57 protein-coding genes (2 of these 57 cut by a window edge) are annotated in these 54,749 nt (G+C 72.7%); 28 read left to right on the top strand and 29 right to left on the bottom strand.

All coding sequences use genetic code 11. The features are described from left to right. Nucleotides 1–1,082, bottom strand: the start of a protein-coding gene (locus ACZ63J_RS37485; RefSeq protein ID WP_465404328.1) for a glycoside hydrolase family 3 N-terminal domain-containing protein. It extends 1,192 nt beyond the left edge of the window; 1,082 of the gene's 2,274 nt are visible here — the first part of the coding sequence; the start codon lies at nt 1,080–1,082; its stop codon lies off the left edge, out of view. 166 nt (nt 1,083–1,248) lie between these two features. Here ACZ63J_RS37485 and ACZ63J_RS37480 point away from each other — a divergent pair, with 166 nt between their 5' ends. After that, nucleotides 1,249–2,628, top strand: coding sequence for an alpha/beta hydrolase (locus ACZ63J_RS37480; RefSeq protein WP_465404330.1), 1,380 nt, complete (start codon nt 1,249–1,251; stop codon nt 2,626–2,628). Here ACZ63J_RS37480 and ACZ63J_RS37475 read toward each other — a convergent pair. After that, entirely contained in the window at nt 2,612–3,070 is a 459-nt protein-coding gene (locus tag ACZ63J_RS37475) for a hypothetical protein (protein WP_465404332.1), read from the bottom strand. The genes ACZ63J_RS37480 and ACZ63J_RS37475 overlap by 17 nt on opposite strands. A gap of 178 nt (nt 3,071–3,248) precedes the next feature. On the opposite strand from ACZ63J_RS37475, the gene ACZ63J_RS37470 reads away from it, so the two are divergent. Both ACZ63J_RS37470 and ACZ63J_RS37465 read left to right on the top strand, forming a co-directional pair. Next, a complete protein-coding gene (locus tag ACZ63J_RS37470; RefSeq protein ID WP_465404334.1) occupies nt 3,249–4,418 on the top strand; it encodes a sensor histidine kinase in 1,170 nt (389 codons plus the stop codon). Between the two features lie 20 nt (nt 4,419–4,438). Then, nucleotides 4,439–5,089 carry a response regulator gene (locus ACZ63J_RS37465; RefSeq protein WP_465337285.1) on the top strand — a complete coding sequence of 217 codons (651 nt, stop codon included), beginning with the start codon at nt 4,439–4,441 and terminating at the stop codon, nt 5,087–5,089. Here ACZ63J_RS37465 and ACZ63J_RS37460 read toward each other — a convergent pair. Then, nucleotides 4,982–5,536: an RDD family protein gene (locus tag ACZ63J_RS37460; RefSeq protein WP_465404336.1), complete on the bottom strand. Its 555-nt coding sequence runs from the start codon at nt 5,534–5,536 to the stop codon at nt 4,982–4,984. The genes ACZ63J_RS37465 and ACZ63J_RS37460 overlap by 108 nt on opposite strands. Before the next feature lie 159 nt (nt 5,537–5,695). Here ACZ63J_RS37460 and ACZ63J_RS37455 point away from each other — a divergent pair, with 159 nt between their 5' ends. Further along, nucleotides 5,696–7,372 carry an alpha/beta fold hydrolase gene (locus ACZ63J_RS37455; protein WP_465404338.1) on the top strand — a complete coding sequence of 559 codons (1,677 nt, stop codon included), beginning with the start codon at nt 5,696–5,698 and terminating at the stop codon, nt 7,370–7,372. On the opposite strand, the gene ACZ63J_RS37450 is transcribed toward ACZ63J_RS37455, so the two are convergent. The 5 genes from ACZ63J_RS37450 to ACZ63J_RS37430 all read right to left on the bottom strand — a co-directional run bounded on the left by ACZ63J_RS37450 (nt 7,359) and on the right by ACZ63J_RS37430 (nt 11,627). Continuing rightward, entirely contained in the window at nt 7,359–8,195 is an 837-nt protein-coding gene (locus tag ACZ63J_RS37450) for a sucrase ferredoxin (RefSeq protein ID WP_465404340.1), read from the bottom strand. The genes ACZ63J_RS37455 and ACZ63J_RS37450 overlap by 14 nt on opposite strands. Before the next feature lie 136 nt (nt 8,196–8,331). Continuing rightward, complete coding sequence (locus ACZ63J_RS37445) at nt 8,332–9,519, bottom strand: cupin domain-containing protein (RefSeq protein ID WP_465404342.1); 1,188 nt, start codon at nt 9,517–9,519, stop codon at nt 8,332–8,334. Nucleotides 9,520–9,530: 11 nt separating this feature from the next. Then, complete coding sequence (locus ACZ63J_RS37440) at nt 9,531–9,659, bottom strand: hypothetical protein (RefSeq protein ID WP_465305974.1); 129 nt, start codon at nt 9,657–9,659, stop codon at nt 9,531–9,533. A 103-nt stretch (nt 9,660–9,762) separates the two neighbouring features. Continuing rightward, nucleotides 9,763–10,995, bottom strand: coding sequence for a cytochrome P450 family protein (locus tag ACZ63J_RS37435; protein ID WP_465404343.1), 1,233 nt, complete (start codon nt 10,993–10,995; stop codon nt 9,763–9,765). A gap of 74 nt (nt 10,996–11,069) precedes the next feature. Continuing rightward, nucleotides 11,070–11,627, bottom strand: coding sequence for a flavin reductase family protein (locus tag ACZ63J_RS37430; RefSeq protein ID WP_465404344.1), 558 nt, complete (start codon nt 11,625–11,627; stop codon nt 11,070–11,072). A 174-nt stretch (nt 11,628–11,801) separates the two neighbouring features. On the opposite strand from ACZ63J_RS37430, the gene ACZ63J_RS37425 reads away from it, so the two are divergent. Continuing rightward, nucleotides 11,802–11,957, top strand: coding sequence for a hypothetical protein (locus tag ACZ63J_RS37425; RefSeq protein ID WP_465305979.1), 156 nt, complete (start codon nt 11,802–11,804; stop codon nt 11,955–11,957). A gap of 36 nt (nt 11,958–11,993) precedes the next feature. Here the strand turns inward: ACZ63J_RS37425 and ACZ63J_RS37420 are convergent, their stop codons facing one another. Beyond that, a complete protein-coding gene (locus ACZ63J_RS37420) occupies nt 11,994–12,893 on the bottom strand; it encodes an aldo/keto reductase (RefSeq protein ID WP_465439823.1) in 900 nt (299 codons plus the stop codon). A gap of 82 nt (nt 12,894–12,975) precedes the next feature. Between ACZ63J_RS37420 and ACZ63J_RS37415 the strand changes: the two genes are divergently transcribed. The 9 genes from ACZ63J_RS37415 (at nt 12,976) to ACZ63J_RS37375 (ending at nt 20,619) form a co-directional block, all read left to right on the top strand. Then, nucleotides 12,976–13,542 carry a TetR/AcrR family transcriptional regulator gene (locus ACZ63J_RS37415; protein WP_465404348.1) on the top strand — a complete coding sequence of 189 codons (567 nt, stop codon included), beginning with the start codon at nt 12,976–12,978 and terminating at the stop codon, nt 13,540–13,542. Nucleotides 13,543–13,595: 53 nt separating this feature from the next. Then, nucleotides 13,596–14,453 carry an STAS domain-containing protein gene (locus ACZ63J_RS37410; protein WP_465439821.1) on the top strand — a complete coding sequence of 286 codons (858 nt, stop codon included), beginning with the start codon at nt 13,596–13,598 and terminating at the stop codon, nt 14,451–14,453. Further along, on the top strand, nt 14,453–14,863 hold the full coding sequence (locus ACZ63J_RS37405) for an STAS domain-containing protein (RefSeq protein WP_465404351.1): 411 nt from the start codon (nt 14,453–14,455) through the stop codon (nt 14,861–14,863). Before ACZ63J_RS37410 ends, ACZ63J_RS37405 begins: the two co-directional genes overlap by 1 nt. After that, nucleotides 14,860–15,273 (top strand): anti-sigma regulatory factor, encoded by a 414-nt coding sequence (locus tag ACZ63J_RS37400; RefSeq protein WP_465337297.1) that lies wholly within the window; start codon nt 14,860–14,862, stop codon nt 15,271–15,273. The genes ACZ63J_RS37405 and ACZ63J_RS37400 overlap by 4 nt, the downstream gene beginning before the upstream one ends. Continuing rightward, nucleotides 15,270–16,301 (top strand): ATP-binding SpoIIE family protein phosphatase, encoded by a 1,032-nt coding sequence (locus tag ACZ63J_RS37395; protein ID WP_465439839.1) that lies wholly within the window; start codon nt 15,270–15,272, stop codon nt 16,299–16,301. Before ACZ63J_RS37400 ends, ACZ63J_RS37395 begins: the two co-directional genes overlap by 4 nt. Next, complete coding sequence (locus tag ACZ63J_RS37390; RefSeq protein ID WP_465404355.1) at nt 16,298–18,058, top strand: ATP-binding response regulator; 1,761 nt, start codon at nt 16,298–16,300, stop codon at nt 18,056–18,058. The genes ACZ63J_RS37395 and ACZ63J_RS37390 overlap by 4 nt, the downstream gene beginning before the upstream one ends. Beyond that, complete coding sequence (locus ACZ63J_RS37385) at nt 18,055–19,617, top strand: SpoIIE family protein phosphatase (protein ID WP_465404357.1); 1,563 nt, start codon at nt 18,055–18,057, stop codon at nt 19,615–19,617. The genes ACZ63J_RS37390 and ACZ63J_RS37385 overlap by 4 nt, the downstream gene beginning before the upstream one ends. Before the next feature lie 116 nt (nt 19,618–19,733). Beyond that, nucleotides 19,734–20,096, top strand: a complete 363-nt coding sequence (locus ACZ63J_RS37380) for an STAS domain-containing protein (RefSeq protein ID WP_465404359.1) — start codon at nt 19,734–19,736, stop codon at nt 20,094–20,096. Nucleotides 20,097–20,181: 85 nt separating this feature from the next. Further along, the gene (locus tag ACZ63J_RS37375; RefSeq protein ID WP_465404361.1) at nt 20,182–20,619 is read left to right on the top strand and encodes an ATP-binding protein; all 438 of its coding nucleotides are present in this window, start codon (nt 20,182–20,184) and stop codon (nt 20,617–20,619) included. Between the two features lie 31 nt (nt 20,620–20,650). Here ACZ63J_RS37375 and ACZ63J_RS37370 read toward each other — a convergent pair whose 3' ends face one another. Further along, on the bottom strand, nt 20,651–21,460 hold the full coding sequence (locus ACZ63J_RS37370) for a SigB/SigF/SigG family RNA polymerase sigma factor (protein WP_465404363.1): 810 nt from the start codon (nt 21,458–21,460) through the stop codon (nt 20,651–20,653). A gap of 152 nt (nt 21,461–21,612) precedes the next feature. Here ACZ63J_RS37370 and ACZ63J_RS37365 point away from each other — a divergent pair, with 152 nt between their 5' ends. Next, nucleotides 21,613–21,990: an STAS domain-containing protein gene (locus ACZ63J_RS37365; protein ID WP_465306001.1), complete on the top strand. Its 378-nt coding sequence runs from the start codon at nt 21,613–21,615 to the stop codon at nt 21,988–21,990. A 28-nt stretch (nt 21,991–22,018) separates the two neighbouring features. Here ACZ63J_RS37365 and ACZ63J_RS37360 read toward each other — a convergent pair whose 3' ends face one another. After that, nucleotides 22,019–22,690 (bottom strand): TetR/AcrR family transcriptional regulator, encoded by a 672-nt coding sequence (locus ACZ63J_RS37360; RefSeq protein WP_465404365.1) that lies wholly within the window; start codon nt 22,688–22,690, stop codon nt 22,019–22,021. Nucleotides 22,691–22,820: 130 nt separating this feature from the next. Here ACZ63J_RS37360 and ACZ63J_RS37355 point away from each other — a divergent pair, with 130 nt between their 5' ends. Continuing rightward, complete coding sequence (locus ACZ63J_RS37355; protein ID WP_465439819.1) at nt 22,821–23,723, top strand: SDR family NAD(P)-dependent oxidoreductase; 903 nt, start codon at nt 22,821–22,823, stop codon at nt 23,721–23,723. A gap of 454 nt (nt 23,724–24,177) precedes the next feature. Next, nucleotides 24,178–27,012, top strand: coding sequence for an AbfB domain-containing protein (locus ACZ63J_RS37350; RefSeq protein WP_465439817.1), 2,835 nt, complete (start codon nt 24,178–24,180; stop codon nt 27,010–27,012). Nucleotides 27,013–27,016: 4 nt separating this feature from the next. Here ACZ63J_RS37350 and ACZ63J_RS37345 read toward each other — a convergent pair whose 3' ends face one another. From ACZ63J_RS37345 to ACZ63J_RS37315, 7 genes are all read right to left on the bottom strand, one after another. Beyond that, a complete protein-coding gene (locus ACZ63J_RS37345; protein ID WP_465439815.1) occupies nt 27,017–27,595 on the bottom strand; it encodes a hypothetical protein in 579 nt (192 codons plus the stop codon). Further along, entirely contained in the window at nt 27,579–28,418 is an 840-nt protein-coding gene (locus ACZ63J_RS37340; RefSeq protein ID WP_465404373.1) for a leishmanolysin-related zinc metalloendopeptidase, read from the bottom strand. The genes ACZ63J_RS37345 and ACZ63J_RS37340 overlap by 17 nt, the downstream gene beginning before the upstream one ends. A gap of 64 nt (nt 28,419–28,482) precedes the next feature. Continuing rightward, nucleotides 28,483–29,103: a hypothetical protein gene (locus ACZ63J_RS37335; RefSeq protein ID WP_465404375.1), complete on the bottom strand. Its 621-nt coding sequence runs from the start codon at nt 29,101–29,103 to the stop codon at nt 28,483–28,485. Between the two features lie 109 nt (nt 29,104–29,212). After that, nucleotides 29,213–29,566: a hypothetical protein gene (locus tag ACZ63J_RS37330; protein WP_465404377.1), complete on the bottom strand. Its 354-nt coding sequence runs from the start codon at nt 29,564–29,566 to the stop codon at nt 29,213–29,215. 81 nt (nt 29,567–29,647) lie between these two features. Then, nucleotides 29,648–29,824, bottom strand: coding sequence for a hypothetical protein (locus tag ACZ63J_RS37325; protein WP_465404379.1), 177 nt, complete (start codon nt 29,822–29,824; stop codon nt 29,648–29,650). A gap of 121 nt (nt 29,825–29,945) precedes the next feature. Then, nucleotides 29,946–31,097 carry a N(5)-(carboxyethyl)ornithine synthase gene (locus tag ACZ63J_RS37320; RefSeq protein WP_465404381.1) on the bottom strand — a complete coding sequence of 384 codons (1,152 nt, stop codon included), beginning with the start codon at nt 31,095–31,097 and terminating at the stop codon, nt 29,946–29,948. A 64-nt stretch (nt 31,098–31,161) separates the two neighbouring features. After that, nucleotides 31,162–31,329, bottom strand: coding sequence for a hypothetical protein (locus ACZ63J_RS37315; RefSeq protein WP_465404383.1), 168 nt, complete (start codon nt 31,327–31,329; stop codon nt 31,162–31,164). A gap of 17 nt (nt 31,330–31,346) precedes the next feature. Between ACZ63J_RS37315 and ACZ63J_RS37310 the strand changes: the two genes are divergently transcribed. Then, nucleotides 31,347–31,982, top strand: coding sequence for a hypothetical protein (locus ACZ63J_RS37310; RefSeq protein WP_465306021.1), 636 nt, complete (start codon nt 31,347–31,349; stop codon nt 31,980–31,982). Nucleotides 31,983–32,003: 21 nt separating this feature from the next. Here the strand turns inward: ACZ63J_RS37310 and ACZ63J_RS37305 are convergent, their stop codons facing one another. The 5 genes from ACZ63J_RS37305 to ACZ63J_RS37285 all read right to left on the bottom strand — a co-directional run bounded on the left by ACZ63J_RS37305 (nt 32,004) and on the right by ACZ63J_RS37285 (nt 35,387). Next, the gene (locus ACZ63J_RS37305) at nt 32,004–32,939 is read right to left on the bottom strand and encodes an ABC transporter substrate-binding protein (protein WP_465404385.1); all 936 of its coding nucleotides are present in this window, start codon (nt 32,937–32,939) and stop codon (nt 32,004–32,006) included. Between the two features lie 8 nt (nt 32,940–32,947). Next, complete coding sequence (locus ACZ63J_RS37300) at nt 32,948–33,715, bottom strand: amino acid ABC transporter ATP-binding protein (protein ID WP_465404387.1); 768 nt, start codon at nt 33,713–33,715, stop codon at nt 32,948–32,950. Further along, a complete protein-coding gene (locus ACZ63J_RS37295; protein WP_465404389.1) occupies nt 33,712–34,578 on the bottom strand; it encodes an amino acid ABC transporter permease in 867 nt (288 codons plus the stop codon). The genes ACZ63J_RS37300 and ACZ63J_RS37295 overlap by 4 nt, the downstream gene beginning before the upstream one ends. Then, nucleotides 34,575–35,057: a GNAT family N-acetyltransferase gene (locus tag ACZ63J_RS37290; protein WP_465404391.1), complete on the bottom strand. Its 483-nt coding sequence runs from the start codon at nt 35,055–35,057 to the stop codon at nt 34,575–34,577. The genes ACZ63J_RS37295 and ACZ63J_RS37290 overlap by 4 nt, the downstream gene beginning before the upstream one ends. Before the next feature lie 141 nt (nt 35,058–35,198). Then, a complete protein-coding gene (locus ACZ63J_RS37285; RefSeq protein WP_465404393.1) occupies nt 35,199–35,387 on the bottom strand; it encodes a hypothetical protein in 189 nt (62 codons plus the stop codon). 114 nt (nt 35,388–35,501) lie between these two features. Here ACZ63J_RS37285 and ACZ63J_RS37280 point away from each other — a divergent pair, with 114 nt between their 5' ends. From ACZ63J_RS37280 to ACZ63J_RS37270, 3 genes are all read left to right on the top strand, one after another. After that, a complete protein-coding gene (locus ACZ63J_RS37280) occupies nt 35,502–36,494 on the top strand; it encodes an LLM class flavin-dependent oxidoreductase (protein ID WP_465404395.1) in 993 nt (330 codons plus the stop codon). After that, nucleotides 36,491–37,762, top strand: coding sequence for an LLM class flavin-dependent oxidoreductase (locus ACZ63J_RS37275; protein WP_465404397.1), 1,272 nt, complete (start codon nt 36,491–36,493; stop codon nt 37,760–37,762). Before ACZ63J_RS37280 ends, ACZ63J_RS37275 begins: the two co-directional genes overlap by 4 nt. Nucleotides 37,763–37,834: 72 nt before the next feature. Next, entirely contained in the window at nt 37,835–38,530 is a 696-nt protein-coding gene (locus tag ACZ63J_RS37270) for a DJ-1/PfpI family protein (RefSeq protein WP_465404399.1), read from the top strand. Here ACZ63J_RS37270 and ACZ63J_RS37265 read toward each other — a convergent pair. The 4 genes from ACZ63J_RS37265 to ACZ63J_RS37250 are packed head-to-tail and all read right to left on the bottom strand — an operon-like array spanning nt 38,527 to nt 43,832. Further along, entirely contained in the window at nt 38,527–40,230 is a 1,704-nt protein-coding gene (locus ACZ63J_RS37265) for an ABC transporter ATP-binding protein (RefSeq protein WP_465404401.1), read from the bottom strand. The two genes, ACZ63J_RS37270 and ACZ63J_RS37265, sit on opposite strands and share 4 nt — an antisense overlap. Continuing rightward, complete coding sequence (locus ACZ63J_RS37260) at nt 40,227–41,903, bottom strand: ABC transporter substrate-binding protein (protein ID WP_465404403.1); 1,677 nt, start codon at nt 41,901–41,903, stop codon at nt 40,227–40,229. Before ACZ63J_RS37260 ends, ACZ63J_RS37265 begins: the two co-directional genes overlap by 4 nt. A gap of 10 nt (nt 41,904–41,913) precedes the next feature. Next, nucleotides 41,914–42,909, bottom strand: a complete 996-nt coding sequence (locus ACZ63J_RS37255; RefSeq protein WP_465306029.1) for an ABC transporter permease — start codon at nt 42,907–42,909, stop codon at nt 41,914–41,916. Further along, a complete protein-coding gene (locus ACZ63J_RS37250) occupies nt 42,909–43,832 on the bottom strand; it encodes an ABC transporter permease (RefSeq protein WP_465404405.1) in 924 nt (307 codons plus the stop codon). The genes ACZ63J_RS37255 and ACZ63J_RS37250 overlap by 1 nt, the downstream gene beginning before the upstream one ends. A 269-nt stretch (nt 43,833–44,101) precedes the next feature. Between ACZ63J_RS37250 and ACZ63J_RS37245 the strand changes: the two genes are divergently transcribed. The 3 genes from ACZ63J_RS37245 to ACZ63J_RS37235 are packed head-to-tail and all read left to right on the top strand — an operon-like array spanning nt 44,102 to nt 47,327. Then, complete coding sequence (locus ACZ63J_RS37245) at nt 44,102–45,307, top strand: LLM class flavin-dependent oxidoreductase (protein WP_465404406.1); 1,206 nt, start codon at nt 44,102–44,104, stop codon at nt 45,305–45,307. Between the two features lie 11 nt (nt 45,308–45,318). Then, complete coding sequence (locus ACZ63J_RS37240; RefSeq protein ID WP_465404408.1) at nt 45,319–46,665, top strand: NtaA/DmoA family FMN-dependent monooxygenase; 1,347 nt, start codon at nt 45,319–45,321, stop codon at nt 46,663–46,665. Nucleotides 46,666–46,691: 26 nt separating this feature from the next. Then, nucleotides 46,692–47,327 (top strand): DUF2238 domain-containing protein, encoded by a 636-nt coding sequence (locus ACZ63J_RS37235; protein ID WP_465404410.1) that lies wholly within the window; start codon nt 46,692–46,694, stop codon nt 47,325–47,327. 329 nt (nt 47,328–47,656) lie between these two features. Here ACZ63J_RS37235 and ACZ63J_RS37230 read toward each other — a convergent pair whose 3' ends face one another. Continuing rightward, nucleotides 47,657–50,959, bottom strand: coding sequence for a glycosylhydrolase-like jelly roll fold domain-containing protein (locus ACZ63J_RS37230; protein WP_465404411.1), 3,303 nt, complete (start codon nt 50,957–50,959; stop codon nt 47,657–47,659). Between the two features lie 153 nt (nt 50,960–51,112). On the opposite strand from ACZ63J_RS37230, the gene ACZ63J_RS37225 reads away from it, so the two are divergent. From ACZ63J_RS37225 to ACZ63J_RS37210, 4 genes are all read left to right on the top strand, one after another. Beyond that, nucleotides 51,113–51,595, top strand: a complete 483-nt coding sequence (locus tag ACZ63J_RS37225; RefSeq protein ID WP_465404413.1) for a sigma factor-like helix-turn-helix DNA-binding protein — start codon at nt 51,113–51,115, stop codon at nt 51,593–51,595. Between the two features lie 5 nt (nt 51,596–51,600). Further along, entirely contained in the window at nt 51,601–52,248 is a 648-nt protein-coding gene (locus ACZ63J_RS37220; protein ID WP_465404415.1) for a zf-HC2 domain-containing protein, read from the top strand. A 10-nt stretch (nt 52,249–52,258) separates the two neighbouring features. Continuing rightward, nucleotides 52,259–52,693, top strand: a complete 435-nt coding sequence (locus ACZ63J_RS37215; RefSeq protein WP_465404416.1) for a VOC family protein — start codon at nt 52,259–52,261, stop codon at nt 52,691–52,693. 120 nt (nt 52,694–52,813) lie between these two features. Continuing rightward, nucleotides 52,814–54,163, top strand: a complete 1,350-nt coding sequence (locus ACZ63J_RS37210) for an alginate lyase family protein (protein ID WP_465404418.1) — start codon at nt 52,814–52,816, stop codon at nt 54,161–54,163. A gap of 46 nt (nt 54,164–54,209) precedes the next feature. On the opposite strand, the gene ACZ63J_RS37205 is transcribed toward ACZ63J_RS37210, so the two are convergent. Continuing rightward, nucleotides 54,210–54,749, bottom strand: the 3' portion of a protein-coding gene (locus ACZ63J_RS37205) for a hypothetical protein (RefSeq protein ID WP_465404420.1). It continues 303 nt past the right edge of the window; the window shows 540 of its 843 coding nt (coding positions 304–843); its start codon lies off the right edge, out of view; the stop codon is at nt 54,210–54,212.

The following is a 54,749-nucleotide window of genomic DNA, read 5'->3' as shown; positions in this document are numbered from 1 at the left end:
TCGTCGATCTGGTCGCGGGTGATGCGCCGCTGGTTCAGCAGCTGCTCGCCGTACTTGACGTAGTTGGTGCTGACCATCTCCATGTCCACGCCCGCGGGCAGCGCCGCCGCCGCGGCGTCCGCGCCGTCGCCGGCGAGCCCGTGGTTGATCAGCTCCTCGATGCCGGTGTAGTCGCTGACGACGAACCCGCGGAAGCCGTAGGTGCCCTTGAGCACGTCGTGCAGGACGTAGCCGTTGCCGTGCGCGGGCACGCCGCTGATCGTGTTGAAGCTGGCCATCACCGTCGCCACGCCGGCCTCGACACTCGCCTTGAACGGCGGCAGGTAGAGGTTGTGCAGCCGCTGCAGCGAGACGTCGACGGTGTTGTAGTCGCGGCCACCTTCGGCCCCGCCGTAGGCGACGAAGTGCTTGGCACACGCGGCGAGGCGGTCCGGCGACGAGTAGTCGTCACCCTGGTAGCCGCGGACCTTCGCCACGGCCATCTTCGAAGCCAGGTAAGGATCTTCGCCGTACCCCTCGGCGATGCGCCCCCAGCGCGGCTCGTGGGTGACGTCCATCATCGGCGCGTAGGTCCAGTGGATGCCGCTGTGCCGGGCCTCCTTCGCCGACACCGTCGCGTCGGCGCCCGCCACGGCCGGGTCGAAGCTCGATCCCTGGGCGAGCGGGATCGGGAAGTTGGTCGTGTACCCGTGGATGACGTCGAGGCCGAAGATCAGCGGGATCCGCAGCCGGGTCTGCTCGACGGCGATCTTCTGCAGCGCGTTCAGCTTCGCGGCGCCCACCACGGAGAACACCCCGCCGAGCTGCCCGGTCGCCAGCGACGTCCGCGCGAGGTCTTCGGTGCCGACCAGCTGGAGCTGGCCGAGCTTCTCGGCGAGGGTCATCTTCCGCAGCAGGGACTCGACCCGTTCGTCGCGGTCGGGCCGGCCGGCCGGACCCGCCGGGTCCGCGGCGGCGGCGCCCGGGGCGAGCAGGCCGACCCCGCCCGCGGTGAGGATCCCGCCGACCCCGGCGAGCAGGCTCCGCCGGTTCACACCGTCGGCGGCCGGGCGATCGGCAGCGTGGCTCTCGGACTGCTCCATGGCGGGGACCCTTTCGCGAGAGAACTCGGGGCGCACAGGATAGGCACGAAAGGCCGCCGCCAGCAGCACGAATGGCGCCCGGTGTTCGGCCCTTCGGCGGGTTGTGGTCCGGGCCGGGCAGGCCCTACGGTCGGAAATTCGCGAGCTACTGGGGGAAGCCGTGCGAATGTCCGGAGCTGTCCTCGCGAGTGTGCTGCTGCTGACCGGTGCGACTCCGGCGACCGCCGGCACGGAGTGGGCGCCGTCGTCGATCACCTGGACGACCTGCCCGGACGAACCGGACGGCGAGTGCGGCACGCTGCGGGTGCCGCTGGACTGGGACCGGCCCCGCGGGCCGGAGATCACCCTCGCGGTGGCCCGGCACCGCGCCACCGATCCCGCGCACCGCGTCGGCGTGCTGCTGGCCGACGCCGGCGGCCCCGGTTCGTCGGGCGCGGAGTTCGCGCTGGCGCCGGGCTACTTCAGCCCCGAGGTGCGGGCCCGGTTCGACGTCGTCGGCTTCGACCTGCGGGGCACCGGGAACAGCGAGTTCATCCGGTGCGAGCCCGAGCCGGGCGGCCCGGACGACACGCCCGCCACCGCGGCCGAGTTCGACGCTTTCCGGCGGTACAACCGGCAGGCGGTCGCGGACTGCCGGGCGCGGAACCTGCCGGTGTTCGACCACGCCGACACCGCCGTCAACGCCCAGGACCTGGACGCGCTCCGGCGGGCCCTCGGCGAGGAGAAGATCAGCTTCCAGGGCATCTCCTACGGCACCCTGCTCGGGCAGCAGTACGCCGAGGCGCACGGCGACCGCGTCCGCGCGATGGTGCTGGACGGCACCATCGACCACAGCGTCGACACCCGGCACTTCGTCGGCGACCGCGCCACCGCCGCCGACGACCTGTTCGGGCAGTTCGCCGCGTGGTGCGGCCAGACCCCTTCGTGCGCGCTGCACGGCCAGGACGTCCGGGCGGTGTGGGAACGGGCGCTCGTCGCGGCCGACGGGATGCCGTTGCCGCCCGGCTGGCTGCCGGAATGGGCGTTCTCGGACATGTACACCCCCGACTGGGCCGCCCTCGCGACGCTGGTCGCCGACACCGCCGCCGGCCGGCCGCCGGTGCGCGCGCAGTTCGAGTACAACTACCGGTCGATCCGCCTCGCCGTCGTCTGCCAGGACTTCGACCTCCGGATCGGCACTTTCGCGCAGTACTCGGCGATGCGCGCCGAGGAGCTGCGCCGGGCGCCGATCATGCGGGGCAGCGTGCTGGGGCACGGTGAGGTGATGGCCTGCACCGGCATCCCCGGCCCGCCCGCGAACCCGCCGCACCGGCTCGACCTCGCGCGAGCGCCGCGGATCCTGCTGCTGAGCTCGCGCCACGACCCGGCGACGCCGTACGCGTGGGCGCTGAACATCCACCACCAGGCGCCGGCGAACACCACGCTGCTGACCTACGAGGGCTCCGGCCACGCCGTCTACCAGCGCACCCCGTGCACCCGGGCGGCGGTGGACGGCTACCTGCTGACCGGCCAGGCGCCCCGGCACGACCTCAGCTGCCCGGGCTGACCCGCGCGTCGCGGTTCACCACCCGCAGGATCAGCCACTGGTCGAACCACGCGCCGGCCGTCGTGACGACCAGCATCACCAGGCCGATGACCAGGTGCGTGTAACTGTGCAGCGGCGCAGCGCTGTCGGTCAGCTTCGTGAGCCCGAACTGCAGTCCCAGCCGCAGGACGAACAGGACCGCGACCAGGCCGAGCGCCTGCTTGCTGCGCCACACCGCGCGCAAGTACTTGCGGCGGCGGGAAAGCAGCGTGAACCACAGCGTCAGGTGCACCGCGACGAGCACCAGCGGCAGCAGGGCGACCCATGAGTAGCGGTCGCTGAACTGCTGGGTGAGGTCGTTGCTGGCGACCAGCAGCCCGACGAGCACGAAGTACCAGCCCGGCAACCCTTCGACCGGCCCCCGGACGGGTCGTGCGCCGGTGATGAACTCTGCCTCCCGCATGGGAACCCTCCGTCTGTCGTCGTCTTGTCCCGAGTCTCACGGGAACCACGGGCGGCGCGATCAACCGGCAGTACGAGATCGCCCGGCGGTCTCGTACCCGGGTATGAGTTCCGGCCTCGGAGGCGGCGCGGGCGTGTCTCGTGAGGCACCATCGGCAGATGACCTTCGAAGGCCGTCCGTGATCACGCGGATCCCGTGGAGCGGCCGCCGGGGCCCGCTCGTGGCCGAGGCGGTTGTGCTCGCCGTGCTGGTGGTGCTCGACATGGTGCTCGCGATCCGGGCGGGTCCGGTGCAGGGTGAGCTCTCCACCGTCGCCCTCGAGTTCGCGCCCGGCGTCGGCCCGGTCGTCGCGCTGCTGGCCGTCCTGCGCCGCCGGTTCCCCGACCACATCGCCGTCCTGGCCACCGCCGTCTCGGGGCTTTCCTTGCTGGGCACGGTGATCACGGCCGCCGTCGCCGCGGCGGGCTCGCGGCTCCCGCCGCAGCCCGGTGCCGCCGAGACCTTGGCGATCGCGCTCGTGGTCGGCGCCTGCTGCCACCGGCTCTCCCCGCGTTCCGCCACCACGCAAGCGGTTCTCGGGGGCTGCGCGGTGACGCTCGCGCCGATCCTGCGCTACGGCACGGACACCCCGGCCGCGCTCTACTCCGCCGGGGCCGCCGTGGTCTGGGGCGCCGCGCTGGCCGGCGGCCTGGTGCTGCGCGACGCCGAAGTCCGCGCCCGCGTGGAAGTCCTGGAGGTCCGCAACACCGAACGGCTGCGCCTGGCCCGTGAACTGCACGACCTGGTCGCGCACCAGGTCACCGGGATCGTCGTGCGGGTGCAGGCCGCCCACCGCGTCGCCGAACGCACCGGCGGCGACACGACGACGTTCGCCGAGCTCGAAACCGCGGGCGCCACGGCCCTCGCGGCCATGCGCCGGCTCGTGGGCGCGCTGCGGACCGGCGAGGAAGACCTCTTCGTGCCGCCCACCGATCTCGCCACCGCGGTGGACCGCGCGGTCGGCGACGACGAGCGCATCCACCTCGACGTCGGTCCCGGTCTCGCCGGGGTCCCGGTCGCGCCCGAGGTCGTGACGACCGCCCACCGGCTGCTCACCGAGTCGCTCACCAACGTCCGCCGGCACGCGCCCGGCGCGGCCGAGGTGCGGGTGCTCGTGCGGCACGAACCGGACGGCGCGCTGCGGATCGAGGTGGTCAACGACGGCGCCGCGAAACCCGCCCGCCGCGGTGGCTACGGCCTGCTCGGGATGGCCGAGCGGGTGGCCGCGGTGGGCGGTACGGTGCACGCGGGTCCGGCGGACGGGCAGCGCTGGCGCGTCGTCGCGCGGCTGCCGCTCGAACCGGGCTGACCGCCGACGAGGGGAACCGGGTGCCGACGCGAGTGCTGATCGCCGACGACCAGGCGATGGTCCGCGCGGGGTTCCGGCTCATCCTCGAGGGCGAACCGGACATCGAGGTGGTCGGCGAGGCCGCCGACGGCGACCAGGCGGTGCGGCTGGCCCGCGAGCTGCGTCCCGACGTCACGCTGATGGACATCCGGATGCCCGGCGTGGACGGGCTGCGGGCGACCGAGCTGCTCGCCGGCCCGGACGTCCCGGAGCCGCTGCACGTCGTGATGGTGACGACGTTCGGGCTGGACGAGAACGTGCACGCGGCCCTGCGCGCCGGAGCCTGCGGTTTCCTGCTCAAGGACGCGGGGCCGAACCTGCTCGTCGAGGCCGTGCACGCCGCCGCCCACGGCGAAGCACTCGTCTCCCCCGCGATCACGACCCGGCTGCTGGCGCACTTCGCGCGCCGCGACCCCGGGCGCGCGACGGAGCTGGCGAGCCCGCTGACCCCGCGTGAGCTCGACGTCGTCCGCGCGGTCGCCCGCGGTGAGACGAACGACGAGATCTGCCGCTCGCTGGTGGTGTCACTGCCCACCGTCAAGACGCACATCGGCGCGGCCAAGCGCAAGCTCGGGGCGCGCAACCGCACCGAAATCGCCATCTGGGCCTGGGAAAGCGGCCTGGTCCGCTGACCGCGGCACCCGCACGACGACCGTGCGCGCGACGACGTCGCCGAACCGCTGACGGCGGCGGGTCACCAGCATCACGACGATCCCGACCAGCCCCCAGGCGAAGCCGTCGACCATCATCAGCAGCTCCCGCACGACGAACACCGACAGCGGCGGGTGGCCCCCGTCGAGCGTCACGACCCGCAGGCGCAGCCACCGCATGGCCGGGGTCTGGCCGCCGTGCCGCCACGGCCACCAGGTGGTGACGAACCAGAAACCGACGAAGTCGAGCGCCAGCATCGTGTAGACGACGACCTTGAGGAACCCGAGCAGCGCGGGCCCGTGCGGGTGGAAGAGCCAGATGACCGCGATGGCGAGCAGCAGCATGGGGAGGAAGACGAGCATCTCGTCGAGCAGGAACTGCACGAGCCGCCGCCCGACGATGCCGCGTCCGGTCCGGGAACCGCTCATCAGCCCATGATCTCCGCCCGGCGGCCCCGGCGCGCGCTGAGCGCTTGTCTCATACCCCGGGCCGAGGCGGAACCGGCGAGTTCGTCCTCCGGGCTGATCACCGGCGCGCGCGGCGAGGCCAGGCTCGGCGCGGACGACCCGCCGACGGAAGGACTCCCGGTGCGCACCACCCGGACAGGATTGGCCGCCCTGGCGGCCCTGCTCGTCGCGACCACGGCCACCACGGCCGCGGCCGCCGATCCCCTCACGCCCTACACGACCCAAAAGCTCACCTGGGGCGACTGCCCGTTCAAGCCCGCCGCGAACGACGCGCCCGTGCAGTGCGCCCGGGTGGTCGTCCCGCGGGACTGGGCCGATCCTGCGTCGGGGCACGACCTCGAGGTGTCGATCAGCCGGGCCGCGGCCACCGGGGAGCGGCGCGGCGCCCTCCTGCTGAACCCCGGCGGGCCCGGCGGCCAGGGCACCACGCTGGCGGGACCGCTCGCGGCGCTGGAGCCGTCGGTGCACGCGCTCTACGACTTCGTCGGCATGGATCCGCGCGGGACCGGGCAGGCCGGGACCGACGACCACGGCTTCCAGTGCCAGGTCCCGGCCGGCCGGCTGCCGCAAGGCGCCCTCGACGCCCGGGACCGCTCGGCCGGAAGCATCGCGCGGCACCAGCAGGTTCCGCGCGCCATCGCGGAGGCGTGCCAGAGCGACGCGCTCGCGCCGTTCGTCACCACCTGGCAGACGGCGCACGACATGGACCTGGTCCGCGGCCTGCTCGGCGACGAGAAGCTCAACTACCTCGGCTACTCCTACGGCACCTGGCTCGGCGCGAAGTACGCGTCGCTGTTCCCGGAGCACACCGGCAAGACCGTGCTCGACTCCAGCGTCGACTTCGAGGGCCGGCTGCAGGCCGACTTCGAGGCGTTCCCGGTCATCGACCAGCGGCAGTTCGACGACGTCTACCTGCCGTGGCTGGCCCGCACCTTCCCGGACCAGCTGGGCCGGACGGCCGCCGAGGTCAAGGCGAAGTGGGAACGCGTGCGCGCCTACTACGGCACCCAGGGTGTCTCCCCCGACACCTTCGACAGCATCTTCGTCGGCAACGGCAGCCCGATCCAGTGGCTGCTCGGCGCACTGGTGTTCCTCCAGGGCGCGGCCGCGCTCGACGGGACGTCCGCCACGCCGCCGCCCGCGCTGGCCGGGCCGCTGGACGCCGCGTCGCGCGAGAAGTTCGGGGTGCCCGCGGCCGAGCTGACCCCGGCGCGGGTCGTCGCGCTCGCGCCCGACTACACCCAGGTTCCCGGCACGCGCTACGCCGTCGCCTGCGGTGACCAGCCCACCCGCAGCTCGGCCTGGTACAAGCGGCTCAGTGACCGGCAGGGCCCGCAGTACCCGCTGTTCGGCTGGGCGTACGGACTCGGCGAGGCGTGTGGCTTCTGGTCGGACGCGCGCCGGCACGAGCTCCCGGACGTGCCCGCGGAAGTGGCGGCGAACATCCTGGTGGTGCAGGGCGAGTTCGACCCGCAGACCGGCTACGAGCAGGCGAAGTCGGGCGCGCGGGCGGCGGGTGTCCCGCTGGTCTCGGTGGACGACTCACCGTTCCACGGTCAGTACGCGCTGGCCGGCAACCCGTGCGTCGACGGGCTGGTGAACGTGTTCCTCACCAAGAACTCCCGGCCCGGCGCGACGACCTGTCCCGGCGTGCCGCTGCCCGGCGAGGACCAGGTCTACCCGGTGGCCGGGCCGGTGCGCAGCGGGCCGCCGTCCGTCCAAACGCGACTCGCGGACGGGACTTCGGCGCTGCGCGGCCGGCTCCAGGACGAGGTCAGCGCCCTCAACCGGCGGTGAGCTCGCGGCTCTGCTCGCGGATGGACTCCACCGTGAACCCGGACAGCACCACCCGGGCGGAGCACCGGCTCACGCCGGACCCGGCCGAGGGCACGCGGCGGAGCACCACCTCGTAGCGGCGGTCCCGGGCGGCCACGACGACCGTCCGGGAGTCGCCGTGCGGGTGCTCTTCGAGCGCCAGCACGGCGTCGAGGCTCCGGAGACCCGTGCGGTTGCGGACCGCGATCTCCGCGTACTGCGCCCAGGGGGTCTCCGCCGAGGTGCGGCCGCGCAGGTGGTCCAGGCGGACGTTGCCGTGCAACGCCTCCTTGGCCACCAGCTCGGCCTCCGGCATGCCGAGGCCGCCGTGGATGAAACCGTCCGGGACCGTCAGGAGGTTGCCCGCCCAGCGGTCGCCGCCGACGTGGCTGACCTCCCAGACCAGGCCGGGGTGGTTCTGGGCCAGGCCGGTCGCCACCGGGCGGCCGAAGACCGCGCAGCACATGTCCTTGCTGCCGTGCGTGCAGACCAGGAACAGCGGCCCGGCGACCGGGGCGCCGTGCCCGCGGCGACCGGCGGCCACCGCTTCGAGGTCGACGCCGGGGAGCTCGTCCAGGGACAGGCGTTCCAGCCAGCGCTTGCCCGGCCGGCCGCTGGCGACGAAGACGGTGCGCGACGATCCCGGCACGCGCGCGTGGCGGCCCGGCTTCCGGATGAGCAGCGGGCGCAGGCCGGCCTCCCGGGCGGCGTCAAGCCGCCGCCCGGGGAACAGCTCGTCCAGCGTGGTTTCGAGGGCGTCGGGCGCCCAGGCGCCGGGCTGCTCGATGAGCAGCCAGGACGTCATGTGGCCGGCGGTGCCGGCGGGCTCACCCCCGAGGGCTCGGGTGAGCGCGGCGCACCCCGGCGCCGCACCTGCGTGTCCGGCGCAAGCTCCCCCTGGTGCCTCGGAGCTCGACTTAGGCATGCCTAAGCGTACCTGACTAGGCGGGCGCCAGCAGCCCCTGTGTGACCAACTCACCGAGGAACGCCCTCAGCGTCGCCCGGTCGAGTGCCGGTGCGGCCTCGGCCAGCGCCCCGAACGAGCGGGGCGAGCCGCTCAGCAGAGCGTCGAGCACCGGCCGGGCGGCCGTGGCGAAGACCAGGCGTTTTCCGGCCGCGAGCAGGGCGATCGTGCCGTCGCCGTCCGCCAGCGCGGCCCGCGGGGTGAGCATCCGGACGTCGAAGTCGTCTCCCGGCGGAAGCCGCTCGCCGGTCGCGGCCCACGGCAGGCCGACCCGCGGGTGCGCGGGCGCCTGGGCGTCGCGGTCGGCGAGGAACCGGTCGACGAGCTCGTCGGTCATCAGCTCGGTGATCCGCTGCCGCAGCTCCGCCGCCCGTTTCGTCCGGTCTTCCGGCGCGGCGAACCGCGGCAGGTCGGCGCGGAACACCTCGTCCGCGCGCACCTGGTCGGCGAGCCACGCCACGAGGTCGACGCCGTTGGCCGCGTTGAAGCCGATGGTGAGGTGCAGGGACTCCTCGCCGACGGCGGAGACGTCGTGCCAGTGCCCGCGCGGCACGTAGAGCACGTCGCCCTCTTCCAGCAGGAAGTCCTCGAGGGGCTCGCCTTCCGGTTTCGGCGGGAGCTCGACGTCGCGCTGCAGCGGCGAGGGGCGGGTGAGCCCGTGCAGCCGCCAGCGCTTCCGGCCGGAGATCTGGATGATGAACGCGTCGTGGTCGTCCCAGTGCACGTCGAAGCCGTGCGTGGTCCCCCACCCGGCGTAGAGGTTGACCTGGACACGCTCGCGCAGGTCGTGTTCGAGCCGGGCCGCGAGGTCGCCGACCTGGTCGACGAGCTCGTTGACCGAGTCGAGCACGAGGGTGGCGCCGGCGCGCAGGTGCTCGGCGAAGGGCGCGGACAGCACGCGCGGCACCAGACCGGTGCGGCGGGTCGGCACCATCTCCGTGTAGGTGTGCGCCGGCACGACCTCGCCGTCGAGGGCGAGGCGCAGGCGCGGGAAGTCCAGGCGGTGCTGCCGCAGCACGCGGTCGATCTCCCGCCACGGGAGCAGGGCGGCGAAGCGCCCCTTCTCCCCCGGGAACCGCCGCGGGGACTTCCCCAGCACGTCGTCGAAGAACTGGCCGGCCTCGAGGGGTGCCACGAGGTCGGCCAGTCCGGGAATCTCCGTCACGACGGCTTCGGCTAGTCGTTGCCGTCGTTGTCGGCGACCGCGCCGTTGGCCTTGCCGCGGTCGACGGCCGTCGGCAGCGGCTCGACACTGAGCAGCAGACCGCTGGCCTGGTTGTCGCTGACCGTGTTTTCCTGCGCCATCCGGGACCTCCCAAACGTCGACGACTGGATTTCCCACGCTACGTGAGAGAAGCGTGACGGTCATCGATCATTTGAGTAGTCCCGTTCCCCCGTCCGGCGAAGATCAGCGCGGGGTGACCAGCGCCGGGATCGCGGTGTGGCCGTTGGAGAGGAACGACGGGACGCCGGTCAGTCCGCCCGGATCGACGGCCAGCCGCAGGCCGGGGAACCGGTCGAACAGCGCCGGCAGCGCGATGGCGGCTTCGAGCCGGGCCAGCGGCGCGCCGAGGCAGAAGTGGACGCCGTGGCCGAAGGCCAAGTGCTGCTTGTCTTCGCGGCTGAGGTCGAAGCCGTCGGCGGTCGCGCCGTGCTCGGCCGGGTCGCGCCCGGCGGCCGCGTAGGCGGCGAGGATCGCCTCACCGGCGCCGATGACCACCCCGCCGCCGAGCGTGATGTCGTCGACGGCGTACCGCAGCGGCAGGTACGGCACCGGCGCCTGCCAGCGCAAGGTCTCCTCGATCACCTCACTCCACGTGTGCTCGCCGCGCCGGACGGCGGCCAGCTGCTCCGGATGGGTGAGCATCGCGGTGACGGCGTGGTCGAGCAGGTTCACCGTCGTCTCGTGGCCCGCGGTCAGCATCAGGATCAGGGTGTCGACCAGTTCGTCGGCCTCGAGCCGGCCGGTGTCCTCGGCGCGGGCCGCGATCAGCCCGCTGGTGAGGTCGTCACCCGGGTCGGCGGTTTTCTCGGCGACGAGCCCGCGCATGATCTCGTACAGCTCCAGCGCGTTCGCCTGCGCCCGGGCCGGGGTGACCGTGGTGTCGAAGATCGTGTCGACGACCGTGCGCAGGGCTTCACGCCGCTCGGCCGGCACCCCGAACAGCCGGCAGATCACCTCGACCGGCAGCGGGTAGGCGTAGCCCTCCCGCAGGTCGACCGGCTCGCCACCGGCGCCCGCGCGCTCGATCTCCGCCAGCAGCCCGGCCGTGATCGAGGTGATGTCCGGGCGCATCGCCTCGACCTGGCGCGGGGTGAACGCCTTGGCCACCAGCGTCCGCAGCCGGCGGTGGTCGGGGCCGTAGGTGGTGAACATGTTGCGCACCGAAACCCAGATGCGCAGCGGCCAGTCTTCGGAGACCCGGCCTTCGCGCCAGGCCGTCCAATGCCGGTTCGGGTCCTTCGAAACCCGGGGATCGGTAAGGAGTTTCCGCAGGACCGCCGCGTCGGGAACGGCCCAGGCCCGGACGCCGCCGGGCAGTTCCACCAGCCTGGCCGGCCCCGCGGCCCGCAGCCGCGCTCCCTCCCCGTGGACGTCGTGACCGAAGGTGTCGAGGACCAGCGCGTCGCCGTTTGTCATTCACCCGACGATATTCAGTTCCCGGCAGCGCGCGGGCCTCGCGGGAAAACCTGTCACAGCAACGTAAGACTCGCTCAGGCGGCGCGGGCCCGCCGGTCGACGTCGTGGCGGCGGCCGCCGTGGAAGACGAGCGGCTGCTCCCCGGCGCCGCGGCCGGCGGCGACCACGCGGCCCAGGAAGATCGAGTGGTCGCCGCCCGCGCTCGCCTGCTCGAGCTCGCACTCCAGCCACGCCAGCGCCCCGGTGAACAGCGGCGCGCCGGTCTTCGGCCCGATGCGGTGGCCGACCGGGCCGAACTGGGCCATCCCGCCGGGACGGCGCCAGTCGGCGAAGTAGCCGGCCAGCTCGTGCTGGTCCGCCGCCAGGACGTTCACCCCGAACGAGCCCGCGGTGACGATCGCGGTGTGCATCCGCGCCGCCTTCGCCACGCAGCACAACACCATCGGCGGTTCCGGCGACACCGGCGCGAACGCGCTCGCGGTCATCCCGTGCGCGTCCTCGCCGCCCACGGTCAGGACCGTGACGCCGGTCGCGAACTGGGCCATCACCTGACGGAAGCCGGGTTGCGGCGCGAGGCCGCGGCGAGCCCGCGCCGCCGGCACCCGCTTCAGCGCCCGAACCGGTCCGGACATGGCACACCTCTTTCTCCGCCGTCGAAAACCCTCGCCTCCAGTGCAGCCCGCGCGCCGCACACCCACTACTCGTGCGCTGCGCATCCCCGGGGCGTGAGCGCTTCACATCCGTTCCTCGACCCGCGGGGCGGATCGTGGTCGGCACGCAAGAACGGCAGCGGAACGGAGGAACCCATGGAAACGACCGCGACCACGGCCGACCGGCGCACGGAGGCCGTGCCCGTCCAGCGGGGCGAGCACCGGCGGATCGACATCCCGGCGCAGCGGACCGGCGCGCCGCCGGCGGAACGCGAGTACGTCCGCGAGCACATCGTCCTCGGGTACAACTGAGCCGCGCGGCCCCGGCGGCGCCACCGGGGCCGGCGCTCAGCCGAGCGCGACGTCCGTCGACCGCACCGGGACCGCGTCCAGCGCGGCGAGGGCCCGCTCGTCGAGCTTGATCCCGCCCGCGGCGACGTTCGCCTCGAGGTGCGCGGTGTCCGCCGTGCCCGGGATGAGGTGCACGTTGGGCGCGTGGTGCAGCAGCCACGCGAGACCGACCTGCGACGGCGTGCAGCCGAGCGACTCCGCCGCGGTGTGCACGGCCGGCTCGTCGGTCACCTTCGGCAGGCCGGGGAAGGCGCCACCCAGCGGGAAGAACGGCACCCACGCGATGCCTTCGGCGACGCACAGCGCGAGCATGTCCTCGTCGGCGCGCCCGACGAGGCTGTAGGCGTTCTGCACGCAGGCGATGCCCGCCGGGAGCGCCCGGCGCAGGATCTCCGTGGTGACGGCGCTGAGCCCGATCGCGCCGATCTTGCCCTCGTCGCGCAGGGCCGTCATCACCTCGAGCTGGTCGTCGAGGTCCACCACCTGGTCCCCTTCGGCCGTGACGCCCGGCCGGGTGTCCGCGCGGCGCAGGTTGACCAGCGGGATCCGGTCCGTGCCGAGGCTGACGAGGTTCTGCTCGACGCTCGCCCGCAGCTGTTCCGGCCGCTGCGCCAGCCGCAGCGGGATCGGGCCGTCCGGGTCGGGGTCGGCGCCGACCTTGGTGGCGACCAGGACGTCTTCGCCGGACTCGAGCGCCTCCCGGATGACGCCGTTGACAAAGCCGTTCCCGTAGAACTCGGCGGTGTCGACGTGGTCGACACCGAGCTCGAAAGCCCGTCGCAGCAAGGAGACGGCGGCCGCGCGGTCGCCGCGGAGGCGTTCGAGCTGCATCGCCCCGTAGCCAACCCGCGAGACGGTGCGGCCGGCGAGCGGGCCGGTGGGTGCGTTCGAGGTCATGGTGATCCGCCTTCGTGCGATGATGGAGAAGCGGAGGGACCTCCGCTAAGCCGAAGATAGCACAACCGGAGGGGCCTCCGTTTTGACTTCGCCCGATCGAGCCGTCCGCGCCGACGCGCGCCGCAACCGCGAGAAGCTCGTCACCGTGGCGCGCGACGCCTTCGCGGCGGCCGACGGCGCCGTCTCGCTGGAAGCCGTCGCGCGCGAGGCCGGCGTCGGGATCGGCACGCTCTACCGGCACTTCCCCACGCGAGAGGCGCTCGTCGAAGCCGTCTACGCCGCCGAGCTCGACGACGTCGCCACCAGCGCCGCGACGTTCCTCGCCGAGCTCCCGCCCGAAGCCGCCCTCCGCGCATGGATGAACCGCTACGCGGCGTTCGTCGAAACCAAGCGCGGGATGGCCGACGTCCTGCGTGCCGGCTGGGCGTCCGGCCGGATCGCGACGCCGGTGACGCGGCAGCGCATCACCGCGGCGATCGGCTCGATCCTCACCGCCGGCGCCGAAGCGGGCGTCTTCCGCGCCGACCACGACCCCGAGGACGTCACGACGCTGCTGCTCGGGATCTTCCTGGCCACCTCGCCCGGGCCCGAGCCGGAGCGGATCGGCCGGCTGCTCGACCTCGTCGTCGACGCCCTGCGCCCCCGCTGAACCCGGCCGCCACGCTAGGGTCAGTCCCACCTTTGACCGTTGAGGAGACATCAGTGGTAGCCGAAAGCGAGCGGCCCCATCGGCTGGCCGGAATGCTCGGAACCGAGCGTGAGCGGCTGATCGCCCGGTGGGCCGAACTGGCGGGCTCGGCCCTGCGCGGCCGGCTGACCACGGTCGAGCTCGAGCGCGACCTCCGTGACCTGTACGGCTCGCTCGTCCCCGTTGTCACCCTGGACGGGAACCTCGACCGCACCGAGTACGGCGAGATCAAGGCCCAGCTCGCCGACCTTTCGCGGTCCCGGGCCCGCCAGGGCTTCAGCCCGTCCGAGACCGCTTCGAGCGTCTTCGCGCTCAAGCAGGCCGTCTCCGAGCTGACCGAGAACGAGGACAGCGCCGAGGTGTTCCGGGAGGTGCTCGCCTTCTCCAGCCTGCTCGACACGCTCGGGCTCTGGACGTTCGAGACCTACGCCGCCGCCCGCGAGGAGATCATCAAGGAGCAGTCCGAGCAGCTGCTCGAGCTGACGACCCCGGTCGTCAAGCTCTGGGAAGGCGTGCTGGCGGTGCCGCTGGTGGGCACCCTCGACTCGGCGCGCACGCAGGTCGTCATGGAGAAGCTGCTGGAGTCGCTGGTCGAGACCGGCTCCGAGCACGCGATCATCGACATCACCGGCGTGCTGGCCGTCGACACGCAGGTCGCGCAGCACCTGCTCAAGACCGTCGTCGCGGCGCGGCTGATGGGCGCCGAGTGCACCATCTCCGGCATCCGGCCGCAGATCGCGCAGACGATCGTCGCGCTCGGGATCGAGTTCGGCGACATCGCCACCAAGGCGACCCTGGCCGACGCGCTGCGGCACGCGCTGCACCGCGACGGCGTGGTCGTGACCCGCGGTACCCGCGATCGGACCCGCTGATGGACCGCGTCCCCATCCTCAAGATCGGCGACATGCTCCTCGTGTCGATCCAGATCGACCTGCAGGACCAGAGCGTGCTGGCCCTGCAGGAGGACCTCGCCGAGAAGATCAGCACGACCGGCGCGTCCGGCGTGGTCATCGACATCTCCGCGGTGGAGATCGTCGACTCGTTCATCGGCCGGATGTTCGCGACCATCGCGTCGCTGTCGAAGCTGTTCGACGCCGAGACGGTCGTGGTCGGCATGCGGCCCGCGGTGGCGATCACGCTGGTCGAGCTCGGCCTGACCCTCGGCGACGTGCACACCGCCCTGGACCTGGACCGCGGGATCTCGGTCCTGCAGAAGCTCACCGCGCGAAGGAGGGGCGCGTCGGTCGGCCAGGACGATGAATCCGTCCGGGTCACCGGATGACCGGCGCCGCGGACGGACCCGACGAGATCGCGATCCGCGCCGACGAGGACGTCGTCCGGGTCCGGCAGCTGGTCCGCGCCTACGCCCTGCGGCTCAAGCTGTCGCTGGTGGACCAGACCAAGCTGGTCACCGCCACCAGTGAGCTCGCCCGCAACACGCTCATCTACGGCGGTGGCGGGTCGGCCCGCGTCGAAGAGGTCGACAACGGCCGCCGCAAGGGCGTGCGCGCCACCTTCCACGACGACGGCCCGGGCATCCCGGACGTTACCGTCGCCCTGGCCGACGGCTGGAGCAGCGGCACCGGCCTCGGGCTCGGCCTGGGCGGCGCCAAGCGGCTGGTCGACCAGTTCGACCTGGACACCGAGGTCGGGCGCGGCACGAAGGTCACCGTCGTGAAGTGGGCCCGATGATCGACGGCGCCTGCCTCCCGGTCACCGAGGACCTCGCCTGGGTCCGGGTGGAGCACGGCACCGCGCACGGCCGGGCCCGGCGCGCCGCGGCCGGGCTCGCCACCCGGCTCGGGTTCGACGAGGTCCGCGCGGCCGAGGTCGGCCTCGCGGTCACCGAGCTGGAGACGAACCTCGCCAAGCACGCCACCGAAGGCGTCCTGGTCGTGCGGGTCGTCCGGGCGGTGACCGACGCCGCCGTCGAGGTGGTCGCGATCGACCACGGCCCCGGCATGGCCGACGTCGACCTGTCCCGCCGGGACGGCGAGTCCACCACCGGCTCGCTCGGGGTCGGGCTGGGCGCCGTGGCCCGGCTCGCCGACACGACCGCCGTGCTCTCCGAGCCCGGCCGCGGCACGGTCGTCACCGCGCGCTTCCACCCCCGGCGCACGGCACCGGCCGAGCTGTCCGGGGAGACCGCCACGGGCATCACCCGGCCGATCGGCGGGGAAGACGTCTGCGGCGACGCCTACGCCGTGCACCAGGAACCCGGGCGGCTGCGCCTGATGATGTGCGACGGGTCCGGGCACGGCCCGCTGGCGGCCGCGGCCGCCCGCGCCGCCGTCGACACCTTCTGCGCCCACGCGACCGAACGCCCGGAGGTGATGGTGCGGCGCATCCACGAGGCACTGCGCGGAACTCGCGGCGGCGCGATCGCGATCGCCGACGTCGACGTGGCCGCGGGGACGGTCCGGTACGCCGGCCTGGGCAACATCTCCGCCTGCGTGGTGGCCGACGGCCGCAAGCAGGGCATGGTCTCGGTCCCGGGTGTCGCGGGATACCAGGCCCGCACGATCCGTGCCTTCGACTACGCCCTCCCGCCTGGCGCGACCGTGGTCCTGCACTCCGACGGCCTCACCGAGCGCTGGAGCGCCGAGGGCCGCGAGCGGCAGTTCGCCGCCGGCCCGCTCGGGATCGCTGCTTGCCTGCTGCGCGACGCCGGGACCCGCAACGACGACGCCGGCGTCCTCGTCGGCAAACCAAGCCCATGACCGCGCGGCGGCGCGACGAGCTCATCCGCCTGCCGATCGCGGCGGAGCCGGACGTGTTCACCGTGCGCCGCTGCGGCCGGGAGGTCGCCGCGGCCGCCGGCCTGGAGGGCCAGGACCAGGTCCGCTTCGCGACGGTGCTCAGCGACGTCGGACGCGACCTCGTCCGCGCCGGGGTCAAGGCCACGGCGCGGTTCGTCCTCGCCGACGCGCCGCTCGCGCTCGTCGCCGAGTTCAGCTGGCGCGGCCGGCCGGCCGAAACGGTCCTCGACACCGGCCGCGACACCGCGGAACGGCTGATGGACGGCCTGCACGTCACCTGCGAGGCAGGGCAGAACGTCGTCTCCCTGCACAAGCTGCGCTCCCCCGGGCACCGCCCGCCGGGGCCGGCCGACCTCGCGCGGCTGCGCGGAGTCCTGGAGCAACACGGGATGAGCACGCCGATGGACGAGCTGCGGGCCCAGAACCAGGAACTGCTGGAGACGCTGGAAAGCCTCGAAGCGAAGAGCCGGGAACTCATGCGGGTCAACGAAGAGCTCGAGGAGACCAACCACGGGGTGGTCGCCCTCTACAAGGAGCTTTCCGAAGAGCTCGAAGAAACCAACCGCGGGGTGGTCGCGCTCTACGCCGAGCTGAACGAGAAGTCCAGCCAGCTCAAGGCGGCCAGCGAGGCGAAGACCCGGTTCTGGTCGAACATCAGCCACGAGCTGCGCGCGCCGATCAACTCCGTCATCGGCCTCGCCCGGTTGCTGAGCGGGCCGGGCGCCGACCCGCTCACCGACGACCAGCGGCGCCAGGTGGGGCTGGTCAACGACGCCGGTTCGACGCTGCTGTCGCTGGTCAACGAGCTGCTCGACACCGCGAAGGCCGAGTCCGGCCACCTGGTCGCGCAGCCGTCCCAGGTCGATCTGGTCGCCGTCTGTCTCCAGCTGCGCGGCGCCCTGCGGTCGACGGTGGCCTCGCCTGAGGTCGAGCTGGTGATCGAGGTCCCCGAACCGGCTCCGCAGCTGATCACCGACGAGACGATGCTGGTGCGCATCCTGCGCAACCTGCTGTCCAACAGCCTCAAGTTCACCGAGCGCGGCGAGGTCCGGCTGACCGTCGGCACGGACGACGACGACGTCCGCTTCACGGTGTCCGACACCGGCATCGGCATCCCGGCCGACCAGCAGGACCGCGTCTTCGAAGAGTTCCACCAGGTGCCCAACGACCTGCAGGCGCGGGCGCCGGGCACCGGGCTCGGCCTGCCCTACGCGCGGCGGCTCGCGGAGATCCTGGGCGGCGGCCTGGAGCTGTCCAGCGAGCCCGGCACGGGCACGACCGTCGTGCTCCGCCTGCCGCGCCCCGACCCGCGCCGGGCGACCCCGGTCCGCGTCGGCTCACTGCTCATCGTCGACGACGACGCCGACTTCCGCGACCGGCTCGCCCGGCTGGTCGGCGACCTCGCCGCCGACGTCCGGCACGCCGCGGACGGGCGGGAGGCGATCGAGGTGTTCGACGGGCACCGGCCGGACCTGGTCTTCCTCGACCTGCTGATGCCGGGCATGAACGGCCGCGAAGTGCTGCAGGTGCTGCGCGAAAAGCCCGGCCTGCGGGACATCCCGGTGGTCGTGGTCTCCTCGGCGGTGCCGGAGGGACTGGACCTCACCGGCGCCGGGCTCCGGGCGGGTCTGCTGCTCAAGTCGCAGGTCTCCCCCGAAACCCTCAGACTGGCAGTCGGTGAAGCCTTCGCGGTCGTGGCCAGGACGGTGCCCAGATGAGTGATCCCGGCGAGCGCGCGCGAGCGAGCATCCTGGTCGTCGACGACCTCGAGGCGAGCCGGTACCTGACCAGCAGCTGGTTGCGCCGCAACGGTTACCGCGTCACCGAGGCCGAAACCGGCCGGGCCGCGCTGACCGCGCTCGCCGCCGAAGAGCTCGACCTCGTCCTGCTGGATGTCAACCTCCCGGACATGAGCGGCTTCGACGTCTGCGAGCGGGTCAAGGGCGACCCGCGCACCGCCGCGATGCCGGTCATCCACATCTCCGCCACCGCGATCGAGGTCACGGACCGCACCACCGGGCTCGACCGCGGCGCGGACGGCTACCTCGTCGAGCCGGTCGACCCGGGCGAGCTGGTGGCCACCGTCGAAGCCGCCCTGCGGTACTACCGCGCCCGGTTGCGGGCCGAACGGCTGGCGCTGCGGCTGGGCCGGCTGACCCGCGCCACGCTCGCCATGAACAGCGCCCGCACGTTCGACGACGTGCTCATCGCGGCCGCCGCGGGCGCCGCGGCGATCTTCGAAGGCCGCGCCGAGGTCCTCAGCTCGAGCTACCGCGGCCTGGTGCGCTCGGCCACCACCGACGGTCCCGGCCACGCTCCGGAGGTGCTCGCCGGCACGGTCCGCGCGCTCGACGACGTCACGAAGACGGCGCACGAAGCCAATCCGGGCACCGAGGTGTCCTTCGCGCAGCTGGTCACGTCGCCGGACGGGGCGTCGATCCTCGCGCTGGCCCACGCGAACCCGTCCCGGGTCCCCGTCGCGATCACCGTCGAGGCGGGGGTGATCAGCTCCGACGACGACCGCAACCTCCTGCTGCAGCTGGGTCAGGCGACCGCGCTCGCGTGTGAGGCCATGCGCACCTTCACCGAAGAGCACCAGCTCGCCCTCACCCTCCAGCGCAGCCTGCTGCCGCGGGAGCTACCGGTGCGGCCCGGCCTGGAGATGTCGGCCCGGTACGCGCCCGCGAGCGCGCATGCCGAGATCGGCGGCGACTTCTACGAGGTGTCCGACCTCGGCGGGCGCCTGCTCATCGCCGTCGGTGACGTGGTCGGGCACTCCCTCGAGGCGGCCACGGTGATGGGTGAGGTCCGCCACGCCCTGCGCGCCTACGCCGTCGAAGGGCACGGGCCGGTCGAGATCCTCGAGCGGCTGGACGCCATGCTGCGCCGCTACCACCCGCGCGGGCTCACCACGGTCAGCCTCGTCGCGCTCGACCCGGCGACGGGCGCCGCGGAGGTCGCGAACGCCGGGCACATCCCGCCGTTGCTCGCCGACGCGTCCGGAGTGCGCTACCTCGGCATCAAGGGGCCGCTGCTGGGCATCGGCCTGCCGCGGCCCGCGGCGACGTCGCTCACGCTCGACCCCGGCACGCTGCTGCTGCTCGTCACCGACGGCCTGGTCGAGCGGCGGGGCAGCGTCGTCGACGACGGCATGGAGCTGCTGCGCACGGCTGTCACCCACGACGCCGACCTGGAAACCCTGTGCGACACCCTGCTCGCCCGCTTCGGCGCGGCCGCGGAGGACGACATCGCGCTCCTGGCGCTGCGGCGCCGCTGAGCGGTGACGCCCCGGCCCGGCTGCTACCGTCTCCCGCAGACGCGGTTGAGGACCCAGCCGCGGTGCTCTAGCCGTGTGCTCCCTGCCGGCGCACGCCGATCCGGAGGAGCTCACCCTTGGCGGCCCCGCCCGACTTCGCCATCGCCATCACCTCGACCGACCACGAGACGCTGCTCCGCGCGGTCGGGGAGATCGACTCGGCGGTTTCCGAGGACCTGCGCACCCAGCTGACGACCGCGATCGGCGACGGGCGTCCCGTCATCGCCGACCTGGCGGACGTGACCTTCTGCGACTCCAGCGGCCTGACCGCGTTGATCCACGGCCACACCACCGCCGAAGAGGCGGGCACGGAGTTCGTGATCGTCACCGCGCAGCGCGCCATCCTCCGGCCCGTCGCCCTGCTGGGGCTCGCCGACCTCCTGCGCATCCACCCGGACGTCGAGACGGCCCGGGCCGCACTGGGCCCGAAACGCGAGTAAACGTCGCGAACATGGGTATTCTCGGCGCGGAGACGATCACGTTCCGGCCGTTTTGTGCCGCCGGGCGGTCGTCGAGAGGAGTTTCATGGTGCCGGTAGCCTGGGATCGCGACGACCAGGCCGACTGGCAGAGCCTGGACCTCACGGGCGCCGACCTGACGGACCTGGCCGCCGCCCGGCACTGGGCCGGGGCCCGGCTCGCCACGCTCGGCGAAGCGCATCGTATAGACACCCTGCTGGTGGTGGCCGAACTGCTGGACAACGCCTACCGCCACGCCAACGGCCCGGTGCAGCTACGGCTGTTGCGCAGCCACGACCCGTGCGAGATCGCGGTGGCGGTCACGGACACCGGAGCCGAAGCGCCCCGGCTGCGCACCCCGGACGGCGCGGGCGGACGCGGGCTGCGGCTGGTCGACCAGATCTGTTCCGCGTGGGGTGTGAGCCATCACGACGAGGGCAAGGTCGTGTGGGGCCGGCTGGGGTGTGCGAACTCCGGGCTCGCCTGCCCGCCGGTTCCCGGGTAGCACTCTCCTTTGTGGACGGTTCCGCGGGCGCCTAGTCGCCGATCTGGGCGCGCAGCTGGTGCAGGGTCTTGGTGAGCAGCCGGGAGATCTGCATCTGCGACAAGCCGACGCGGGCGGCGATCTGCGACTGCGACAACCCCTCGAAGAACCGCATCTCGAGGATCGCCCGCTCGCGTTCCGGCAGCCGTTTCAGCAGCGGGGCCAGGGATTGCCGGTCCTCGACGAGCTCCATCCGGGCGTCCGGCTCGCCCACCGTGTCGGCCAGTGACAGCCCGCCTTCGTCGAGCGGGCGGTCCAGGGACGACGTCTCGTAGCAGTTCGCGGCGAGCAGGCCTTCGCGCACCGTCTCGACGTCGAGGCCGAGGTGGCTCGCGAGCTCGCTGGGCGTCGGCGCCCGGCCCAGCTGCTGCGCGAGGTGCGTCGTGCCGCGGGAAAGCCGTCCCTGCAGCTCCTGCAGGCCGCGGGGCACCCGCACCGCCCAGCCGCTGTCGCGGAAGAAGCGGCGTACCTCACCCATCACCGTCGGCACCGCGAAGGACAGGAAGTCCGCGCCCTTCGCGGGCTCGAACCGGTCGACCGCCTTGACCAGGCCGATCCGGGCCACCTGCACGAGATCGTCGCGGGACTGCCCGCGCCCGCTGAACCGCACCGCGACGTGTTCGGCGAGCGGGAGGAACTCGATGATCAGCCGCTCGCGAAGGGGTTCGCGGGCGGGGTCGCCGTCGGGCAGCGCGGCCAGCCGGTCGAACAGCGGGCGGCAGTGGGAGTAGTCGTCCCGCTTGCGCGGGCGGGGAGTGTCCACAGTGACCGGCGCGACGGGCAGGACCGCGGGAGCGCTCATCGAACGCACACCCCGCCGGGCCGGGTGGCACTGACGCGCACCGCCATGCGATCCTCCTCCTTCTTCGCGCGAGGAAGTACCCACGACGGGGAACCGGCAAACCACGCGCCCACCACACTGCGGACACCGCCCGCTCCGGGGAAACTGGAGCCGTGTCCGGCAACGAAACCCCCGAAGTCCCCCACGACCCGTCGATCTTCCGGTGCACCGTCAGCCGGCGCGGCGACGCGGTGGTGCTCGCCGTGCTGGACGAGCTCGACCTGTTGACCGTCCCCGAGTTCGGCCGCACCCTGACCGCCGTCCAAGCCGCCGCGACCGGCCCCGTCGTGCTCGACCTCACCGGTGTGACGTTCCTCGACTCGAGCGGCATCAACGCCATCGTGCTCGCGGGCCGTCCCCCCGAAGACTCGTCGCACCGGCTGCGGGTTGTCGCCACCGGCCCCACGGTCCTGCGGACCATCCGGCTCGCCGGCGCGCACGAGCTGCTCGTGCTCGCCCCGACCGTGGACGAGGCACTCGCCATGCGGTGATCTCAGCCCCGCTTCGGTGCGTGTCGGGTCACGACCCGACGCGCGCCATCGCACCCGCGATCAGCGTCGCGAGCGCGTGTTCCAGCGCGGGCGCCATGTCCAGGCGCAACCCGGCCAGGCACGGGTCCGCCTCGTAGGCGGCGAGCGCGCTGGCCGAGGGCTGGGTGTGCGTCCAGAGCCCGCCGGTCAGGATCATCGCCAGCAGGCAGACCGACTCCGCTTCGGCGCCGACCTCCGGCAGGTACCGGCGCATCAGGCCGACCATCGTGTCGAGGCCGGCGAGCGCGGACCGCTTGTAGCGCACGACGACGTCCACCGACACGTTGTGCTCCAGGACCGCGGCCTGCGCGGCGACGAGGTCGCACAGCACCGTCCGCCGGGCCAGTGTGCGCGCGACGATCGCGGCGAACGCGTCGGCCCGCGCGTCGGCCGGCAGGCTCGGGTCGACGCCGTCGGCCAGCTCGCCGGCTGCCTCGGCCAGCCAGTCGTCCAGCGCCTGCTGCAGCAGCTCGAGCAGCACGGCTTCCCGGGATTCGAAGTAGCGCAGCACGTTCGACTTGGCCAGGCCGACCCGGCGGCTCAGCTCGGTGAGGCTCATGTCGGCCACCGGCATCTCGTCGAGCATCACCAGCGCGGTGCCGAGGATCTTGCGGCGCCGCTCCTCCCGCTGCTCGGCGCTGCGCGCCCGCTGGAAAGTCATGCGACCCAGCGTAACCCCACCGAGGCGGATTACGGACTGGCGGTCTCTTGACAACAGACCGCCGGTTCCTTAACCTCGGTCATAACAGACCGACGGTCCGCAAAGGCCGGTAACGAGTAGGGGAACCGCCATGAGCAAGCAGTGGAGCGACCAGGACGTCCCGGACCAGAAGGGCCGTGTGGCCGTCGTCACCGGCGCCAACACCGGCCTCGGCTTCGACACCGCGAAGGTGCTCGCCGAGCGCGGCGCGTCGGTGGTGCTGGCCGTCCGCGACGTCGAGAAGGGCAAGCAGGCGGCCGCGCGCCTCGGCGGCGACGTGTCCGTGCAGGAGCTGGACCTGGCCTCGCTGGACTCCGTCCGCGCCGCCGCGGCCGACCTGCACACGACGGTGCCGAAGATCGACCTGCTGATCAACAACGCCGGCGTGATGTACCCGCCGCGGCAGACCACGCGCGACGGGTTCGAGCTGCAGTTCGGCACCAACCACCTCGGCCACTTCGCGTTCACCGGCCTGCTCCTGGACCTGCTTCTGCCGGTGGCCGGCTCCCGCGTGGTGACGGTCGCGAGCATCGCCCACCGCATCCGCGCGGCGATCCACTTCGACGACCTGCAGTGGGAGAACTCCTACGACCGCGTCGCGGCGTACGGGCAGGCGAAGCTGGCCAACCTGATGTTCAGCTACGAGCTGCAGCGCCGCCTCGCCCCGCACGGGACCACGGCGGCGGTGGCGGCGCACCCGGGAGTGGCCCGCACCGAGCTGATGCGCAACTCCCCCGCGATCACCCGCGCGCTGTTCCCGGTGGTGGCCCCGCTGATCAGCCAGAGCTCGGCGATGGGCACCCTCCCGATCCTCCGGGCGGCCACGGACCCGGCCGCCCTCGGCGGCCAGTACTACGGCCCGGCGGCCCCGGGCGGCTACCGCGGACGGCCGGAAGTGGTGGCCTCCAGCCCCCAGTCCTACGACCTGGCGACCCAGCGGCGGCTGTGGGCGGTTTCGGAGGACCTGACCGGGGTGAAGTACCCCCTCGCCTGACGCGGCGGGGAGTTCACGAGCGCCGCCGGTGCCGCTCGTGCCCCCGCCCCCACTGCCATGAGTGACTCATTCACCTCGCCGGACGACATGAATGAGTCACTCATGTCGTCCCGGCCGAGCTCGAGCCGGCGCGCACCCACAGCCGGATCCGGACACCGGACTCCCGCCCCCGCGGCCAGTTCCGGACATTCCCGCCCCACTCCCGGCGAACCTCCCACCCCTGCGGGCACGATCGAACCGAACCCACCAGGCGGCAGCGCACCACCGGTGTTGATTGTCTGGTGGTTTCTGAGTTGTTCCGTTTGTCCTTGTCCCGTGTTATGTTCGGTTCGACGAGCCCGCCGTAGTGCTCCGGGCTCCGCGTGCACCCCCGTTCGCCGTCCCGCCCGGAGTTCTCCGCCGTCCCCGCCAGGGCGGTTCACGGCTTCCGTGCGCATTCCGTCCGAGGAGTCCGATGCGCCGCCTCGTCACCCTGGTTCTCGCGCTGCTGTGCGCGATCGTCGTGAGCCCCGCGCTGCCGGCCGCGAACGCCGCGCCGGCCACCGTCGTGCCGAAGACGCCGCCGCTCACCACGCCGTGGACCTCGCAGGTGAGCACCACCAACCCGCTGCCCGAGTACCCGCGGCCGCAGATGACGCGGCCCGAGTGGCAGTCGCTCAACGGCGAATGGGAGTTCCTCAACCCCGCCGCCGGGCCGAACAACAGCGTCGACCGGTACGCCACGCCGCCGTTCGGGCAGACCCTGCCCGAACGCATCCTCGTGCCCTACCCGGTCGAGTCCGCGCTGTCGGGCATCATGCGCAACGACAACCGCGACGTGATGTTCTACCGCCGCACCTTCACCGTCCCCGCGGCCTGGGCGGGCCGGCACGTGCAGCTGCACTTCGGCGCCGTCGACTACGAGGCCACGGTGTGGGTCAACGGCGTTCAGGTGGCCACGCACAAGGGCGGTTACGACCGGTTCGAGGCCGACGTCACCGCCCAGCTCACCGGCGGCACGAACGAGATCTTCGTCCGCGTCTACGACCCGACCGACGGCCGCGGCGAGAAGCAGCCGCTCGGCAAGCAGGTCACCAACCCCTCGGGCATCTTCTACACGCCCAGCTCGGGCATCTGGCAGACCGTCTGGCTCGAGCCGACCGCCGCGTCGTCCATTTTCTCCGTCGACGTCTACCCGAACCTGGCGAACAACACCGCGCGGGTGCGCGTCTTCGGGCGCGGTGACGTCAGCGGGTACTCCGTGCTCGCCGAGTCGATGACCGGCGGCGCCGTCGTGGGCAGCGCGACCGGCGGGTTCACCGAGTTCTCCGTGCCGGTGCCGAACGCGCGGCGGTGGTCACCCGACGACCCGTTCCTCTACGACCTGCGCGTGTCCCTGCGCAACGCCGCGGGCACCACGATCGACCAGGTCGTCAGCTACTTCGGCATGCGCGAGGTCGGCACGAAGACGATCAACGGCGTGGTGCGCCCGACGCTCAACGGCGAGTTCGTCTTCCAGATCGGCACCCTCGACCAGGGGTTCTGGCCGGACGGCCTGTACACCGCGCCGACCGACGACGCGCTCGCGTCGGACCTCCGGAAGCACAAGGACCTCGGCTTCAACATGGTCCGAAAGCACATCAAGGTCGAACCCGCACGCTGGTACTACTGGGCCGACCGGCTCGGGTTGCTGGTGTGGCAGGACATCCCGTCGACCACGGCCGCCGAGTCGAACCAGACGCCGGCGCAGATCGCCGAGTTCGAGACCGAGGCCCGCGAGATCGTCGACGAACACCGCTTCTCCCCCGCCGTCGTGACCTACGTGCCGTTCAACGAAGGCTGGGGCGAGTGGAACTTCGAGGACACCAAGCGCGTCACGAGCAGCCTGGAGAGCTACGACCCGACCCGGCTGATGAACCCGCACAGCGGCATCAACTGCTGTGCCGCCAAGGGTGACCCGGGCACCGGCGACCTCATCGACTGGCACGTCTACACCGGACCGGACGCGGCCCCGCCGTCGGCGACCCGCGCGTCGGTGCTCGGCGAGTTCGGCGGTCTCGGGCTGCGCAACCCCGGCCACGAATACAGTCCGGACGGCCGGTTCTTCGCCTACGAGCAGATGTCGAGTGCCGACCAGCTCAACGACCGCTACACCGGCATGGTCCGCGACGTCCGGCAGCTGATGACCACCAAGGGGGTCTCGGCGTCGGTCTACACCGAGATCACCGACGTCGAAGGCGAATACAACGGCCTCTACACCTACGACCGGCGGGTCCAGAAGGTCGACACCGCCCGCGTCCGCGCGGCGCACGCCGACCTGATCGCCGCGTCGAAGAACCTGAACGCCGCCGTGCCGCTGACCCTGGGGCACCTCCGGTCGTTCAAGGTGACCACCCCCGGCTTCACCGACCGGTACCTGCGGCACGCGGACTCCTTCGCCCGCACCGACGTCCTGACGACGGCGAGCCCGGACGCCGCCCGGCAGGACGCGTCGTTCCGCACCGTCGCGGGGCTGGCGAACCCGCGGTGCTATTCGTTCGAGTCGGTCAACTTCCCCGGGAAGTACTTGCGGCACAGCGAAAACCGCGTCCGGATCGACAGTGACACGGGCGGCTCGTTTACCGCGGACGCCACCTGGTGCGACCGCCCGGGCCTCGCGGCCGGCGGGACGTCGTTCGAGTCGGTCAACCTCCCGGGCCGCTTCCTGCGGCACTACGACGAAACCGTGTACCTGGCCGTCAGCGGTGGCCCGAACCCGTGGGACACGGCGACGAGCTTCGCCGCGGACGCGACCTGGAACGTGGCCGCGCCGGCGTTGTGGCGCAGCTCGGTGCCGCTCGCGGTGAACGCCCGGCAGTCCCTGCGCGTGACGACGTGGGGCTACACCGACCGCTACCTGCGGCACGCCGGCGGCCTGGCCTACACCGAGGTGGTCAACGGCGGCAGCAGCGCGCTGCTCAAGCAGGACGCCACCTACACCGTCCGGCGCGGGCTCGGCGAGTCGTCGTGCTACTCCTTCGAGTCGGTGAACTTCCCCGGCCAGTTCCTGCGCCACCAGGACGGCCGCGTCCGCAACTCACCGGACGACGGCTCGGCCCTGATGCGCGCGGACGCGACGTTCTGCACCCGGCCGGGGCTCGGCGGCACGGGGGTGACGTTCGAGTCGCTCAACATCCCGGGTGCGTTCCTGCGGCACTACGACTCCCAGGTCTACATCGCCTCGGGCGCGGGGGCGAGCACGGGCTCCGACCGGCCGCAGACACTGACGGCGGACAGCAGCTGGGCCGTCTCCCCGCCTTGGGCCCCGTAACGCGTCACCAGCCGACCGGGACGGCGGCGGGACCTTGCAGCGTCAAGAACATCCGCCGCCACGGGAGCTCCTCGACCGGCGCTGCTGGCCGCAGCCCGGGTGCCGCGGCCAGCAGCGCGGTGACACCGGCCGTGAGCTCCAGCCGGGCCAGCGCCGCGCCGAGGCAGTGGTGCGGCCCGTGGCCGAAGGTGAGGTGCCCCGGCACCCGGCTCGTGTCCACTGTGGCCGCCAGCACGCCGTCGAGCCAGCCCCGCAGCTCGTCCCGCGCCGGCGGCGCGATCCCCAGCAGCTCGTCGAGCACCGCGAGCGCGAGCGGGATCGAATACCCGACCAGCACGTCCCCCGGCGGGCCCGCCGCGACGAGCCGGGCGGCGAGGTCCGCGTCCGAGCCGCAGTCGGCGAGCGGTGAGCTCGCTGATCGAGATGTCCGGCACTTCGACGAGTACCGAGATGAGCACCAGGTAGATCTCCGGCCCGCGGGATCCGCTTCGTCGCGCATCCCGCGGGCCGCGAGCTCCATCAGGTGCTTGCCGAGCAGGTACAGCTCACCGGCACGTGGCAGTGCGTCAGCGAAGGTCCTCACGGGACAGTTCGATCGGCGCGGGCCGCACCGCGAGGGCGTGCACCGCCAGCCGTTCGGCCAGCTGCACCGACTCGGTCGACGCCGGCAGCTCGTACGGGTCGGCGGCTTCGAGGTCGACCTGGTACCCGAGGTCGTCCAGCGACGCGGCGGTGAGCCGGCTCAGCGGGTTCGGCGCCGGGTTGACGAAGCCCGTCATCAGCTCGTTGCCGAACGTGCGGTCCCGCCAGTGGACGTCGCGAGTGCCCGGCTGGCCGGTGTTCTCGACCGGCACCCGCACCGGGTCGCCCGAACCGGTGCGCAGCTTGTGGTACTCGGCCATCGCGGCCGGCCCGGAGAACGTCGGGTCCGTGGTGCCCTTGCCGACCAGCAGGCCCTTGGCCTCCCAGAGCGAGCCGACCCCGACGACGTGGCCCATCTCGTGGGTGATCACGTCGCCGAGGATGCCCTCGGCCTCCATCTTGGCCAGGTCGACCTTGTCGAAGGTCATCTCGCCGCGCGCCGGCAGCAGCGCCGTCCGCTCGCCGCCGGCCGGACGCACGTGGGTGATGTGGGCCTGGCCGAGGATGCCGCCCTCGCCGTCGATGTCGGCGCCGCGCGCGATGATGAGGACGTCGTCGACCGCCTCGTCGCCGACGACGACGTCCGGCAGGTCACCGACGATCACCTTGGCCCACCGGTCGGCGGCCGCGGCGAAGGCGTCCATCTGCGACTGGGTCAGGCCGCCCGCGAAGCGGACCGTGATGGTGAACGGCGACGTGGTGCCCGCGAGCAGCAGCGCGCGTTCGGCGTCGGCCCGGGCGTGGTAGAGCTGGGGTTCCGGCATGGTCGTTCCTTCCCGATGGTGGGCATACCAGTCGGATCCGGGAACGGCCGGGGAAATACACCGCTCAGTACGTCGGGGCCGCGGAGCTCTCGCACCACCGCGCGGTCGGCTTGACGATCGCGAGGGTCAGCGTCGCGCCCGCCGGGAGCAGGACCAGCAGCAGCCCGAAGATGGCGCCGCCCAGGTAGGCGCCGCCGACGCCGCTGTCGAGCAGGCCCAGGCCGATCGCGCTCAGCACCAGCGACACGAGCGTCGTCAGGATGGCGACGCCGCTGCCGATGATCGTGAGCAGCCGGCCCAGCGGCTTGCGCAGGAACAGGAGGATGCCGCCGGGGATCAGCGTGCCCACGAGCACCAGGTCCTCGACCACGGACAGGACGAACAGCCAGTGCACAAAACCCCGGCTCAGCGTGATCACGCCGCCGATCAGGCCGATCGCGCTGAACAGGCCGCCGAGGATCGCAAGCACGCCCGCGGTGATCGCGGTGGCGCCGCTCGGCTTCGGCGGCTGCATCCCGTAGCCCGGGTACGGGGCCTGCGGGTACGGCTGACCGTAGGGCTGCGCCGGGAAACCGCCCGTGGGCGACGGGTACGGCGGCTGCCCCGGGTAGGGCTGCTGGGCGGGGTACGGCTGCTGCGGCTGGCCCGGGTACGGCGGCTGGCCGGGGTTCGGCGGATACGTCATGGCGTCCTCGGTCTCGCTGACCGCCCCCCTGCGGTGCGCCACCTCGCTCCGGTGGCTACGGCCGAGGTCAAGCCTCTCACGAACGGCCCCGCCGTGGCGCCCGCAGGGCCTACCGCGCGCCGGGACCGCGCTCGGACAGCTCGACGACACGGCCGTCGCCCTCGGACGGCGCGTGCTCGGCGGCCGGCTCGTCCGGCGGCCGGGCGTCGAGGATGTCGGTCGCCCGCACCAGTCTCGACGGGGTGTCCGGCGCCGCGCTGCGAGGCCGCACCGGCACCCAGGTGGTGCTGGTGTGCTCGTCGCGCAGGCTGGGGCCGGCGATCGTGCCGGTCCGTTCCGGCGCGGCCGCGCCGGAGCGCTGCCCCCGCTCCCGGCGTCCGCGGTACCGCACCTGCCAGCCCGGCGGGTACCCGCCGCCGTGCCGCGCCGGCCAGTGCCGGCCGGCCTCGGTGCCCTCGGCCATGCGTCCACCCCGCTCGCTCGAAGATCGTCCAGGGGCGCCGGAGCGCGGCCCCAGCTTAGGCCAAATGGAGGAGTGCGGCCGTCATCCGGCCGGGTGGTTCCCCGTCGGCGTCCACTCAGGACGGACCACGCGCTCCGGCGGCCGGCGCGGCTCGATGCCGATGACGTCCCGGTCCGGGACCCGGACCGTGGGCGCCCCGGGACCACCCTCGAACGGCGAGAGCGGGATGGTTTCGAGGCCGGTTCGCGGGTCCCGCACCGGCGACCCCACGACGACCCCCGCCGCGCAGCTTCCCACCGGTGGGCGGGGCGTCCGCCGCCGGTAGGTGAGGACCCAGCCCAGCGGGTACTCGTCGGGCGGCCGGCCGGGTGGTCCCGTCTCACACCACGGCGTGGGGGTACTCCGCCGACCGGTGCTGGAAGGCCAGGACGGCGGGGTTGAGCACCACGCCGTCGCGGATTTCGACGGCCCGCCGGACGGTTTCGTGGCCGTCCCATGTGGACGGTCCGCCGAGCACCGGCCGCAGCAGCGGGAGCACCGCGTCGCTGATCTCCCACGTCGCCGAGTCCCAGAGGTAGGACGGGCTGTGGTCGACGGCGTAGTAGGTGACGCCGTCCCCGACCGCGAACGTCGGGTCGGCGAACGAGGTCGGCCGCGCCCAGCTGAACCCCATCCCCTCGTCACACGAGACGTCGACGACGAGGCTGCCCGGCCGGAACGCGGCGAGATCGTCCTCGACGAGGAACGTCAGGGGCGCGCCGGTGTCCTGCAGGACGCAGTTGACGACGATGTCGTGCTCGGCGAGGAACCCGGCCAGCGGCACCCGGCCGCGCTCGGTGCGGGCGTGGCTGCGGCGGAGGTCGCCCGGGTTGTTCTCGTCGTGGTCGAAGTGCACCATCGTCGCGGAGTGGATCGGCGACCCGACCGCGGCGATCCCCCGGCCGGTGAGCACGTGCACGTCGTGCACCCCGTGGGCATTGAGGGCGGTCACCGAACCCCGCGCCGTCGCGCCGAAGCCGATCACCGCGGCCCGCAGGCGGCGCCCGTAGTCGCCGGTCGCGCCGATCAGCTGCAGGGCGTGCAGAACCGAGCAGTAGCCGGCCAGCTCATTGTTCTTGTGGAAGACGTGCAGGCCGAACGAGCCGTCGCGGTTCCAGTGGTTCATCGCCTCGAAGGCGATCAGCGTCAGCTTGGCGTCGATCGCCAGCTGGGTGAGCGCGGCGTCCTGGACGCAGTGCGGCCAGCCCCACAGCACCTGCCCCGGCCGCAGCTCGGCGACGTCGCGGTGGGTCGGCTTGGCGAGCAGGACGACGTCGGTTTCGGCGATGAGCTGCTCGCGCGAGCGCATCCCGGCGACGAGGCCCTTCAGCTGTTCGTCCGGCACGCCGAAGGCCTCACCGTAGCCGTGTTCGAGGTAGATGCGCTCACGCAGATCGGCGTCGATCCGCTCGACGTGGCGTGGGTGGATGGGCAGCCGGCGTTCGTCCGCTTTCCGGGAATGCGCGACGACGCCGAGGGTGAGCTGGTGCACGGTGGCCCCTTTGCTAGACCCCAGTCTAAGCACACCACGTGTCCGGCCCGCCGCCGCAGCCTGGTCAGCCGCCGGCTTCGTCCGCGGGCCCGGCCTCGAGGCGGGCGTGCAGCCGCTCCCGGATCTCCTCCGGGGTGTAAGCCCGCCGCCGGCGCTCCTGCCGGGCGATCACCACCCCGGTCGCCGCCACTCCGACCAGCCCGGCCAGGCCCACTGTCTTCCACCAGCGCATCGGCCTAGGCTACTGCCGTGCCGGGCACCGAGGTCGAACTGGACGAAGCCGTGGCCGTGACGCGCACCGGCGACCTGTGGCTGTTCCGGGGGCGCTCCGCGGCCGACCGGACCATTCGCGTCGTGACGAACAGCCCGGTCAACCACGTCGGCATGGCCGTGGTGATCGAGGACCTCCCGCCGCTGCTGTGGCACGCCGAGCTGGGGCGCGCCCTGCCGGACGTCTGGTCGGGCACGCACCAGCGGGGCGCCCAGCTGCACGACCTGCGGCGCGCCGTGCTCGTCTGGGCCGAGAAGTACCACCAGCAGGTGTGGCTGCGGCAGCTCGACCACCCGGTCGGCCGGGAGCTGGAGGACGCCGCCCTGCGCACGGTCGCCCGGCTCGACGGCACGCCGTTCCCCTCGACCGCCCGCCTCGCGGCCCGCTGGCTCGGCGGGCGGCTGCCGTCACGCAAGCGCGACAACCGGGACGTCGCGCTCGAAGCCGCCTACTGCGCCGAGATCGTCGCGCTGACCTACGAAGCGATGGGCCTGCTCCCGGCCGGCCGCCGGCCCAACTGGTACGACGCCGGCCGCTTCTGGAGCGGTGACGAGCTCGAGCTCACCGGCGGCGCCGAGCTGGGCGCCGAGATCGCGGTGCGCCTCCCCGGCTGACCGGCGGTCCACAGTGGACGCTCACTTGCGCGGCAGCCCCTGCGGGTTGACCTCGGAGGTGGCCAGCGCCTCCGAGCCGAGGTTCCAGCGCTTGAGGACCTCCGCGTACCGGCCGTTCTGGATCACCGTGTCCAGCGCCTGCTGAAGCGCCTTCACCAGGCCACTGTCCTTTTTGGTCATTGCCGCGATGTCGGCCGGGACCGTGCCGCCGCCGGAGACCGTGCCGACGATCTTGGTCCTGCCCTCCACGGCCACGTGGTAGGCCGACGTCGGGTTCGGGCCGACGTAGGCGTCGATCCGGCCGGACTGCAGCGCGAGGTAGTAGTCCGACGTCGCCTGGTAGTACTGGAACTTCACCGGCGCGAGCCCGGCCGCCTTGTTCTGCTGGTCCCAGCGCAGCAGGATCTGCTCCTGGTTCGTCCCGGCGCCGACCCCGACGGTGAGCCCGGCGATGTCCTTCGCCTCGCGCACCGAGATGTTCTTGTCCGCGCGGACCTCGAAGGCGATGGTGTCCTTGCGGTAGGTGGCGAAGTCGTACTTGTCCTTGCGCTCCTCGGTCACCGTGATGTTCGAGAACCCGGCGTCGAACTGCCGGTTGTCCACCGAGAGGAACAGGTTCTCCCAGGAGGAGGCCTGCAGGTCGAGTTTCAGGCCGAGCACGTCGGCGACGAGCTGGGCGAGGTCGGGCTCGACCCCGATGACGGTCTTGTCGTCGTCGGCGCGGAACGACAGCGGCGGGGTGCCGTTGCCGGTCGTGCCGACCACCAGCGTGCCGCGCGTCCGGATGGCGGCCGGGACGAGCGCGGCGATCGTGTCGACCTTCTCCGCGCGGACCCGGTTCTGGTTCGCGGTGATGTTGACCCCACCGGGGCGGGCGGCGGGGTCCGTCGCCGCTTCGGGGCTGCCGCACGCGCCGAGCGCGAGCACGGAAGCCAGCAGGAACACACGCAGTCTCATGGTTCTCCTCAAAGCACTTTTTCGACGAACGCCCGGGTCCGGGCGTGGCGGGGGTGGTCCAGGACTGCGGCGGGCGGGCCCTGTTCGACCACCCGCCCCTCGTCGAGGAAGACGACGGTGTCGGCGACTTCGCGGGCGAACCCCAGCTCGTGGGTGACGACGACCATGGTCGTGCCGGCCTCCGCCAGGTCCCGGACGACCGCGAGCACTTCGCCGACCAGCTCGGGGTCCAGCGCCGAGGTCGGCTCGTCGAAGAGCAGGACGGCCGGTTCGAGGGCCAGCGCCCGCGCGATCGCGACCCGCTGCTGCTGGCCGCCGGAGAGCCGGCGCGGGTATTCGTCCGCCTTTTCCGCGAGCCCGACGCGCGTGAGCAGCTCGCGCGCCCGGACCTCGGCTTCGGCGCGCGGACGGCGTTGCGCGGAAACCGGCGCCTCCACGACGTTTTCCAGCACGGTCAGGTGCCCGAACAGGTTGAAGTTCTGGAAGACGAACCCGATCCTGGTGCGCTGCTTGAGGATCTCGCGTTCCTTCAGCTCGTGCAGGCGGTCACCGGTTCGCCGGTACCCCATCAGCTCGCCGCCGACGCTGATGAACCCACGGTCGGCGCGCTCGAGGTGGTTGATCAGCCGCAGCAACGTCGACTTCCCGGACCCGGACGGCCCGAGCAGCACGGTCACCTCGCCCCGGCGCACCTGCAGGTCGACGCCGTCGAGGACGGTCAGCGCCCCGAAGCTCTTGTGCACCTTCCGGACGTCGACCATCAGCTCCGCGGTCATGCCCCACGCCCCAGCCGTCGTTCGAGGTAGTACTGCCCGACGGACAGGACCGTGGTCAGCGCGAGGTACCACGCGGTCGCCACGAGCAGCAGCGGGATCACCCGGCCGCTGCGCGTGTAGATCACCTGCACCTGGTAGAACAGCTCCGGCAGCGCCATCACGTAGACCTGGGACGTCGCCTTCAGCAGGCCGATGATCTCGTTGGCCGCGGTCGGCACGATCGTCCGCATCGCCTGCGGCAGCACGATCCGGCGGAACTGCCGCCCGGCCGGGATGCCCAGCGCGGCGGCGGCTTCGCGCTGCCCGGCGTCCACCGAGAGGAACCCGGCCCGCACGATCTCCGCGGCGTACGCGCCTTGGTGCAGCGCGAGCCCGAGGCCGGCGGCGAGGAACGGCGGGATGAGGCTCATCGTCCCGACCGACACGAACGACGGCCCGAACGGGACGCCGAACGAGATCTCGTTGTAGAGGATCGCGAGGTTGTACCAGAACAGCAGCTGGAGGATGAGCGGCACCGACCGGAACACCCAGGTGTAGGTCCAGCTGACCGCGCGCAGCAACGGGTTCCGGGAGATGCGCATCAGCGCCAGGACCGTGCCGAGCAGGAACCCGGCGACCACGCCGAACGCCGTCAGCTCCAGTGTGAGCGCGACCGCTTCCAGGATCGACTTCTGGAAGACGAACCGGCCGAACGTCGGCCAGTCGAACGCCGTGTTGGTCACCAGCGCGTGGCCCGCCATCGCGACGAGCACCGCGACCACGACGGCCGCCACCCAGGTCAGCGGGCGCCGGGCCGGCACGATCTTCAGCGACTCCTCCGGCGCCGCGGCGGGCGCGGGCCGGGTCCCGACGTCGCTGGTCACGTCGCGACCACGGCGGGAAGCGCTTTCGAGAACCGCAACCGGGTCGTGGGCACGACCCGGACGTCGAAGTGCGGTGTGTACCCGGTGGCCAGGTAGAGCTCACGCGCCTCGGGCTGGTTCGGGCCCGTGGTCAGGTGGATCCGGGCGTACCCGCGGCTGAGGGCTTCGGCCTCCAGCTCGCCGACGACGCGGCGGGCGAGCCCACGGCCGCGGTGTGCGCGGTGGGTCCAAATCCGCTTCAGCTCGGCAGTTTCCTCGTCGTAGCATTGGAAAGCACCACCCGCGACGGCGTGGCCTTCGTCGACGAGCAGCAGCAGACCACCGCCCGGCGGCGCGAACCGCTCGGCCGGGTACTCGCGGAGTTCGAAGTGGACGTCGGTGAGAACCCGTTGGTAGCGGGTGGAATACTCGCGGGCGAGGTCGGCGAGCAACGGCCGGACCCGCGGATCAGACTGGGCGACCCAGACGGATTCGGGCATGGGAGTACCTGTTCCGGAAAATGAACGGGAAGAAAAGGCATCCGTGCGCGGGGACGCGTTTTCCGTTGACCCCCACGACTTTAGGAAGCGGGGCCGAGCGCGGTCAACGCACCGGCGCGCGGTTCCAGATCCTGGACCCGCTCAGCCCGAGACGATGTGCCAGAAGGTTTCCCTTTCCCGCTGGGACAACGGCACACTCGGCACGTCGGCTTCGCCGGCCGGCCGCGGCACCGGGATGACGGCGCCGACGTCGCCGGGCGCCGACGGTGGTGTCATGACCCAGCCGAACCCGCTGAGCGCCCGCACGAGGGCGCGAACCATCCGCTTCACCGTGCACCCCTTCCGCCGACGGGAACATTGTCGGCGCACCCGGCCGCGCTACCCAGCGCGTCCACATCCTGAAAGCAGGTGCGGCCGGGCCCGGCGCCGGATAGCTGTAGGGGCATGACTTCTCGCAGCCTGCACGTCGCGGTGGAGCTCGACGGTGCCGGGCGTCCGGCCGGCCCGCACTCACCCCGGGCCCTCGCCGAGGTGGTGACCGGCGCCGAGCGCGCCGGGTTCACGTTCGCCACCTTCGGCGACTCGCCGCTGCCACCCCGCGACGGGGCGCGGCTCGACGCCACCACCCGCGCCGCCTACGTCTCGACGCTGACCGACCGGCTCGGGCTGGCCCCGGCCGCGAACGTCACCACGGCCGAGCCGTTCCACCTCGCCGCGCAGCTGGCGAGCCTCGACCACGCCTCGCACGGGCGGGCGGCGTGGGTGGTCACCGCCGACGGCTCGGCCGAAGCCCTCGCCACCGTCGGCGGGTCCCGGCTCGACCCGGACGCGCTGCACCACGAGGTCGCCGAAGTCGTCGAGGTCGTGCGCCGGCTGTGGGACTCGTGGGACGACGACGCCGTGGTCAAGGACGTCGCCACCGGGCGCTACCTGGACCCGGACAAGGTGCACCACGTCGACTTCACCGGGACGCGGTTCTCGGTCAAGGGCCCGCTGATCACGCCCCGGCCGCCGCAGGGCCGCCCCGTGGTGCTCGCGCCCGAAGAGCTGGCCGAAGCGGCCCGCCCGGACGTCGTGCTGGTCGGCGGGACGGGCCTGGACGACGTCCGCACCCGCGCCGCGCGGGCCCGCGGCTCCGGCGCGGCCCTCGTCTTCGCCGAGGTCGAAGTCGTCCTCGCCCGGGGCGAGCGCCGGCCGCACGGCGACCGGCTGCGCTACACCGGGTCCGCGTCCGGGCTCACCGAGCTGCTCGGCTGGCTGGCCACCAGCGTCGACGGTATCCGGCTGCACCCCGCCGACCTCACGGCCGACCTGCGGGTGCTGGCCGACGACGTGCTGCCCGCGCTGCGCGCCGAGGGCCTGCTGGTCCCGCCCGAGCCCGGGACAACCCTGCGCGGCTCGCTCGGCCTGCGCCGTCCGGAAAGCCTGTTCGCATGAGCGCGCGCCTGCACCTCGGGGTGTTCTACACCGGCGTCGGCCCGCAGTTCCTGTGGGACGACCCGTCGAACGCCCCGCACACGGAGATCGAGACCTACGTCTCGGTGGCGCGGACCCTCGAACGCGGTCTTTTCGACGCCTTCTTCCTCGGCGAAGGCCTGCGCGTGCGGGAAAACCGCGGCCGGGTCCACGCCCTCGACGTCGCGGGCCGGCCGGACGCGATCACGCAGCTGAGCGCGCTCGCCGCGGCGACGACCCGGATCGGCCTGGTCGCCACCCAGAACACCACGTACAACTTCCCGGCCGACCTCGCCCGCCGGCTGTCCTCTTTGGACTTCCTCTCCGGCGGCCGGGCCGGCTGGAACATCGTCACCACCGACAACGCCTGGACCGGAGCCAACTTCCGCCGCGGCGGCTGGCTCGCCCACGAGCGCCGGTACGAGCGGGCGGAACAGTTCGTCGAAGCGGCCCTCGCGCTGTGGGCCGGGTCCGGGCCGGTCGCGCGTCACACCGACCTCGTCGGCCTGCGCGCGACGCCGACGGTGCCACCGAGTCCGCAGGGCCGTCCGGTGCTGTTCCAGGCCGGGGACTCCGCGGGCGGCCGGGAGCTGGCGGCGAAGTACGCGGACGTCGTCTTCTCGGCCAACACGGCCTACGACAAGGCCCTGGCCTACGCCGAGGACCTGCGGGCGCGGCTCGCCCGCCACGGCCGGCCCGCCGACGCGGTGCGGATCCTGCCCGGCGCGACGGTCGTGCTAGGCGACACCCCGGCCGACGCGGCCGAACGCGCCGAGGACATCCGGCGCCGGCAGCTCACCCCGCAGCGCGCGGTCGCGTTCCTGGAGCAGTATTGGGGACAGGACCTGTCGGCTTACGACCCGCACGGGCCATTGCCGGACGTCGAGCCGGTGGAGGGTGAGCTGGACCCGTCCCGGGGGACGATCTCGATCGCGGACCGGACCGGCAAGCTCGACCGGATCCGGCAGTGGCGCGAGCTCGCCGAGGCGAAGAAGCTGTCCATCCACCAGCTGGTCCTGGAGGTGCAGCCGCGCCGGCACGGGTTCGTCGGCACGCCGGGCCAGGTGGCCGACGAGTGGGCGCGCTACGTCCGCACCCGCGCGGTCGACGGGTTCAACATCAGCCCGCACCTGGTCCCGGCGGCGCTCGACGACATCGTCGACCGGCTCGTGCCGGAGCTGCAGGACCGCGGCGTCTACCGGACGGAGTACGAGGGCACCACGCTGCGGGAGCACCTCGAGCTCGGTTGACGCGGGCGGGAACCACGGCCCCGCCGCGTACGACCTGTGGGAGGGAGAAGCGCCGACCACAGGGAGACGGACATGGAACGCAGGGACTTCCTCCGGGTGTCCGCGGCCTCGACCGGGGCCGCGGCCCTGGGCGGCCTGGCCACGGCGGGGACGGCGTCGGCCCGCTCCGGGCCGCTGGCGGTGCGGATACTGATGTACGACGGTGTCGAGGAGCAGGACGTCATCGGGCCCGTCGCGGTGTTCGGCCACGCGGGCGGCGACATCCGCCTCACCCTGGTCAAGCCCGGCGGCCCCGGCGAGGTCGCGGGCACGTTCGGCACCCGGTTCGCCGTGCCCGCCGCCTGGGACCCGGCCGAGGGCGACATCCTCGTCGTCCCCGGCGGCGGTTACGCGGCGAAGGACGGCCCGGGGGTGAACGCGCTGATCAAGGATCCGGCCGTGCTGCGCGGCCTGGTGCGCGCGCACCGGTCGGGCGTCCTGGTGGCGGGCGTCTGCACCGGCGTCATGGCGCTCAGCGCGGCCGGTCTGACGCGCGGACGTCCGTGCACGACCCACCACCTCGCGAAGGCGGACCTCGCGGCCCAGGGCGCCCAAGTGGTCGACGCCCGCGTGGTCGACGACGGCGACCTGGTCACCGCCGGCGGCGTCACGTCCGGGCTGGATCTCGCGCTTTGGCTGGTCACGCGGTATCTGGGCGCCGCGGTGGCCGTGGGTGTCGAGTCGGTGCTGGAGTACGAGCAGCGGGGCGCGGTCTGGCGCCGCCCCTAGTGCAGCAGCCGCCAGGCTTCCCGACGGCGGCGCTGGGCATCAGGATCCGCGACCGGCGCCGCCGACAACAGACGGCGCGTATACGCGTGCGCCGGTGCCGTCAGCACCTCCTTGGTCGGCCCCTGCTCGACCACGTGACCGCGGTGCATCACCGCCACCCGGTCGGCCAGCTGCTCGATCACCGCCAAGTCGTGGCTGATGAACAGGCACGCGAACCCGAACTCGTGCCGCAGCTCGCGCAGCAGGTCGAGGATGCGGGCCTGGATCGTCACGTCCAGGGCGCTCGTCGGCTCGTCGGCCACCAGCAGGTCCGGACGCAGTACCAAGGCGCGCGCGATGCACGCACGTTGCCGCTGCCCGCCGGACAGCTCGTGCGGGTAACGCGTCCGCAGCGACGGCGAAAGCTGGACCGCCGACAGCAGCTCGGCGACCCGTCCGTCCACTTCGGACGAACGAACGGCCTTGTGCAGCCGCAGCGGTGTTGCGACGCTCTCCCCCACCGTCGTCCGCGGGTTGAGGGACGACAGCGGGTCCTGGAACACCACACCGATGCGCCGTCGCAACGCCTTCGCCGCCCGGCCGCGGACCCGGGTGATGTCCGCGTCGCCGATGTGGACCGAGCCCGCCGTCGGGGCGAGCAGCCCCGTGACCGCGCGGGCCACCGTGCTCTTGCCCGAGCCCGACTCGCCGACCAGGCCGAGGATCTCCCCCGGCTCGACGTGCAGGCTCACCCCCTCCGCGGCCCGCACGGCGTGCGCCCGGAACCGGCCGCGGTAGGTGACCGAAAGGTCCGCCACCCGCAGCAGCGGCGCCTGGGCGGGAACATCCGAAACCGACTCGACGGCGGGGTGCTCGGCGGCGGCCACGTGCCCCGGCGTCACCTCGATGTCCGCGGAGAGGGCCCGTTCGAGCCCGGTCGTGGCCGCGCTGCTCAGCGACACCACCGAACCGAGCAGCTGCCGCGTGTAGTCCTCGGCGGGCGTGGTGAAGACCGAGCGGACGTCGCCGTGTTCGACCACCCGGCCCTCGTGCATCACCACGACCCGGTCGGCGAGGTCGGCGACCACGCCCATGTCGTGCGTGATGAGCAGGATCGCCGTGCCCAGCCGCGCCCGCAGGTCCCGCAGCAGCTCGAGGATCTCGGCCTGCACGGTGACGTCCAGGGCGGTGGTCGGCTCGTCGGCGACCAGCAGCTTCGGCTCGTTCGCCACCGCCATCGCGATCACGATGCGCTGCAGCTGGCCGCCGGACAGCTCGTGCGGGTACGACCGGAACCGCTCACCCGGCGAAGGCAGCCCGACGAGGCCGAGCAGCCCGACCGCCTTCTCCCGGGCAGCGGCGGCGGACAACTCCTGGTGCGTCCGGATCGCCTCGACGAGCTGGTCGCCGATGGTGAACACCGGGTTCAGCGCGCTCATCGGCTCCTGGAACACCATGCCGACCTCGCCGCCGCGGACCTCCCGCAGCTCGGCCGGCGTCATCGTGTAGAGGTCCCGCCCGGCCAGCTCCGCCCGCCCGGAAACCCGGGCTGTGGGCGGGAGCAGGCCGAGCAGGGACATCGCGGTGACCGTCTTGCCCGAGCCGGACTCCCCGACCACCGCGACGACCTCGCCCGCGTGGACCTCGTAGCCGACCCCGCGGACGGCTTCGACGTCCCCGAACGAGACCGTCACGTCGTGCAGGCCGAGGAGTCCGGTCACTGGACGATCCCGAACTTGCGGTAGTCGACGTAGGCCGGGAACTTCCCGATCTGCACGTCACCCACGTTCGACCCGTGCAGGAACGAGTTGCGCGTGTAGATCAGCGGCACGACCGGCGAGTCGGCGAGGATCTTCTTGTCCAGCGCCGCCCACTTCTTCCCTGCTTCGGCCGGGTCGACGGTGGCCTGGGCTTCACCGATCAGCCTGTCGACGTCGGGGTTGCTGTAGCGCGACTCGTTGTACCCGCCGTTGCCGATCTCGGTCGACTGGAACAGCGGCTGGATGTTCGCGTTGGCCGACGGGATGTCCGGCTGCCACGAGGTGAGCGTCAGGTCGTAGTCCGACAGGCCCTTGGTGTCCACTTCGGACGTGTAGGTGTCCTGGTCGAGCGGCTTGATGGTGATCTTGATGTTCGCCCGCGCGAGCGCAGCCTGGATCGCCGCGGCCTTCTCCGGGTAGCCGTTTTCGTTGTGGGTGGCCAGGACCAGCCCGTCGAGGCCGTTCGGCAGGCCCGCCTCGGCGAGCAGCTGCTTGGCCTTGGCCGGGTCACCGGACGGCGGCGCCGGGAAGAGGTCGTACTGCTCGCGGCCCTGCAGGCCCGGGGTGATCAACGTGGTGGCGACGTCGCCGGCCAGCTGGGCGCTGCCCGCGCTGGCGACCTGGTAGGCGGCCTTGTCGACGGCGTACTGGAACGCCTCGCGCACCTTCGGGTTCGTCAGCTTGCCCCGCTGGACGTTGAGCGAAAGGTAGGCCAGCGCCCCGGACTCCGACGTCACGAGCCGGGACTTCGCCGACGCGCTGCCCTGGATCTGCGCCAGCTGGGCCGGCGAGGCGAAGGACATGCCGAAGGCGTTGCGGTCGTTGCCGGTGTCGTCGATCAGGCGCTTGGAGATGACGCTGGTGTCCTGGCCGAGCTCGAAGGTGATGGTGTCGGCGTTGGCGCTGCGCGTCGGGTCGGTCGCGCGGTCCCAGTTCGGGTTGCGGACCAGCTTCGCGGACTTGCCGCGCTCGTAGCTCTGGATCTGGTACGGGCCGGTCGCGACCGAGTGGTCACCGTAGTTCGCTTCGGCGCCCTTGCCCTTGGGCACCGGGGTGAACGCCGGGGTGCTGGCGACCCAGTTCCAGTCGCCGTACGGGCGCGCCAGGTGGAAGACGATCGTCTTAGCGTCCGGCGTCTGGATGGAGTCGAGCTCCTTGTTGCCGTCGTACGGGCCCTTGTACGCCAGGCCCGGCGAGAGCAGGTCCTTGTGGTAGGCCAGGCCGCCGGAGAACGCGGGTGCGAACGAGCGCTCCAGGCCCCACTTGACGTCCGCCGCCGTGATCGGCGTGCCGTCGCTGTACTTCAGGCCGTCCTTGAGGGTGAACGTCCAGGTCTTGCCGCCCTCGCTCGGGCGGCCGGTGTCGGTGGCCAGGTCCGGCACGACCGTGGTGTCCTTGCCCGGCGCGACGTCCCACGACGTGAGGCGGCGGTGGACCAAACCGAGGGTGGTCACGACGAGGTTGGAGCTCTTCGACGGGTCCCAGGTGATCGACGGCGAGTCGTTGAGCAGGACCAGGTTCCCGCCGGGCTTGACCGTGCCGCCCTGCGACGTCGGCGCGTCGTTGGCCCCGCACGCCGTCAGCAGCATGACCGCCGCCGTGGCCCCCGCAACGAGCCAGTGTCCCCGTTTCATCAGTTCCCCTTCAGACAAGGCGGGCTCGCGGATCGAGCGCGCCGTAGCAGAGATCGACCAGGAAGTTCAGGAGCGTGACCAGCAGCGCCGAGAACAGTGTCACGCCGAGCAGGACCGGGAGGTTGAGCGAGGAGATCGCGTCGACGAGCAGCCGCCCGACCCCGGCCATGCCGAAGATCCGTTCGGTGATCACCGTGCCGGCCAGCAGCGACCCGAGGTCGACGCCGAACACCGTCACGACCGGCAGCAGAACGTTGCGCAGCGCGTGCCGGCCCACCACCTTCCGCTCGGTGAGGCCTTTCGCCCGTGCGGTGCGGATGTAGTCCTCGCCGAGGGTCTCCAGCATCTGCCCGCGGGTGAGCCGCGCGTAGATCGCGGCGTGCAGGAACGCCAGCACCAGCCAGGGCAGCACGAGGTGCCACGCCCACTGCGCGGGATCCTCGGTCAGCGGCACGTACCCGTTCTTCGGCACGACGTCGAGGGCGAACGCGAAGATCGTGATGCCGATCATCCCGGCCAGGTAGGCGGGCATCGACACCCCGGCCATCGCGGCGGCCATGGTGATCCGGTCGACGGCGGAACCGCGGCGCAGCGCGGAAAGCACGCCGAGCCCGACACCGAGGACGATCCAGATCACCGCCGCGCCCAGCGCCACCGAGAAGCTGACCCCGATCCGGCCGCCGATCTCGCTGAGGACGTCGACGTTGTTCTGGAAGTCGTACCCGAAACACGGCGCGGTGCAGTGGATCGCGGTGACACCGACGCCGAACGTGCGGCCGCCGAAGATGCCGCCGAGGAACTCGAAGAACTGCTGGTACCAGGGGCTGTTGTAGCCCATGAACTCCCGCGCCAGCTCGAGGCTTTCCGGCGAGCACGGGCGGCCGCAGGCCATCCGCGCCGGGTCGGCGGGCAGGACGTAGAAGACCACGAACGTCACGAAGGCGACGACCAGCAGGACCAGCAGCATCCCGGCGAACCGGGTCGCGACGAAGCGGGCGGTGCGCATCAGGCCGTGCCCCCGGACCGCGGGTCGAGCGTGTCGCGGATCGCGTCGCCGACGACGTTGAACGCCAGGGTGATGAGGAACAGCAGCGCCCCGGGGAAGACCAGGTACATCGGGTCCGTCTCGAAGAAGTCGATGGCCGCGCTGATCGTGCGGCCCCAGCTCGGGGTGGGCGGCAGCACGCCGACGCCCAGGAACGACAGTGCGGCTTCGCTGCCGATCATCGACGGGATGCCGAGGCTCGCGACGACGATGATCGGCGCCCAGAGGTTCGGCAGCAGCTCCTTGGTGAACACGTGCCACGGCCCGCCGCCCATCACCCGCGCCGCGGCGACGAAGTCGCGCTTGGCGAGCGTCAGGGCCTGCGCACGCACGATCCGCGCCACGCGGGGCCAGCCGAAGAGCCCGAGGACGACGACCAGCGTGAACTGCCGCGGGAAGTCGACCGGCAGCACCGCACCGAGCGCGATCATGAAGATCAGGTAGGGGAAGCCGAGGATGACGTCGGCGGTCCAGGTGACCAGCCGGTCCCACCAGCCGCCGAGGTACCCGGCGCTGACGCCGATGACGACGCCGAGCGCGGTGGCCAGCACGGTCGCGCCCAGCCCGACCAGCAACGACGTCCGGGCGCCGTGGGCGACGAGCGCGAAGAGGTCGACCCCGGTCAGCGGTTCGACGCCGAACCAGTGCGCCGCGCTCACCCCGCCGAGCGACCCGGCGGGCAGGCCGGTCGGGCCCAGCGTCGAGATGTCCGGGACCAGGCTCTGCCCTTCGGCCAGCACGAACAGGTCGGCCCCGGCGGCCAGCAGCACGATGACGACGACGAGGAGCGCGCAGACGGACGTCCACCACCCCGAGCGGACGGCACGCCACACCGCGGCGGGCAGGGAACGCGCCGCGAGCGGCGGGAGGGCGGGGGCGGACAAAGGCACCTTCAAGGTTCAGCCGATCGAGTGACGTCCCGGACCTTAAGCAGTTCCGCGGGTGAATAACGGGCCGTCCCACGATGTGGACGGATACTTCCCTCCCTTGCCCGTAGCGTGGAACTCAGGCACCACGACCCGTCGCCGGGAATCGCGGACCGGGGCCCAGGTTATTCCCGGGACGGCGAACCGTCCCAGCAGTTGGCCGTCCCGGCCCGGCACCCGCGATCGGGCGCAGACTGCAGGCACCTGCCGAGGAAGGGAACGCCGGGATGGCCTCAGGAAACGGACCACGGATCGCCGTCGCGCTGGACGGCGCCGGCTGGCACCCCGCCGCGTGGCGCGAGCCCGGGGCGCGGCCGGCCGAGCTGCTCACCGCCGGCTTCTGGGCCGACCAGGTCCGGGAGGCCGAAGCGGCCAAGCTGGACTTCGTCACCTTCGAGGACTCCCTGGCGCTGCAGACCGCGCAGGCCCTCGACCGGCCCGGCGAGCGCACCGACGTCGTCCAGGGCCGGCTCGACGCGGTCCTGATCGCCGCCCGGGTGGCGCCGCTGACCTCGCACATCGGGCTGGTGCCGACCGCCGTGGTCACCCACACCGAGCCGTTCCACCTGTCGAAGGCGATCGCCACGCTCGACTACGTCAGCGCCGGCCGGGCCGGTGTCCGGGTCCAGGTCGCCGGGCGCGCCGAGGACAACCGGCACTTCGGCCGCCGCGAGTTCGGCGAGTTCCGGCTGGAGGACTCCACCACACCGGACGTGCCGAGCCCGCTCGTGGACCTGTTCGACGAGGCCGCGGACTACGTCGAGGTGCTGCGCCGGCTCTGGGACTCCTGGGAGGACGACGCCGAGATCCGCGACGTCGCGACCGGCCGGTTCGTCGACCGGGAGAAGCTGCACTACATCGACTTCGAAGGCCGCTGGTTCAAGGTCAAGGGCCCGTCGATCACGCCGCGCCCGCCGCAGGGCCAGCCGCCGGTCAGCGCCCTGGCGCACGCGCCCGTCCCCTACCGGCTCGCCGGGCGCTCGGCCGACGTCGTCTACGTGACGCCGTTCGACCGCGAGCAGGCCGCCACGATCGTCGGCGCGGTGCGGGACGAGCAGGACCTGGCCGGCCGCGGCGGCGAGACACTGCACGTCTTCGGAGACGTCGTGGTGTTCCTCGACGAGACCGAGCGAGCCGCCGCCGACCGCAAGAAGCGGCTCGACGAGCTGTCCGGCGCGGAGTACTCCTCCGACGCGTTCGTCTTCACCGGCACCCCGGCCGGGCTCGCCGACCTGCTGCTCGACTGGCAGGGCGCCGGGCTCTCCGGCTTCCGGCTGCGCCCCGCCGCGGTGCCGCACGACCTGACCGCGATCACCCGGGGGCTGGTCCCCGCACTGCGGGCCCGCGGGGCCTTCCGCACCGAGTACGAGGCCGACACCCTGCGGGGGCTGCTCGGCCTCGCCCGCCCCGCCAACCGCTACGCGACCGCCTGAGGAGGCCCGAGATGTCCCAGCCCCGCAAGCAGATCCACCTCGCGGCGCACTTCCCCGGCGTGAACAACACGACCGTGTGGAGCGACCCCGAGGCCGGCAGCCACATCGAGTTCAGCTCCTTCGTCAAGCTCGCGCAGACCGCCGAGCGCGCGAAGTTCGACTTCTTCTTCCTGGCCGAAGGCCTGCGGCTGCGCGAGCAGAACGGCGAGATCTACGACCTCGACGTCGTCGGGCGGCCGGACACCTTCACCGTGCTGTCGGCGCTGGCCGCGGTCACCGAGCGGCTCGGCCTGGCCGGCACGATCAACTCGACGTTCAACGAGCCGTTCGAGGTGGCCCGCCAGTTCGCCTCGCTCGACCACCTCTCCGCCGGGCGCGCGGCCTGGAACGTCGTCACGTCGTGGGACGCCTTCACCGGGGAGAACTTCCGCCGCGCCGGGTTCCTCCCGCAGGACCAGCGCTACGAGCGCGCCGAGACGTTCCTGCGGACCGCGTGGGAGCTGTTCGACTCCTGGCGCGGCGACGAGATCACCGCCGACGCGAAGACCGGCGAGTTCCTCCGCGACCCCGCCGCGGGCGCGTTTTCCCACCACGACAACCACTTCGCCATCGAGGGCCGGTTCCCGGTGCCGCGCAGCCCCCAGGGCCGGCCGGTGGTCATCCAGGCCGGCGACTCCGACGAGGGCCGCGACTTCGCGGCGGCCACCGCCGACGCGATCTTCAGCCGGTACGGGACCTTGGAGGCCGGGCAGGCGTTCTACTCCGACGTCAAGGGCCGGCTGGCCAAGTACGGCCGGACGCCCGAGCAGCTGGTGATCCTCCCGGCGGCGACGTTCGTGCTGGGCGACACCGACAGCGACGCCCAGGAGCGCGCCCACGTCGTACGGCTGCAGCAGGTCAGCGGGCAGACCGCGATCAAGTTCCTCGAACAGCTGTGGAACACCGACCTGAGCGACCACGACCCGGACGGCCCGCTGCCCGCGATCGACCCGGTGGCCGGTGAGAACACGATCGCCCGCGGCCGCGCGAGCGTCCGCATGTACCGCGACCCGCTGGCCACGGCCCGCGAGTGGCGTCAGCTCGCCGAGGCGAAGAACCTGTCGTCGCGGGAGCTGATCATCGAGGTCACCGGGCGGCAGACGTTCATCGGCTCGCCCTCGACCGTCGCCGCGAAGATCGACGAGCTGGTCCAGGCCGACGCGAGTGACGGCTTCATCCTGGTCCCGCACGTCACTCCCGGCGGGCTCGACGAGTTCGCCGACCGGGTGGTTCCGCTGCTGCAGGAGCGCGGCTCGTTCCGCACCGAGTACACCGGCACGACCCTGCGGGAGCACCTCGGCCTCGATCCGCTGCCGTGAGGCGCCGCCGGCGGTAGGTTGGCCCGATGGTGCGCGGAGCCGGCCGGGCCGAGGGGATCCTGCTGACCGGCGTGGTGCTCGTGGCGCTGGTCGTGACGGGAGTCCAGGCCCGCGCGCTCGGCACGTGGTTCCTCGAGGTCGTCTGGGTGCTGATCGGCCTGCCGCTGGTTCTGCTGCTGCGCAAGCGGTTCCCGTTGACCCGGCTGCTGTGCTGGCTGCTGGTGCTGCACGCGCTCGTGCTCTGTTACGGCGGGCAGTACACCTACGCGGAAACCCCGCTCGGTGAGTGGGTGCAAGCCCGGCTGCACACGCCGCGCAACGACTACGACCGGCTCGGGCACTTCGTCCAGGGGTTCGTGCCCGCGGTCGCGGTGCGTGAGGTGCTGCTGCGCCGGACACCGCTGCGGGCCGGCCGCTGGGTGGCGTTCCTGACGGTGAGCGTGTGCCTGGCGATCAGCGCGTGCTTCGAGTTCGTGGAGTGGTTCAGCGCCCTCGCGGCCGGCTCGGGCGCGGACGACTTCCTGGCCACCCAAGGGGATGTCTGGGACACGCAGTGGGACATGTTCCTCTGCCTCTGCGGCGCCGTGGTCTCCCTGCTCGTGTGGCGGCGGCTGCACGACCGGCAGCTACAACTTGATCACGACGCTACGCCGAGCGGGTGACGCACTGTTACGAACCCGGCGGGCCCGACGACGGATGGCCCGCCGCAGCGGCGCAAGAACGGGCTCGGCACGGCCGGCCTCGTGCTCGGCCTCGTCGCGTGGCCGCTGACGAGCCCGGGCTGATCTTCGGCATCCTCGGGATCACCTGCGCGAACTGCGGCATGGCGATCACTGGCGTTGTCCTCTCGGCCGTCGGCTTGGTCATCTGCGTCATCAGGACGGCCGCGTTCGGCAAAGCCGTGACCGACGCCGGTCGCCCCACCGTCCGTGCAGGAAGCGGGCGCCCCCGACGCGGTCGCCGCCCTGTGCACCTTCCAGCCGTGAGCTGATCAGGTGACCTCGACCAGCCGGTACGGCCGGAGGGCCACCGGCCCCAGCAATCCGGACGCGAGCACCTGCCCTCGGGTGTTCGCGCCGGTGTTGGTGACCCGGACCCGCAGGCGGTTCACGCCCGGGCGCAGCGCCGCCGTCACGTCCAGGCGGTACGGCGGCCACAGCCGCGAGCCGACGACGACGCCGTTGAGCTCGACCTCGGCCACCTCGTGGACCTCGCCGAGGTCGAGGCTCGACCGTCGGCCGGGCGACGCCGGTGCGGTGAACTCCTTGGTGTACCAAGCAGAACCGGAGTACGCCGGGTCCAGGTCGGTCCAGGAACCCAGCGGCCGGGTGCTCACCGGGGAACCCTCGAAGTTGAACGCCCAGTCGCCGTCGAGCGGGAACTCCGTCAGTGAGTCGGTCACCCGGGCGCGCCCGGTGAACGAGCGGCGGCCGTCGGTCGTGGTGACCGTGACCTCGCCCGGGGAAGTCACCCGCAGAGTCGCGGCCCGGCCGTCGGCGCGCACGCGCTCCACCGGCGCCGACGCGGCCACCGCGTGCGCGGGCTCCGGTCCGGCCCGGAACACCACCAGCAGGGTCGCCTTCGGTTCGAGCCGCAGGACGGTGGCCGTGCCGGCGGGCGAACGCCGCCAGACGCCGGCCGGCGCCACGGTTCCCGTGTCGGGGTCCCACACCTCGGGCACGCCGGTCGCCGGGAACGTCGCGGTCAGGTCGACGGCTTCCGCGCGCTCGTTGAGCACCACGAAGGTCGCGCGGCCGTCCCCTTCGAGCCGCAGGACCCGGACGTCGGCGTGCGGCGGGTCCAGCACCGCGGCCGCCCTCCCCGACGCGGCCGTCGCCGCCGCGGCGGAGTCCGCCGCGCGGACCACCGAGCGGACGGCGAACAACTCGGCCAGTGCGGCCCGCAGGCCCGCGTGGTCACCGCCCGCCTCGCGCGCCGGCTCGCCCACGACGATCACCTGGCCGCCGCCGCGGGCGAACCGGAGCAACGTCCGCACCGAGCCGAGCGCGAGGATCGGCGTCCGCGGCACCACCACAGTCAAATAGGCCTGCTGCCCCACGACGAGCCTCGGCCCGCTCGGCCGGGCGTGGGTCACCAGGGCCGGGTCGGCGTCGAGTGCGCCTTCGTCGAGGAAGTCGAAGTCGACCTGGACGTCTTCCAGCGCGTGCGCGGCGCCCAGGAACTCGGTGTCCAGTGTGGACATCTCCGGAGTGTCCTGAGTGGACTCGGCGGCGCGTTGCGGCTGCAGGAGCGCGGTGCGGGCCTTGGCCGGCAGCCGGCACGCTTCCATCAGCCGCCCGATCCAGTCGTTGAGCGGCGCGGACACCGCCCACCACGGGTTGGCCGGCTGGAACGGCGGCGGGTAGACGATCTGGCTCTCGTCGCTGAACCGGGCGTGCAGCAGCGTGTGGTTCACCCCGCGCACGGCGAACGCCCCGACGACTTCGCGGACCAGCGCCGGGGTGACCGCCCAGCCGGTGCCGCCCATCGCCTCGAGGTAGACCCGCTCCAGCCCGAGCTGGTGGGCGGTGCTGGCCGGCCACCGGGACAGCGTGCGGTGGTACCCGCGCTGGTAGTGGTCGAAGATCAGGTCGGTGCCCGGCACCTGCGCCCACTGGTTGGTCGTGTTCAGGTTGCCGGAGCTGCGCAGTTGCTCCCCCGGCCCGTACTCGTCCCACAGCGGGTTCGAGATCAGCCGCAGGCCGTGCGCGGCCATCCACTGCCCCTGCGTCCGGTAGTACGCGGCCGCGAACCGGTTGCTGACCGCGCGCCAGAAGACCCCGCGCAGCCGCAGGCCGTCCGGACCGAGGTCGGTGTGCACGGCCGTCAACGCGATCCCCGGTGCCACCCCGAGCCGCTTCAGCTCCGCGTCCAAAGTGGACGACCACGGCACGGTGTCGAACGGGCCGTCGGCCGAGGCGAGGTAGGGCTCGTCGTCGGCGAAGCCGCGCAGGACCGAGCCGACCGCCCAGGGGAACCGCCGCAGGTACTCCCCCGGCACGGCGTCGACGAACAGCCGCACCGCTTCGTCGTCGAGCAGGTCCAGGTAGGCGCGGCCGGTGCCGGTGGGGGTGCTCAGCGGGCGGAGGGTGAACAGGTCCAGCCGCCAGCTCCCGGCGGGCGGGGTCCACGTGCCTCCTGCCCGCGCCTGATCGGTCAGGTCGACGAGCGAGCCGGGATCGGAAGAGGAGTCCGGCCGCGCGGCCGCGGCGACCAGCGGCACCCCGGTGGCGGGCAGCGCGAAGGCGTCGAGCGCCGCCGAGCTGTCGAACGTCTCCGCGTACAGCACACCGCCGGCCGGGTCCCGCACGGTGAGGCCGGCCCACGACGACCGCTGGCTCGCGACCGCGCGCACGCCGACCCGGCCGGTGGTGTGGGTGATCTCGGCCGGCGCCTGCGCGACGCCGTCCAGCGTCACCGTCAGCGTCGTCCCGCGGACCCGCACGAGCAGCTCGTGGTCCGCGGCGGGGTCGAACCCCGCGACCGGTGAACCGCTCCGGACCAGCGTGAACGCACCGCCGGTCTGCTGCCAGACGTCCACGGCGCCGTCGGCACGCAGGTCGGCGAGGACCCCGTCGGCCTCACCGGCGCTGCGGACCATGAGCCCGGCCGTGGCGCGCTCGATCCGGACCACCGCGACGACGTCGTAGTCCTGCCACTGGGTGCCCTCGCGCAGCAGCGTCACGCCGTCGCGCGCGCCCGCGTCGACCAGCAGCCGGCCGCCGGACACCGAGAGCCCGCGGCTCACCAGCGGCACCGGCTCGCCGCCGGCGACGGTCAGCGTCTGGTGCCCGACGCCCTTGAGCCGCAGGTCCGGGCGCGGCTGGTAGACCCGGGTGCCGACCCGGCCGCCGTCGACGACCAGCCCGCCGGCGCGGCCGCTCGGGAAGTAGTCGTCGTTGAACAGCCAGAGGTGCATGCCGTGCCGCTGGGCCTCGCGCAGGGTGAACTCGATGAGCGTGAACCAGTCCTCGGTGAAGAACGCGGGCCGCAGCGCCGCCGTGTCGAACGGGAACACCAGCACCTCGTGGACACCTCGGCTCCGCAGGTCCGCCAGCCCGTCGGCGACGAGGGCCGGGGTGACGGCGCCGTTCCAGAACCAGAGCACGGTGGGCCGCGAGTCGGGCCGTGGGTCCGCGAACCGCTTGGCCGCGTCGCTCCCGCCGTCCGGCGCGGCGTAGGCGATCGGGAAGCCGCCCGCCGTCCCGGCGACGGCCGCGGCCGAGACGAGCGCGAGCACGCGCCGCCGGGACAGCCGGAAGCCGCCGTCGGTCGCCGGATCGTGCTCGGTCATCGTGGCCCCCCGTGGAGTTGAAACGATTCAAGGCAGGCGGAAAACTACGTGACCCAGGTCATAGCCGTCAAGGATTTGGCCGGTAAGCTGTCCGGTGGTTTTCTCCCCAAGATCATTTTCAACCGGCGGGGCCCGGGACACGTAGTAGCCGGTGTGAGGCCTCGAACCGCCGACGACGGCGAAACCACGCAGTGGGCCCGGCTCGCCGGGCGCGGTGACCAGGTGGCGCTGGAGCGTTTCCTGCGCGCGACCCAGCCCCAGGTCTGGCGGTTCGCCGCCGGGACGAGCGGTCCGCGGCTCGCCGACGACCTCACCGAGGAGACGTACTCGCGCGCGCTCGCCGAGCTGCGCCGCTTCCGCGGCGAACGGCCGGCCGGGACGTGGCTGCTGTCGATCGCCCGGCAGGTGGTGGCCGACGGCGACCGGGAAAGCGCTCCCGCGCGCGGCGAGGCGATCCGCACCCTCGAACCGGATCGCCGGGACGCGTTCGTGCTCACCCAGACCCTCGGACTGTCCTATGCGGACGCCGCCGAGGTGTGCGGGTGCCCGGCCGAGGCCATCCGGACCCGGGTGGCCGAAGCCCGCGAAGACCTTCTCGCGGCCGAGGTCTCCGTCCGACGCCCCGCGGCCGGCTGATCCCCGTGAGCTGCACGGAACTGCGTGAATCGCTCTCGGCCCGCATGGACGGCGAGTCCACTTCGGACGACGGCTTCCTCGACGGCCACGTCGCCTCCTGCGCCGGCTGCCGGACCTGGGAGGAGCGGGCCGTCGCGCTGCGGCGGACGATGCTGCTGCGCGAGGCGCCCCCGGTGCCGGACCTGACCGGCCGGATCCTCGCGAACGTCCCGGCGCCGCGCGCCGAGCAGTGGGGAGTCCGCGTCGCACTCGCCCTCGTCGCACTCGTCCAATGTGGACTCGGCTTCGGCGACCTGCTCATCCACAGTGTCCAGAACGCCGGTCACGCCGGAATGGCGGACATGGCCGGAATGGCGGGCATGGAAGGAATGGACGGCATGACCACGGCGGCGCACCTGAGCAACGAGAGCGCGGCGTGGAACCTCGCCCTCGGCGCCGGCCTGCTGTGGGCGGCGCTGCGGCCGCGGGTCGCGGGCGGGCTGCTGCCGGTGTTCGCCGGGTTCGTCCTGGTGCTCGGGATCGTGTCGGCGGTCGACGGCTCCGGCGGCCTGGTCGCGGCCGGACGGTTGTCGGCGCACGTGCTCGTGCTCGCCGGGGTTGCGCTGCTGTTCGTCCTCCACTGGCAGCTGCGGCGGTCGCCGAAGCACCGCTAGGGTGGGCCCCATGGGGACGATCAGGCAGGTCCAAATCACCTTCGACTGCGCGGAACCCGAGCGGGTCGCCCGGTTCTGGTGCGAGGTGCTGGGATACGTCGTCCCGCCGCCACCGAAGGGGTTCGAGTCGTGGGCGGAGTTCGACCGCTCACTGCCGGCCGACCGCCAGGGCGCGGCGTTCGCCTGTGTCGACCCGTCGGGCGCGGGCCCGCGGCTGTTCTTCCAGCGCGTCCCCGAAGGCAAGGTCGTCAAGAACCGGGTGCACCTCGACGTGCGCGCCGGAACCGGCCTCGTCGGCGACGAGCGCCTCGCGACGCTCGAGGCCGAGTGCGCCCGCCTGGTCGCGCTGGGCGCGGTCCACGAGCGGACGCTGTACGCCGACGGTGTCGAAGAGTCGTGCATCGTGATGCAGGACGTCGAGGGCAACGAGTTCTGCCTGGACTGAGCTCCGGGCACCACCAGCAGCAACCGATGGGCAGCGGCGAGGCTTGACGCTGCCCACGTTCAGGTATCTACTTCGTTGTCACATATATGCCAGCAGTTCATGTATATGAACGGAGTAGCAGTGTTGCCGCTCAGAACTCTCCGGCGCCTTGGCATCCTGGCGACGGCGACGGCCGTGCTCAGCCTCCCGCTGACCGGACTCGCCTCGGCCGACGCCGACGCCGACACCGACCCCGCCCTCGCGTCCACCTCCGCCGGGCCGTGCTCCCTGCCCGTGCTCTCCCGGCTCTGCCCGCCGAAGACCGTCGTGCTCGACGGGAACCGGTTGCTGCTGAACAAGCTCGCGCTGCTCGTCGGTGACCGGACCACCAAGACCGCGCTCGGGAACCTGCTCAAGCAGGCCGACGTCGCCGTCAAGGCCGGGCCGTGGACCGTTGCCGACAAGGAGCGGGTGCCGCCCAGCGGGGACAAGCACGACTACCTCAGCCTCGCCCCCTACTGGTGGCCCAGCCAGCCGAAGACCCCGCAGAACCCGCTCGGCTGCCCGTACGTGCAGCGCGACGGCGTCCTGAACCCCGAAACCACGGCCGTCTCGGACAAGGCCGAGCGGCTCAAGGCGTTCAGCTCGATCTACCAGCTCTCCCTCGCCTGGTACTACACCGGCAAGGCCGACTACGCGAAGCGCGCGGCGCTCGACCTGCGCACCTGGTTCCTCGACGCGGCCACGAAGATGAACCCGAACCTGAACTTCGCCCAGGGCATCCCCTGCAAGAACGACGGCCGCGGGATCGGCATCATCGAGTTCTCCTACACCTTCACCCAGGTCCTCGACGCCGCCGCGATCCTGAGCACCGGCGCGCCCGGCTGGTCGAAGGGGGACGAAAGCGCGTTCAAGAGCTGGTCGGGTGACTTCCTGACCTGGCTGCGCACCAGCCAGTACGGCAAGGACGAAGCCGCGGCCCAGAACAACCACGGCACCTTCATGGACATGCTGACCGCCGGCATCGCGCTCTACACAGGACAGTCCGGCGTCACGAAGGACATCCTCGAGAAGGCCAAGGCGGGCCGGATCGACCACCAGATCGCCGCCGACGGCAGCCAGCCCGAGGAGGTGGCGCGGACCCGCACCTACCACTACTCGACGTTCAACCTGGTCGCGCTGACCCGGCTCGCGCAGATCGGCCGGCACGCCGGCGTCGACCTGTGGGGTTACCGCAACCCGCAGGGCGGCAGCATCTTCAAGGCCGTCGACTTCCTGCTCCCGGCGGCCACCGGCGGCGCGTCCCAGTGGCACTACCCGGATCTCAACTTCCTCCAGTACGCGGCCCTGGACAGCGTCCACGCGGCGGCGGACGCCGGTGACCGTGACGCGCGGGCGGCACTGCCGAAGGTCCCGGCCCCGCCGGGCGGCGACCTCTACCCCGTCCGCCCGGCCGCCGAGCAGCTGGACGACATCTCCACGACCGGCTGAGGCGCTCCCGTGGTGCCGGTCTCCCCCGCGGCCGGCGCCACGGGACTCACGTCGCTTCCGGCGCGGGCGCCCGGTGGGCGGCCGCGTAGTGCGCGGTCCCGATCGCGCCCGCCACGGCGAGGACGAACCCCGCGACCGCCGCGGCGGTGAAGCCCGTGCGGACGCGGTCGTCCAGCACCACCACCCCAATCAGCGACGACACCGCCGTGTTGGTGGTGAACATGATGGCGGTGACCGCGGTCGCGCGGCCGCGTTGCAGCGCCATCGCGAACGCGATCGCCGCGGCGAGCCCGTTGGTGATCATCGCCCAGATCGCCGGCTCCAGCGCGAGGCGCCAGACCGGGCCCGAAGCGTCCAGCGTCCGCGCCGAGATCCCGACGGCGCTGAACCCCAGCCCGGCGCAGAACCCCAGCACGATCGGCGTCCAGCGCCCCTCGACACGCTGGGCGGTGAACGCGGTCGCCGCGATCAGGACCGCCACCCCCACCAGCGCCAGCTTCCAGCCGGTCGACAGTGGCTCGGCCGGCCCGGGGTCCGCGGACAGCCCGAGCAGGACCAGGCCGGTCGCGCCGACGCCCAGCGCGGC

This window comes from Amycolatopsis sp. NPDC104863, from assembly GCF_055582965.1.
Note: the sequence above shows the minus strand (reverse complement) of the source record. Positions and strands in the feature narration are given on the sequence as shown.

Excerpts from the sequence above, each read along its gene's own strand:
- ACZ63J_RS37315 (WP_465404383.1), bottom strand. The coding sequence starts at position 31,329 with ATGCGCTGGTGGAAGACAGTGGGCCTGGCCGGGCTGGTCGGAGTGGCG.
- ACZ63J_RS37260 (WP_465404403.1), bottom strand. The coding sequence starts at position 41,903 with ATGAAACGGGGACACTGGCTCGTTGCGGGGGCCACGGCGGCGGTCATG.
- ACZ63J_RS37390 (WP_465404355.1), top strand. The coding sequence starts at position 16,298 with ATGACCGCGCGGCGGCGCGACGAGCTCATCCGCCTGCCGATCGCGGCG.
- ACZ63J_RS37400 (WP_465337297.1), top strand. The coding sequence starts at position 14,860 with ATGACCGGCGCCGCGGACGGACCCGACGAGATCGCGATCCGCGCCGAC.
- ACZ63J_RS37235 (WP_465404410.1), top strand. The coding sequence starts at position 46,692 with ATGGTGCGCGGAGCCGGCCGGGCCGAGGGGATCCTGCTGACCGGCGTG.
- ACZ63J_RS37375 (WP_465404361.1), top strand. The coding sequence starts at position 20,182 with ATGGTGCCGGTAGCCTGGGATCGCGACGACCAGGCCGACTGGCAGAGC.
- ACZ63J_RS37290 (WP_465404391.1), bottom strand. The coding sequence starts at position 35,057 with ATGCCCGAATCCGTCTGGGTCGCCCAGTCTGATCCGCGGGTCCGGCCG.
- ACZ63J_RS37435 (WP_465404343.1), bottom strand. The coding sequence starts at position 10,995 with ATGACAAACGGCGACGCGCTGGTCCTCGACACCTTCGGTCACGACGTC.
- ACZ63J_RS37245 (WP_465404406.1), top strand. The coding sequence starts at position 44,102 with ATGGCCTCAGGAAACGGACCACGGATCGCCGTCGCGCTGGACGGCGCC.
- ACZ63J_RS37305 (WP_465404385.1), bottom strand. The coding sequence starts at position 32,939 with ATGAGACTGCGTGTGTTCCTGCTGGCTTCCGTGCTCGCGCTCGGCGCG.
- ACZ63J_RS37360 (WP_465404365.1), bottom strand. The coding sequence starts at position 22,690 with ATGACTTTCCAGCGGGCGCGCAGCGCCGAGCAGCGGGAGGAGCGGCGC.
- ACZ63J_RS37335 (WP_465404375.1), bottom strand. The coding sequence starts at position 29,103 with ATGACGTATCCGCCGAACCCCGGCCAGCCGCCGTACCCGGGCCAGCCG.
- ACZ63J_RS37450 (WP_465404340.1), bottom strand. The coding sequence starts at position 8,195 with ATGACGTCCTGGCTGCTCATCGAGCAGCCCGGCGCCTGGGCGCCCGAC.
- ACZ63J_RS37405 (WP_465404351.1), top strand. The coding sequence starts at position 14,453 with ATGGACCGCGTCCCCATCCTCAAGATCGGCGACATGCTCCTCGTGTCG.
- ACZ63J_RS37340 (WP_465404373.1), bottom strand. The coding sequence starts at position 28,418 with ATGCCGGAACCCCAGCTCTACCACGCCCGGGCCGACGCCGAACGCGCG.
- ACZ63J_RS37385 (WP_465404357.1), top strand. The coding sequence starts at position 18,055 with ATGAGTGATCCCGGCGAGCGCGCGCGAGCGAGCATCCTGGTCGTCGAC.
- ACZ63J_RS37215 (WP_465404416.1), top strand. The coding sequence starts at position 52,259 with ATGGGGACGATCAGGCAGGTCCAAATCACCTTCGACTGCGCGGAACCC.
- ACZ63J_RS37480 (WP_465404330.1), top strand. The coding sequence starts at position 1,249 with ATGTCCGGAGCTGTCCTCGCGAGTGTGCTGCTGCTGACCGGTGCGACT.
- ACZ63J_RS37330 (WP_465404377.1), bottom strand. The coding sequence starts at position 29,566 with ATGGCCGAGGGCACCGAGGCCGGCCGGCACTGGCCGGCGCGGCACGGC.
- ACZ63J_RS37230 (WP_465404411.1), bottom strand. The coding sequence starts at position 50,959 with ATGACCGAGCACGATCCGGCGACCGACGGCGGCTTCCGGCTGTCCCGG.
- ACZ63J_RS37300 (WP_465404387.1), bottom strand. The coding sequence starts at position 33,715 with ATGACCGCGGAGCTGATGGTCGACGTCCGGAAGGTGCACAAGAGCTTC.
- ACZ63J_RS37270 (WP_465404399.1), top strand. The coding sequence starts at position 37,835 with ATGGAACGCAGGGACTTCCTCCGGGTGTCCGCGGCCTCGACCGGGGCC.
- ACZ63J_RS37350 (WP_465439817.1), top strand. The coding sequence starts at position 24,178 with ATGCGCCGCCTCGTCACCCTGGTTCTCGCGCTGCTGTGCGCGATCGTC.
- ACZ63J_RS37425 (WP_465305979.1), top strand. The coding sequence starts at position 11,802 with ATGGAAACGACCGCGACCACGGCCGACCGGCGCACGGAGGCCGTGCCC.
- ACZ63J_RS37240 (WP_465404408.1), top strand. The coding sequence starts at position 45,319 with ATGTCCCAGCCCCGCAAGCAGATCCACCTCGCGGCGCACTTCCCCGGC.
- ACZ63J_RS37460 (WP_465404336.1), bottom strand. The coding sequence starts at position 5,536 with ATGAGCGGTTCCCGGACCGGACGCGGCATCGTCGGGCGGCGGCTCGTG.
- ACZ63J_RS37430 (WP_465404344.1), bottom strand. The coding sequence starts at position 11,627 with ATGTCCGGACCGGTTCGGGCGCTGAAGCGGGTGCCGGCGGCGCGGGCT.
- ACZ63J_RS37370 (WP_465404363.1), bottom strand. The coding sequence starts at position 21,460 with ATGAGCGCTCCCGCGGTCCTGCCCGTCGCGCCGGTCACTGTGGACACT.
- ACZ63J_RS37355 (WP_465439819.1), top strand. The coding sequence starts at position 22,821 with ATGAGCAAGCAGTGGAGCGACCAGGACGTCCCGGACCAGAAGGGCCGT.
- ACZ63J_RS37255 (WP_465306029.1), bottom strand. The coding sequence starts at position 42,909 with ATGCGCACCGCCCGCTTCGTCGCGACCCGGTTCGCCGGGATGCTGCTG.
- ACZ63J_RS37280 (WP_465404395.1), top strand. The coding sequence starts at position 35,502 with ATGACTTCTCGCAGCCTGCACGTCGCGGTGGAGCTCGACGGTGCCGGG.
- ACZ63J_RS37275 (WP_465404397.1), top strand. The coding sequence starts at position 36,491 with ATGAGCGCGCGCCTGCACCTCGGGGTGTTCTACACCGGCGTCGGCCCG.
- ACZ63J_RS37395 (WP_465439839.1), top strand. The coding sequence starts at position 15,270 with ATGATCGACGGCGCCTGCCTCCCGGTCACCGAGGACCTCGCCTGGGTC.
- ACZ63J_RS37420 (WP_465439823.1), bottom strand. The coding sequence starts at position 12,893 with ATGACCTCGAACGCACCCACCGGCCCGCTCGCCGGCCGCACCGTCTCG.
- ACZ63J_RS37475 (WP_465404332.1), bottom strand. The coding sequence starts at position 3,070 with ATGCGGGAGGCAGAGTTCATCACCGGCGCACGACCCGTCCGGGGGCCG.
- ACZ63J_RS37440 (WP_465305974.1), bottom strand. The coding sequence starts at position 9,659 with ATGGCGCAGGAAAACACGGTCAGCGACAACCAGGCCAGCGGTCTGCTG.